The 57,671-nt window shown below is 61.7% G+C and carries 48 protein-coding genes (1 of these 48 running past the window's edge); 21 read left to right on the top strand and 27 right to left on the bottom strand.

Features of this window, described 5'->3' with window-relative positions; genetic code table 11:
* The 7 genes from AB8A50_RS18615 to AB8A50_RS18585 all read left to right on the top strand — a co-directional run.
* Positions 1 to 93: the 3' end of a LysR family transcriptional regulator gene (locus AB8A50_RS18615; RefSeq protein WP_439078541.1), read on the top strand. It extends 810 nt beyond the left edge of the window; only the last 93 of its 903 coding nucleotides appear in the window; the start codon falls outside the window, past its left edge; the stop codon is at positions 91 to 93.
* A 154-nt stretch (positions 94 to 247) separates the two neighbouring features.
* Positions 248 to 682 (top strand): TadE/TadG family type IV pilus assembly protein, encoded by a 435-nt coding sequence (locus AB8A50_RS18610; RefSeq protein ID WP_439078540.1) that lies wholly within the window; start codon positions 248 to 250, stop codon positions 680 to 682.
* Between the two features lie 12 nt (positions 683 to 694).
* Positions 695 to 2,353, top strand: coding sequence for a TadG family pilus assembly protein (locus AB8A50_RS18605; protein WP_439078539.1), 1,659 nt, complete (start codon positions 695 to 697; stop codon positions 2,351 to 2,353).
* Between the two features lie 52 nt (positions 2,354 to 2,405).
* A complete protein-coding gene (locus AB8A50_RS18600; protein WP_439078538.1) occupies positions 2,406 to 2,789 on the top strand; it encodes a ribbon-helix-helix domain-containing protein in 384 nt (127 codons plus the stop codon).
* A 114-nt stretch (positions 2,790 to 2,903) separates the two neighbouring features.
* Positions 2,904 to 4,571: a methyl-accepting chemotaxis protein gene (locus AB8A50_RS18595; RefSeq protein ID WP_439078537.1), complete on the top strand. Its 1,668-nt coding sequence runs from the start codon at positions 2,904 to 2,906 to the stop codon at positions 4,569 to 4,571.
* A gap of 55 nt (positions 4,572 to 4,626) precedes the next feature.
* Complete coding sequence (locus AB8A50_RS18590; RefSeq protein WP_439078536.1) at positions 4,627 to 5,256, top strand: NUDIX hydrolase; 630 nt, start codon at positions 4,627 to 4,629, stop codon at positions 5,254 to 5,256.
* A gap of 242 nt (positions 5,257 to 5,498) precedes the next feature.
* Positions 5,499 to 6,635, top strand: coding sequence for a hypothetical protein (locus AB8A50_RS18585; RefSeq protein ID WP_439079995.1), 1,137 nt, complete (start codon positions 5,499 to 5,501; stop codon positions 6,633 to 6,635).
* Between the two features lie 56 nt (positions 6,636 to 6,691).
* Here AB8A50_RS18585 and AB8A50_RS18580 read toward each other — a convergent pair whose 3' ends face one another.
* The 5 genes from AB8A50_RS18580 to AB8A50_RS18560 form a co-directional block, all read right to left on the bottom strand.
* Positions 6,692 to 7,480, bottom strand: coding sequence for a DUF4167 domain-containing protein (locus AB8A50_RS18580; protein WP_309942441.1), 789 nt, complete (start codon positions 7,478 to 7,480; stop codon positions 6,692 to 6,694).
* A 478-nt stretch (positions 7,481 to 7,958) separates the two neighbouring features.
* On the bottom strand, positions 7,959 to 8,849 hold the full coding sequence (prmC, locus tag AB8A50_RS18575; RefSeq protein WP_093757485.1) for a peptide chain release factor N(5)-glutamine methyltransferase: 891 nt from the start codon (positions 8,847 to 8,849) through the stop codon (positions 7,959 to 7,961).
* Positions 8,846 to 9,931: a peptide chain release factor 1 gene (gene prfA / locus AB8A50_RS18570; protein ID WP_439078535.1), complete on the bottom strand. Its 1,086-nt coding sequence runs from the start codon at positions 9,929 to 9,931 to the stop codon at positions 8,846 to 8,848. The genes prmC and prfA overlap by 4 nt, the downstream gene beginning before the upstream one ends.
* A 57-nt stretch (positions 9,932 to 9,988) precedes the next feature.
* Positions 9,989 to 12,256 carry a phosphoenolpyruvate--protein phosphotransferase gene (gene ptsP / locus AB8A50_RS18565; RefSeq protein WP_089267721.1) on the bottom strand — a complete coding sequence of 756 codons (2,268 nt, stop codon included), beginning with the start codon at positions 12,254 to 12,256 and terminating at the stop codon, positions 9,989 to 9,991.
* A gap of 266 nt (positions 12,257 to 12,522) precedes the next feature.
* Complete coding sequence (locus AB8A50_RS18560) at positions 12,523 to 13,776, bottom strand: aspartate kinase (RefSeq protein WP_089267720.1); 1,254 nt, start codon at positions 13,774 to 13,776, stop codon at positions 12,523 to 12,525.
* Positions 13,777 to 13,931: 155 nt separating this feature from the next.
* On the opposite strand from AB8A50_RS18560, the gene AB8A50_RS18555 reads away from it, so the two are divergent.
* The gene (locus tag AB8A50_RS18555) at positions 13,932 to 14,399 is read left to right on the top strand and encodes a PH domain-containing protein (RefSeq protein WP_089267719.1); all 468 of its coding nucleotides are present in this window, start codon (positions 13,932 to 13,934) and stop codon (positions 14,397 to 14,399) included.
* Between the two features lie 15 nt (positions 14,400 to 14,414).
* Positions 14,415 to 15,173, top strand: a complete 759-nt coding sequence (gene ubiG / locus AB8A50_RS18550; RefSeq protein WP_439065181.1) for a bifunctional 2-polyprenyl-6-hydroxyphenol methylase/3-demethylubiquinol 3-O-methyltransferase UbiG — start codon at positions 14,415 to 14,417, stop codon at positions 15,171 to 15,173.
* Between the two features lie 37 nt (positions 15,174 to 15,210).
* Here ubiG and AB8A50_RS18545 read toward each other — a convergent pair whose 3' ends face one another.
* Positions 15,211 to 16,044 (bottom strand): MBL fold metallo-hydrolase, encoded by an 834-nt coding sequence (locus AB8A50_RS18545; RefSeq protein WP_439078534.1) that lies wholly within the window; start codon positions 16,042 to 16,044, stop codon positions 15,211 to 15,213.
* Positions 16,045 to 16,353: 309 nt separating this feature from the next.
* Here AB8A50_RS18545 and AB8A50_RS18540 point away from each other — a divergent pair, with 309 nt between their 5' ends.
* The 6 genes from AB8A50_RS18540 to AB8A50_RS18515 all read left to right on the top strand — a co-directional run bounded on the left by AB8A50_RS18540 (position 16,354) and on the right by AB8A50_RS18515 (position 27,931).
* Positions 16,354 to 17,187, top strand: coding sequence for a LytTR family transcriptional regulator DNA-binding domain-containing protein (locus AB8A50_RS18540; RefSeq protein WP_439078533.1), 834 nt, complete (start codon positions 16,354 to 16,356; stop codon positions 17,185 to 17,187).
* A 278-nt stretch (positions 17,188 to 17,465) separates the two neighbouring features.
* The gene (locus AB8A50_RS18535) at positions 17,466 to 23,606 is read left to right on the top strand and encodes an autotransporter-associated beta strand repeat-containing protein (protein ID WP_439078532.1); all 6,141 of its coding nucleotides are present in this window, start codon (positions 17,466 to 17,468) and stop codon (positions 23,604 to 23,606) included.
* A gap of 111 nt (positions 23,607 to 23,717) precedes the next feature.
* Positions 23,718 to 24,617: an EamA family transporter gene (locus AB8A50_RS18530; protein WP_439078531.1), complete on the top strand. Its 900-nt coding sequence runs from the start codon at positions 23,718 to 23,720 to the stop codon at positions 24,615 to 24,617.
* A gap of 92 nt (positions 24,618 to 24,709) precedes the next feature.
* On the top strand, positions 24,710 to 25,471 hold the full coding sequence (locus AB8A50_RS18525) for a thermonuclease family protein (RefSeq protein ID WP_439078530.1): 762 nt from the start codon (positions 24,710 to 24,712) through the stop codon (positions 25,469 to 25,471).
* Positions 25,472 to 25,604: 133 nt separating this feature from the next.
* The gene (locus tag AB8A50_RS18520) at positions 25,605 to 26,555 is read left to right on the top strand and encodes an AAA family ATPase (RefSeq protein WP_244628323.1); all 951 of its coding nucleotides are present in this window, start codon (positions 25,605 to 25,607) and stop codon (positions 26,553 to 26,555) included.
* Between the two features lie 2 nt (positions 26,556 to 26,557).
* On the top strand, positions 26,558 to 27,931 hold the full coding sequence (locus tag AB8A50_RS18515; protein ID WP_439078529.1) for a vWA domain-containing protein: 1,374 nt from the start codon (positions 26,558 to 26,560) through the stop codon (positions 27,929 to 27,931).
* Positions 27,932 to 27,940: 9 nt separating this feature from the next.
* Here the strand turns inward: AB8A50_RS18515 and AB8A50_RS18510 are convergent, their stop codons facing one another.
* On the bottom strand, positions 27,941 to 29,683 hold the full coding sequence (locus tag AB8A50_RS18510; RefSeq protein ID WP_439078528.1) for a cytochrome c biogenesis protein DipZ: 1,743 nt from the start codon (positions 29,681 to 29,683) through the stop codon (positions 27,941 to 27,943).
* Positions 29,684 to 29,777: 94 nt separating this feature from the next.
* Positions 29,778 to 30,200 (bottom strand): organic hydroperoxide resistance protein, encoded by a 423-nt coding sequence (locus tag AB8A50_RS18505; protein WP_439078527.1) that lies wholly within the window; start codon positions 30,198 to 30,200, stop codon positions 29,778 to 29,780.
* Between the two features lie 150 nt (positions 30,201 to 30,350).
* On the opposite strand from AB8A50_RS18505, the gene AB8A50_RS18500 reads away from it, so the two are divergent.
* The 3 genes from AB8A50_RS18500 to AB8A50_RS18490 all read left to right on the top strand — a co-directional run bounded on the left by AB8A50_RS18500 (position 30,351) and on the right by AB8A50_RS18490 (position 33,784).
* On the top strand, positions 30,351 to 30,821 hold the full coding sequence (locus AB8A50_RS18500; protein WP_231078961.1) for a MarR family winged helix-turn-helix transcriptional regulator: 471 nt from the start codon (positions 30,351 to 30,353) through the stop codon (positions 30,819 to 30,821).
* A gap of 93 nt (positions 30,822 to 30,914) precedes the next feature.
* Positions 30,915 to 32,126: an amidohydrolase family protein gene (locus AB8A50_RS18495; protein ID WP_439078526.1), complete on the top strand. Its 1,212-nt coding sequence runs from the start codon at positions 30,915 to 30,917 to the stop codon at positions 32,124 to 32,126.
* A 68-nt stretch (positions 32,127 to 32,194) separates the two neighbouring features.
* Positions 32,195 to 33,784 carry a gamma-glutamyltransferase family protein gene (locus AB8A50_RS18490; RefSeq protein WP_439078525.1) on the top strand — a complete coding sequence of 530 codons (1,590 nt, stop codon included), beginning with the start codon at positions 32,195 to 32,197 and terminating at the stop codon, positions 33,782 to 33,784.
* Here the strand turns inward: AB8A50_RS18490 and AB8A50_RS18485 are convergent, their stop codons facing one another.
* The 10 genes from AB8A50_RS18485 to AB8A50_RS18440 form a co-directional block, all read right to left on the bottom strand.
* Positions 33,785 to 35,377 (bottom strand): class I adenylate-forming enzyme family protein, encoded by a 1,593-nt coding sequence (locus AB8A50_RS18485; RefSeq protein ID WP_439078524.1) that lies wholly within the window; start codon positions 35,375 to 35,377, stop codon positions 33,785 to 33,787.
* Between the two features lie 144 nt (positions 35,378 to 35,521).
* Positions 35,522 to 36,430, bottom strand: a complete 909-nt coding sequence (gene dmeF, locus AB8A50_RS18480) for a CDF family Co(II)/Ni(II) efflux transporter DmeF (RefSeq protein WP_439078523.1) — start codon at positions 36,428 to 36,430, stop codon at positions 35,522 to 35,524.
* Between the two features lie 11 nt (positions 36,431 to 36,441).
* On the bottom strand, positions 36,442 to 36,717 hold the full coding sequence (locus AB8A50_RS18475; protein WP_231078968.1) for a metal/formaldehyde-sensitive transcriptional repressor: 276 nt from the start codon (positions 36,715 to 36,717) through the stop codon (positions 36,442 to 36,444).
* Between the two features lie 97 nt (positions 36,718 to 36,814).
* Complete coding sequence (locus AB8A50_RS18470) at positions 36,815 to 38,350, bottom strand: SpoVR family protein (RefSeq protein WP_439078522.1); 1,536 nt, start codon at positions 38,348 to 38,350, stop codon at positions 36,815 to 36,817.
* Complete coding sequence (locus tag AB8A50_RS18465; protein WP_439079994.1) at positions 38,347 to 39,618, bottom strand: YeaH/YhbH family protein; 1,272 nt, start codon at positions 39,616 to 39,618, stop codon at positions 38,347 to 38,349. The genes AB8A50_RS18470 and AB8A50_RS18465 overlap by 4 nt, the downstream gene beginning before the upstream one ends.
* A 24-nt stretch (positions 39,619 to 39,642) precedes the next feature.
* A complete protein-coding gene (locus AB8A50_RS18460; RefSeq protein WP_089267701.1) occupies positions 39,643 to 41,586 on the bottom strand; it encodes a PrkA family serine protein kinase in 1,944 nt (647 codons plus the stop codon).
* A 352-nt stretch (positions 41,587 to 41,938) separates the two neighbouring features.
* Positions 41,939 to 42,397 (bottom strand): DUF1178 family protein, encoded by a 459-nt coding sequence (locus AB8A50_RS18455; RefSeq protein ID WP_439074488.1) that lies wholly within the window; start codon positions 42,395 to 42,397, stop codon positions 41,939 to 41,941.
* A complete protein-coding gene (locus AB8A50_RS18450; protein WP_439078521.1) occupies positions 42,394 to 43,293 on the bottom strand; it encodes a carbon-nitrogen hydrolase family protein in 900 nt (299 codons plus the stop codon). The genes AB8A50_RS18455 and AB8A50_RS18450 overlap by 4 nt, the downstream gene beginning before the upstream one ends.
* Entirely contained in the window at positions 43,290 to 43,565 is a 276-nt protein-coding gene (gene grxC, locus AB8A50_RS18445) for a glutaredoxin 3 (protein WP_068729362.1), read from the bottom strand. Before grxC ends, AB8A50_RS18450 begins: the two co-directional genes overlap by 4 nt.
* A gap of 31 nt (positions 43,566 to 43,596) precedes the next feature.
* Complete coding sequence (locus tag AB8A50_RS18440; RefSeq protein ID WP_439078520.1) at positions 43,597 to 44,406, bottom strand: ComF family protein; 810 nt, start codon at positions 44,404 to 44,406, stop codon at positions 43,597 to 43,599.
* Between the two features lie 77 nt (positions 44,407 to 44,483).
* On the opposite strand from AB8A50_RS18440, the gene AB8A50_RS18435 reads away from it, so the two are divergent.
* Complete coding sequence (locus AB8A50_RS18435) at positions 44,484 to 45,332, top strand: methyltransferase domain-containing protein (protein ID WP_439078519.1); 849 nt, start codon at positions 44,484 to 44,486, stop codon at positions 45,330 to 45,332.
* Here AB8A50_RS18435 and AB8A50_RS18430 read toward each other — a convergent pair.
* The 4 genes from AB8A50_RS18430 to AB8A50_RS18415 form a co-directional block, all read right to left on the bottom strand.
* Positions 45,329 to 45,727 (bottom strand): (deoxy)nucleoside triphosphate pyrophosphohydrolase, encoded by a 399-nt coding sequence (locus tag AB8A50_RS18430; RefSeq protein WP_120287336.1) that lies wholly within the window; start codon positions 45,725 to 45,727, stop codon positions 45,329 to 45,331. The genes AB8A50_RS18435 and AB8A50_RS18430 overlap by 4 nt on opposite strands.
* Positions 45,724 to 46,266: a hypothetical protein gene (locus tag AB8A50_RS18425; RefSeq protein ID WP_231078974.1), complete on the bottom strand. Its 543-nt coding sequence runs from the start codon at positions 46,264 to 46,266 to the stop codon at positions 45,724 to 45,726. The genes AB8A50_RS18430 and AB8A50_RS18425 overlap by 4 nt, the downstream gene beginning before the upstream one ends.
* A gap of 43 nt (positions 46,267 to 46,309) precedes the next feature.
* Positions 46,310 to 47,557, bottom strand: a complete 1,248-nt coding sequence (argJ, locus tag AB8A50_RS18420; RefSeq protein WP_439078518.1) for a bifunctional glutamate N-acetyltransferase/amino-acid acetyltransferase ArgJ — start codon at positions 47,555 to 47,557, stop codon at positions 46,310 to 46,312.
* A 147-nt stretch (positions 47,558 to 47,704) separates the two neighbouring features.
* Entirely contained in the window at positions 47,705 to 48,007 is a 303-nt protein-coding gene (locus tag AB8A50_RS18415) for a hypothetical protein (RefSeq protein WP_439078517.1), read from the bottom strand.
* A gap of 199 nt (positions 48,008 to 48,206) precedes the next feature.
* Here AB8A50_RS18415 and AB8A50_RS18410 point away from each other — a divergent pair, with 199 nt between their 5' ends.
* Positions 48,207 to 48,683: a hypothetical protein gene (locus AB8A50_RS18410; protein ID WP_089267692.1), complete on the top strand. Its 477-nt coding sequence runs from the start codon at positions 48,207 to 48,209 to the stop codon at positions 48,681 to 48,683.
* A gap of 1,009 nt (positions 48,684 to 49,692) precedes the next feature.
* Here the strand turns inward: AB8A50_RS18410 and AB8A50_RS18405 are convergent.
* From AB8A50_RS18405 to AB8A50_RS18385, 5 genes are all read right to left on the bottom strand, one after another.
* Positions 49,693 to 50,694, bottom strand: a complete 1,002-nt coding sequence (locus tag AB8A50_RS18405) for a Bug family tripartite tricarboxylate transporter substrate binding protein (protein WP_439078516.1) — start codon at positions 50,692 to 50,694, stop codon at positions 49,693 to 49,695.
* Positions 50,695 to 50,971: 277 nt separating this feature from the next.
* A complete protein-coding gene (locus AB8A50_RS18400) occupies positions 50,972 to 52,222 on the bottom strand; it encodes an MFS transporter (RefSeq protein WP_439078515.1) in 1,251 nt (416 codons plus the stop codon).
* Between the two features lie 187 nt (positions 52,223 to 52,409).
* Positions 52,410 to 53,381, bottom strand: coding sequence for a TAXI family TRAP transporter solute-binding subunit (locus AB8A50_RS18395; RefSeq protein WP_068729346.1), 972 nt, complete (start codon positions 53,379 to 53,381; stop codon positions 52,410 to 52,412).
* Positions 53,382 to 53,420: 39 nt separating this feature from the next.
* Entirely contained in the window at positions 53,421 to 54,392 is a 972-nt protein-coding gene (locus AB8A50_RS18390; protein ID WP_309942516.1) for a TAXI family TRAP transporter solute-binding subunit, read from the bottom strand.
* Between the two features lie 87 nt (positions 54,393 to 54,479).
* Positions 54,480 to 56,495 (bottom strand): TRAP transporter permease, encoded by a 2,016-nt coding sequence (locus AB8A50_RS18385; protein ID WP_089267687.1) that lies wholly within the window; start codon positions 56,493 to 56,495, stop codon positions 54,480 to 54,482.
* A gap of 206 nt (positions 56,496 to 56,701) precedes the next feature.
* Here AB8A50_RS18385 and AB8A50_RS18380 point away from each other — a divergent pair, with 206 nt between their 5' ends.
* The gene (locus AB8A50_RS18380) at positions 56,702 to 57,643 is read left to right on the top strand and encodes a TAXI family TRAP transporter solute-binding subunit (protein WP_439078514.1); all 942 of its coding nucleotides are present in this window, start codon (positions 56,702 to 56,704) and stop codon (positions 57,641 to 57,643) included.
* The last annotated feature ends 28 nt before the right edge of the window (positions 57,644 to 57,671 follow it).

Here is a 57,671-nt window from a genome sequence, read left to right as displayed (position 1 = left end):
ATACCCAAACTCGTGCTATGCGCGCGCGAGGGTATTCGCAAGAAACACAGCATTCTAATAGAGGAACTACACGTTAAATTCTTCGGTATATAGTTCTCTCATCAGCGCGCGTATCAGAAAACATGATCACCTCATCAAATCCAATGCCATCATCCAACACAATGCAGGCATTGGAGATTATCGATCCCACCAAGTGGTAGCAGAAGTTGTATAGGTAGTTTTCACGCGGTCTTGCGAAGCTCAGCGCATGTTGAGATTCGACGCCGGCATGAAAAAACTCCTATCGTGTCGACGCGGTTCTTCCGCAGTCGAATTCGCGATGCTGCTTCCCGTCTTTCTGTCGATCGTTTTCGGCATCGTCGTCTTCGGGTCATATTTTGCGGTCGTTCACGGTGTTCAGCAGCTTGCTGCCGAGGCAGCACGTTCCTCTGTCGCCGGGCTGACCGAGACCGAACGTGGCTCGATCGCATCGACCTATGTCACGTCGAATGCCGCGACTTATCCGCTGATCAATGCGTCAAAGCTGAGCGTCAATGCAGCGACATCGTCGTCGAACGCAAACGTCTTCGTGGTCACGGTCAACTACGACGCGTCGACCATGTTCATCTATTCACTTCCTTTCGTGCCGATGCCTCCATCGCAAGTCTCGCGATCTGCCGCCATTCCCTACGGAGGGTTTTGAGCGATGGAACCGATGCGCGCACTTCTCAAGAGGTTTCGCGCCGACCAGCGCGGAAATATTGCCATCATGTCTGCGGGCGGCATGATCCTGGCCGTTTGTTGTGCTGCACTGGGTGTCGATATCGGGACCATTGCCGCCGATCGTCGCAAGACGCAGGCTGCCACGGATCTCGCCGCGATCGTTGCGGCCAGCAACTTAAGCAATGCGACAAACGCAGCAAAGGCGGCGGTCACCAGCAATAACTATCCAGCAAGCGCTCTGGTCGGTGTAGAACTCGGAACTTACACAACCAATTCCGCCGTCGCTGCGCAAAGCCGCTTTGTCACGCCAGCGACTGGAACAGCCAATGCGGCGCGGGTCAGTCTTCAGACGGCGACGCCCCTCTACTTCAGCCATTTCTTTACCGGCAGCAACAATTTCACCATCAAGACAACGGCGACCGCAACAACGACGGCCATCGCGTCGTTCTCGATCGGTTCGCGATTGGCATCGTTAAATGGCGGCTTGTTGAATAGTGTTCTCGGATCGATGCTGGGCACGACCCTGTCGCTGTCAGTCATGGACTACAATGCGCTTCTTGGCGCGCGCATCGATGCTTTCACCTTCCTCTCAGCGCTGGCGACGCGCGTCGGTCTGACCGGTGTGACTTATGACACGCTGCTGAATTCGAACATCAAGATCGGGGACGTTCTTGCCGCAGCGCTAAGCGCGCAGCAGGCTACCAATGGCAGCGGCACCGCTACCACCGCACTCTCGACGATATCGCAGGCTTCGGCATCCGTGACGACCAAGATTGCGCCTGGCAAGCTGATCGATGCGGGCCCCTACGCGAACCTGATTGTGGGCGCCAAGCCGAAAGACGGTGTGAGCATCTCGCTTTACGATTTGCTGCAGGCAACAGCTGGAATCGCTAACGGCACCAACCAGATCGCCACATCCGTCAATTTAGGTCTGCCGGGCATTGCCAGCGCGTCACTGACGGCGACCATTGGCGCACGGCCACAGGGATCCGGCTGGATTGCCGTGGGCACGCAGGGCGTCAGTGTTCATACAGCTCAGACACGTGTGCTGCTATCCATCCAATTGATCGGAAGTGGTTCGGCGTCATTGGTCAATCTGCCGGTTTATGTAGAGGTCGCGTCGGGCACAGCGACGCTGAACAAGGTCAGTTGCGGCTATCCCAACGTCAATACATCGAGCGTCACGCTTGGCGTTACGCCGGGCATTGTCGATGCATGGATAGGTAACGTCACTGTAGCCGACCTCAACAATGTTGCGACCAAGCCGAATCCAGGGCCGGCACCGCTTGTGAATCTCCTGGGTATTCCAATTGTGACGGCAAAGGCCCATGCGGGCATGGGCAACACCACGCCGGTCATCGTCAATTTCAGCTATTCGGATATCACGTCGCAGACGAAGAAGACCGTAAACACGACAAACTTCACGTCGTCCCTGACGGGCAGTCTGCTTGGCGACCTCAACATCAGTGTTCTTGGACTGGGTTTGGCGATCCCGGGTCTTGGTGGACTCGTCACCAGCATCATCAGCGGGGCAACCAGTTCAATCGATCAATTGCTGGCGGCAACGTTGGCAAGTCTCGGCGTCGGAATTGGACAGGCCGATGTGTGGGTATCCGGCATTCGCTGTGACGGCGCAGTGTTAGTGAACTGAATCAGTAACGCGTGAACTTCAATGCCAGCTTTAACAGAAGAGGACTGATAAAATGGGATACGAAGCCGCAATGAACCGCCCCAACGTTAACCGCAAGCGCTCGGTTGTCGTCTCGAAAAAACGCACTAGCGTCAGCCTGGAAGACAGCTTCTGGGCCAGCCTGCAAGCGATCGTTCGCATGGAGAATACCACTATCGAGCACTATATCGAGAAGATTGAGCGCAAGCGCGAAACACCAAATCTATCATCCAACCTGCGTATCGCCGTGCTCGAGTATTTTCAGCAGATTGCTGCACGCAGCTTGACAGCCGGTACGGCCGATCAACCGGCGGCGAGCAGCAATGCCAAGCTGCATGACAACCACAACCAGCTGGCTGAAAAGGTAGCGGCCTATTGGGGGCGTGAGGGATCACAGAATCAGCAGCTGGTCGAATAGGTCAGCTGCTCGAACCTTCCAGTTTATTTGATTTGAGGAAACGACGCGCAGTGCCGCGCGACGTCGTTCGTCGACTATTTTACGACAACGGCCGTTTTGGCCACGGAGCGACAGATGTTTAACCGACAGAGCAAGACCGATTTGCAGAATGTGTTGGCGCAAGCGACCGCCATCAGTCGCTCCCAGGCCATCATAGAATTCAATCTCGATGGCACGATCATCAAAGCGAATGAGAATTTTCTCAAGGCGCTCGGCTACACGCTCGATGAGATCAAGGGCAAGCACCACAGTATATTTGTGGAGCCTGCCGTACACGAGAGTGTCGCTTATCGGGAGTTCTGGGGTAACCTTAACAGGGGTGAATTTCAGGCAGGGCAGTTCAAGCGGGTCGCCAAAGGCGGCAGGGAGATCTGGATCGAGGCCTCCTATAACCCGATCATGGACAAGAGTGGTAAGCCGTTCAAAGTCATCAAATTCGCTACAGATATCACGGCGCAGAAACTCGAAAGCCTCGAAGCTTCCGGAAAAGTGATCGCGATCAGCCGTGCGCAGGCGGTTATCGAATTCAATCTTGACGGAACTATCATTACCGCAAACGAGAATTTCCTGAACACGCTTGGTTACGCGCTGTCCGAAATACAGGGGCGGCATCACAGCATGTTCGTGGAAGCCGGTGAACGCGATGGCGCAGCCTACCGGGACTTCTGGGCGCGGCTCGGCCGGGGTGAGTATCAGGCGGCCGAATACAAGCGCGTCGGCAAGGGTGGCAAGGAAATCTGGATTCTCGCGACCTATAATCCGATTCTCAATGATGCCGGCAAGCCGTTCAAGGTTGTGAAATTCGCGACCGACGTGACCCAACAAAAGTTGCTGGCCGCTGATAGCAACGGCCAGATGGCGGCTATTCGCAAGTCGCAGGCGGTCATCGAGTTTCGCATGGATGGCACCATCCTGACGGCAAACCAGAATTTCCTTGATACGGTCGGTTACACGATCGACGAAATCCGGGACCGGCATCACAGCATGTTTGTCGATCCGATAGAGCGATCTGGCGCGGCCTATGTGGAATTCTGGGCGAGCCTCAATCGCGGGACCTATCAGGCCGCAGAATACAGGCGCATCGGAAAGGGGGGGCGGGAGATCTGGATCCAGGCATCCTACAATCCGATTTTCGATCTGAATGGCAAGCCGTTTAAGGTGGTCAAATACGCTGCCGATATTACGGCGCAGGCCATGGCACGCTTGAAAGCGGAGCGCGCTCGTTCCTTGATCGAGTCGGTCGCTGCTGGCAGCGAAGAGATGAATGCATCGATCCGCGAAATCTCCGAGACGATGGTGAAGTCCCGGCAGACGGCAGAATCCGCGGTGCAACAGGTGGAGACGGCGGACATCCAGGCGCAGCGGCTTACCTCGGCTGCACATGCCATGGGAGGCATCGTTGGGCTCATCGGTGACATTACCGGCCAGATCAACCTGCTGGCGCTCAACGCGACGATCGAATCGGCTCGCGCTGGTGAGGCGGGGCGGGGTTTTGCGGTGGTGGCGGCGGAGGTCAAGAATTTGGCCAACCAGGCCAAACAGGCGACCGACAAGATCAGCAGCGAGATCGAGGCGCTGAACGGTATCTCCGGTGACGTGGTTGGCGCGCTGGTCTCGATCAAGCAGGCGATCGAACATGTTAACGAGTTCGTGACCTCGACGGCAGCGGCCGTCGAAGAGCAGAGCACTGTGACCAGTGATATGTCGGACAACATGCAGCGCGCGGCATCTGAACTGGCCTGATGCGCTGAATTTATCGGCTTTGTTGGATCATCCGTGACTGTGCTATCAATCGCGGATGATCCTGCCGTTCAATGCCGCCACCCGAACAATGATCGAGACTCGCCTAGCCGCATTCACGCGGATCGTCGAGGGCCAGTACGCTTCGGGGCTGAAGCGTGCGGCGGTGGCCCTGGTGATGGTTGAAGCCGCACCCGAATTGGAGACCTCACTGTTGCTGACGTTACGCGCGTCCGGTCTGCGCGCTCACAGTAATCAATGGGCGCCTCCTGGCGGTCGCTGCGATCCTGGTGAGACACCCGTGCAGGCGGCAATCCGCGAGTTGCGTGAGGAGCTCGGTCTGCAGCTCACGCAGGACGATGTCATCGGCGTCCTCGACGATTACCCGACCCGCTCCGGCTATCTGATCACGCCTGTCGTCATGTGGGCGCACGACAGCGTTCAATTGATGCCGAACCCCGATGAGGTCGCCTCGGTTCATCGCATTGCGCTGTCGCAGATCGCGCGGCCGCAGGCGTTCGATTTCGTTGCCATTCCCGAGAGCGACCGGCGTCTGATCCGCTACAGCCATTTCGGCCACTTTATTCACGCGCCGACCGCCGCGCTGATCTATCAGTTCAGCGAAGTTCTTGCGGGGCGCACCACCCGTGTGGCCGAGCTGGAGCAGCCGGTCTTCGCGTGGAAGTGATTCTGCTCCCCGGCGCGACGTGTCAGCGCAGGCAGCGTCCGGCCTTGGAAAGACATTGTTCACCAAACTCATCCAACGTCATTTTAAGCGGGGTATGTTTGACCCGCCTGGGACGGGCGCGGGGCGGCGTCCCGCCTCATTCCTCTGCATGGCCGGCTATGCCGGCTGACATCTCGACAGGTCCCATGTCTCATTTGATTCGCACCTTTACTGCCACTGTCCCGCTCGCGGTATTTTTGTTCATGCCGGTCGGTTATGCGCTGGATTCCGCCCAATTACCGGCAGGCGTTGCCAATGCGATGGCGCAGGGCGCCTCGCCGCAGGCCGTCGCAGAATACCGACGCAAGCTTGCGGAATATCAGGAAGCGCGCGCGGCCTTCGATCAGGAGGCCGGTGCCTATTGGGATGCAATCTCTGAGAAGCGAAAAATCCGCAATGCCAAGCGCCGCGACCGCCAGCAGATCACGCTGAATGACTACGTGCTGGAACAGGCGCCGCTTTATGAAGGACCAAAACGTCCGGTGAATCCGGAGCCCGAGGATAGCGATCCGCGCGTCCGCAAGGATCTTCCGGTGGTGGCGGATTTCCTCGCGGCGGCGAGGGAGCAATTTCAGTTCGTGCCGCAGCGGCCTGCCAATGAGATGGAGTTCAAGCGCGCTTATGCTCGTGCCGCCCTGCAGGCCGGGCTGACACGCGACATTGCGGTACGCGTCTATTCCTTCGAGACCGGTGGCAATGGCGGCCATGACATGCAGTCGGGCCTGAACCCGTCACGTCCGGGGTCTCGCGCGATCTCCACCGCTATCGGCTACAATCAGCTGCTCACAGCCAATACGACGACGCTCGTTGCTGAACAGGGGCCTCAGATTTTGAAAGTTCTGACCGAGAAGGCATCGGCGCTCTCGGGCCCGCAGCGTAAGGCGATGGATCACAAGATTGCGGTCTTCAAGCGCATGCAGGCGACTGTGCGCACTGTTCCGCAAAACTGGAGCGCGCTTGAGAAGCTTGGCACGACCCCGCAGGGCTGGGCCATGCATGCGCTGGTGCTGGACATGGATATCGGCCCGCAATTGCAGGTCCACAAACTACTGACGTCAGTGAATTTTGCCCGCGTCCGCGGGTTTGATCGCCCGCTCAGCGCAGCCGAGCTTGAGATGATGAATCTCACTGGCGATGGCAACGGCTTCGATATGGTGACCATGCCGCTGGCGATGCGTGAACAGGTGCCGACGGCGAACTTCTTCCAGCGTGGCGGGTATGAGCGCAATCCGGTGGCGATCCGCCACAATACCGTGGCCAAGCTACTCGCAGTTACCAATGCGCGAATGGACAGCAACAGCAATCTGCCAGGCGCAAAAGAATTGGCCGCGGCTTTTTGAGCCACGGCCAATCTAAGCCTTGTGATGTGCGCTCTCTCGCCGGAGAGCGGCTGGGCTTATGAGTTGCCCGGATTGAAATCGTCGCTTGGTGCTTCTGCCGGCGCGCCAGCTGCAGCAACGTCGGGGCGAGGACCGTGCGGACGGCGGCGACGACGCGGCGGGAAGCGCTCCCCACCAGCATTCTGTTCGAAGCCGCCTGGAGCAGCACCCGGCTGAGGCTGCGCACCACCCGTGATGAAAGAAGGCAGACGATCGACACCATCGCCGACCGGCATCATCGGCTGCGGTTGCGGCTGATATTGCGGCTGGCCCTGCGGCTGATTCTGCTGACGGTGTTCGCGATTATTGTTCTCGCGGGGCTGATAGGGCTGTTCGCCGCGCTGCTGATAGGGCTGACCACCCTCACGCTGCGGAGGCTGCTCGCGCTGCGCAAAGGGCTGCTGTTGTACCGGCACGAAACCGGGCTCGGCACCGAAGTTCGAGTAGCTCTCGCTCTCGTCATCGTTGTCCTCAGGCGGCATCTCGTTTTCGGTGCGCGGTTGCGGCTGATTCTGCCGGAACTGCTCCTGCGCGGCGGCGATCAGGCGGAAATAGTGCTCGGCGTGCTGATAGTAGTTCTCGGCAGCAACGGGATCGCCGGAGCTGCGCGCATCGCGGGCGAGCTGGACGTACTTCTCTGCGACGTGGGAGGCGGTACCGCGGATCTTGATGTCGGGGCCATTCGATTCGAAGACCCGGGTCATCGGGTTCTGGCCGCGCCGATTGTTATTGTTGTTATTATTATTGTTGTTGCGGTTGTTGTTGTTCCGCATCCGCTTGTTGTTGTTGTTCTGACCGTTTCGCATGTGTCGCCTTCAGTTATCGATCCAGAGTGTCACAGAGCTATGTTTCAAAGAGATGATTGCCGCAGCACATTGCGGGATGCGGACGCGTGAAGCGCCCGAATCGTCGTGCAGACCTTTGCTGCATCGATCTTGCCGTCATTCGCGTTCAACAAAGACGCGTTCCCCAACCGCCCGCTGACGATGCCAGCCGGACCAAATCACCCACCTGCCGAAACAAGGTCAGGCTTCTGTGCGTGAAGTTTAAAGCGCAATATCAGGCTTTCGTTCGCTTTGCGGTCGCGAGCAGCGCAGCTCTCTCAGCCATCGCGCTCAACCAAACCTGCCTGTTGGAACCTTTCACCCGGACGGGCTCTCTAGCGAGAATTCTGGCTTCCTGCCGTAAATCTACGGGGCGAGCCAACCCTGAACCGATGTTGTGACAGGAAGGTAGTCGCTCCCCGGGGATATTCCAAGTGGTTTTTTCTGTCGCAAGAAGGCTTTATCGGGGCTTTTTTTGTCCCGATACCGCCCTGCGAATGCCGCCCAGATCGGCTTTGGCCGGCCCCGGCAGGGTTAACCCGGATACCGTCATCAGACCGGCGACATCGTCGCTTTGGTCGTGGCCCACCTCGACCACCAGGAGGCCGCCGGGCACCAGCAACCGGGCGGCTTCGGGGGCGATGGTTCGATAGGCATTTAGTCCGTCTTTTCCACCATCCAAGGCGCGGAGCGGGTCGTGGTCGCGCACCTCGATGTCGAGGCCGGCAATGTCGGCCGAGGGAATATAGGGCGGATTGGAGACGATCAGGTCGAAGCCGCCAGCCAGGGCTGAGGCATAGTCGCAGACAGCGAAATGGGCGCGCTCGATCAAGCCAAGTTGCGCAGCGTTGGAGCGAGCCGTTCGCAGGGCGTCGAGATTGATATCGGTCGCAATGCCGGTGGCGTTGGTTAACTCCGAAAGCAGCGCCAGCAGGATTGCGCCGGAGCCTGTGCCGAGATCGGCGATCACAAGCGGACGGTCACGCGGACCTGTCGCATCGAGAAGTTCGAGCGCCGCCTCGACGAGGGTTTCGGTATCGGGACGGGGCACCAGCGTGTCGGGCGATAGCTGCAGCGGCAGACCCCAGAATTCTTTCATGCCTAGGACACGGGCCACGGGTTCGCCATCGATGCGGCGCTGTGCGAAGCGGGCAAGTTGCGCCGCTTCATTGGACGTCAAGATGCGATTCGCAGCCGAGATCAGCCCGGTCAGATCGAGTCCGAGCGCGTCGCCTGTCAGCAAGCGCGCGTCGAGTTCAGCGGAATCGATGCTGTGGGTGCGGAGCAGATTGGTCAATGAGCGTCGTGCGTTCTCGACGCTCTGTCCGGCGAACATGTCGCCGGCGCTCACGCCGCGTCGCCCTGGGCAGCGAGTTGTGCAGCCTGATGCTCTGTCGTCAGCGCATCGACCAGTTCGCCCAACGCTTCGCCGGCAATCACCTGCGGCAGCTTGTAGAGCGTGAGATTGATGCGGTGGTCGGTGACGCGGCCCTGCGGGAAATTATAGGTGCGGATGCGCTCCGAGCGGTCACCGGAGCCGACCTTCTCCTTGCGCTCGGCCGAGCGGGCGGAATCGATACGCTGCTGCTCGGCGTCATAGATGCGCGAGCGCAGGATGTTCATCGCCGAAGCGCGGTTCTTATGTTGCGAGCGGCTGTCCTGCATCATCACCACGATGCCGGTCGGGATATGCGTGATGCGGATCGCTGATTCGGTCTTGTTGACGTGCTGGCCGCCGGCGCCCTGGGCGCGCATCGTATCGATGCGCAGGTCGTCCTGCTTGATGTCGATATCTACTTCTTCGACTTCGGGCATGACAGCGACCGTTGCCGCCGACGTGTGAATGCGCCCCTGAGTTTCCGTATCGGGCACGCGCTGCACGCGGTGTACACCGGATTCGAATTTCAACTTGGCGAAAGCACCGCGGCCCTTCACCTCGGCGATGATTTCCTTGTAGCCACCCATGGTGCCTTCGGACGCCGAAATCACCTCGACCTTCCAGCCGGCCAGTGCCGCAAAACGCTCATACATCCGGTACAGGTCGCCGGCGAAGAGTGAAGCCTCGTCGCCGCCGGTGCCGGCACGGATTTCCAGCACCACGTTGCGCTCGTCCATCGCATCCTTCGGCAACAGCGCCACGCGGATTTCCTGCGTCAGCGCCTCGATGCGTTCTTCCAGCGCCGGGCGCTCGGCCTGTGCCATCTCGCGCATCTCCGCATCGGTCGAAGTGTCGGCGATCATCGCATCGATATCTTTGATCTCTGCAAGCGCACCGCGATAGGTCTTCACCGCGTCGATCAGCGGATTGAGCTCGGACAGCTCGCGCGTCATCTTCACATAATTCTCGGCGCTGACCTGACCCATCAGTTGTGCCTCGAGCGAGGCATGATGGGCGAGGAGAACGTCGAGTTTGGCTTCAGGCAGCATGGACATGGGGACGTCTCGGAGATCGCAGAAAGGGAAAGGTGCGTCGTGCGGGCAAGAGCCTCGCTACAACGACAGTCCCTCGGCCTCAGCGAATTCGGTGAGCTTCTGCCGAATCGAGACGCTGCCCGAGGGGGCGTCGAGCAGTTGTGTCATCAGCGCCTCGGCCTTTTTGGCATCGAGGTCGAGAATCATTGCCTTCACGGGGCCGTGCGCGGTGGCCGACAGCGACAGCGAGCGATAGCCCATGCCAATCAGCGCCAGCGCGCCGATCGGCTGCGAGGCCATCTCGCCGCACAGCGAGACGTGACGTTTGGCGGCGTCGCCCTTTTGCACGATCTCACGCAGTACGCGCAGGATCGGCGCCGACAGCGTATCGAAGCGTTCCGACACCTTGGCATTGCCGCGGTCGACAGCGAACAGGAACTGGAACAGGTCGTTGGAGCCGACCGAGACGAAGTCGACCTTCTTCAGGAGTTCGTCGAGCTGATAGACCAGCGCAGGCACCTCGATCATGGTGCCGACATCGATTCGCTCGGGTAGGGCATGACCGTGCTGGCGCAAATAAGTCAGCTCGCGTTCGATGATCGCCTTGGCCTGATCGAATTCGGCCACTTCCGAAATCATCGGGAACATGATGCGCAGCGCGCGGCCGCCGCCGGCGCGCAGCAATGCGCGGATCTGGCCGCGCAGCAAGCCGGGTCGATCGAGGCCAAGACGGATCGCGCGCCAGCCTAGCGCCGGGTTCTCCTCGACGATGGTCTCCATGTAAGGGAGCGCCTTGTCGCCGCCGATATCGAGGGTGCGGAACGTCACCGGCTTGGGGCCGGCAGCATCGAGCACCGCACGATACAGCGCCAGCTGATCGCTGGAGCGGGGCAGGCTTTCCCCGACCATGAATTGCAGTTCGGTGCGGAACAGGCCGATGCCCGCCGAGCCGGTATCGTCGATATGCGGCAGGTCGATGATCAGACCGGCATTGATCAGCAGGTCGACCTTCTGGCCGTCCTTGGTTACGCAGGGAAGGTCGCGCAGCGCTGAATACTGCGCCTGTCGCCGTGCGCGGAACCGCACGCGTTCGGCATAAGCGGATTCGATCTCGGCGGAGGGCCGAATATAGATCGAGCCCGAGGTGCCATCGACGATGACGGCGTCGCCTGGATCAGCAATGCCCGGCGCATTTGCGACTTCGCCGATCGCGGGAATGCCGAGCGCGCGCGCCACGATCGAGACATGCGAATTAGCCGTACCTTCCTCCAGCACCAGGCCACGCAGCTTCTTGCGATCGTAGTCGAGGAGGGCGGCTGGGCCCATCGCACGTGCGATCAGGATCGCATTGTCCGGCATCTGCTCGCGCGACGGCGCGTGATCCTGGCCGACCAGCTGCCGCATCAGGCGGTGGCCGAGATCTTCAAGATCGTGCAGGCGGTCGCGCAGATAGGGATCGGTGGAACGCAGCATGCGCGCACGGGTATCCGACTGCACGCGTTCGACGGCAGCTTCGGCGGTGAGGCCGGTGGCGACGGCTTCGTGCAGCTTGTGCGACCAGCCGTGGTCATTGGCGAACATGCGATAGGCTTCGAGGACATCGCGATGCTCGCCGCCGTCGGCGACGTCGCCGCGTTCCAGCATGCGGTCGAGGTCCGATCGCAGCTTGGTCAGCGCGGTGTCCAGCCGTTTGATTTCCTTCGGCAGGTCTTCGGCGATGTAATTGGTGATGACGACGCGCGGCTCGTGCAGCACTACATGTCCGAGCGCGATGCCATCGGAAAGGATAGCGCCGGTCTTGTGCAGGGAATGCCGCGCAGCGGGCTCGGCGCCCGGCTGCGCCAGCGCCGATAGCTCGCCGGAGGCGATCATCTCGGCCAGCACCATGGCGGTGGTCTGCAGTGCCTCGACTTCTTCCTCGACATAAGTGCGCTTGGCGCGGTTCTGCACTACCAGCACGCCGAGCGTATTGCCGGCGCGCAGGATCGGCACGCCTAGGAACGAGTGATAGATCTCTTCGCCGGTCTCCGGGCGGAACGAGAACGCCGGATGGCTCTGCGCGTCGTTGAGATTGAGCGGCGTGGCTTCGGAGGCGACCAGACCGACCAGGCCTTCATGGGAGCTCAGCACGGTCTGGTGGACGGCGTCGCGGTTGAGGCCTTCGGTGGCGTAGAGCTCGAGTGTATTGTCGACGCGCAGCACGTATGTCGAGCAGACTTCCGCCACCATATTGGCGGCGATCAGCACCACGATCTTGTCGAGGCGTTCCTGAGCGCTGACCTGCTCCGCCATCACTTCGCGGAGCCGTCTCAGCAAGACTCGGGGGCCACCCGACGCGCTCCGCATGTGCCGACACCCTCCCCACGAGGCCGACACCTGACAAAAGCCGTGCGCCGACGCTAAGCCTCAGAAAACAATAGAATTTGCACCGCCGCGCAACAAGAGGCGCAGCGACAGAACCGTATCAGATTGTCCGAAACGGCGCCCTCAGCCGCAACGGCTGCCCATGCAGGCCGTATAGCGAATTGAGGCTTGTTTTGCCAAGCAAAACACCTGCCAGACAAGAAACACACCGTTCACATCAAAATAACGGATGTTTCAGGAAAAATTTTCTACGCTTTGTCGAGACCATACAGCGTGTGCAGGGTGCGAACCGCCAGTTCCGTATAGGCTGTATCGATCAGGACGGAGAACTTGATCTCGGACGTGGTGATTGCCCGGATATTGATCTGGCGCTCGGAAAGGGCGGCGAAAGCTTGCGCGGCGACGCCGGCATGGCTGCGCATGCCCGATCCAATCACCGAGACCTTGGCGACATCGGTCGCGCTGTCGATGCGGGCATAGCCGATTTTGGCCTTGGCCGCCGTGATGGTCTCTTTGGCACGGGCATAGTCGGTGGCCGGGACGGTGAAGGTCAGGTCAGTGGTCTTGCCGTCTTCGGAGACGTTCTGGACGATCATGTCCACATTGATGTTGGCTTCGGCCAACGGCACGAAGATCGAGGCGGCGACGCCCGGCTTGTCCTCGATCTGGCGGACGGAAATCTGGGCCTCGTCCTTGGAAAAGGCGATTCCGGTAACGACGTGGCTTTCCATGATTTCCTCCTCGCTGCAGATCAGCGTGCCCGGCGGGGTGCCGTGCGGGTCGATGTCTTCGGGTTTGTCGAAACTTGAGCGCACGAAAATCGGCATATTGTGGGTCATGCCGAGTTCCACGGAGCGGACCTGCAGGACCTTGGCGCCCTGCGACGCCAGTTCCAGCATTTCCTCAAACGCCACCTTGTTCATGCGTTGTGCCTTCGGCACGACGCGCGGATCGGTGGTGTAGACGCCGTCCACGTCGGTATAGATGTCGCAGCGGTCGGCCTTGACGGCGGCGGCAATTGCCACTGCCGAGGTATCGGACCCGCCGCGGCCGAGCGTGGTGACGCGGCCGGTCTCGGCATGGATGCCCTGGAATCCGGCGATGACGGCCACTTCCTTGCGCTCCTTGAAGCGCTTGATGAGCTTGTCACCGTCGATCTCGTCGATTCGGGCCGAGGCATGGGCGTCCGACGTCTTGATCGGGATCTGCCAGCCCTGCCAGGAGCGGGCCTGGATGCCGATGGTCTGCAGTGCGATCGCCAGCAGGCCGGCGGTCACGAGCTCACCGGACGCAACGATGGCGTCGTATTCCCGGGCGTCATGCATCGGCGACACTTCGGTGCACCAGGCCACCAGTTCGTTGGTTTTGCCCGACATCGCAGACACCACGACCGCGACCTCATGACCGGCATCGACCTCGCGTTTGACGTGCTGCGCGACGTTGCGGATGCGGTCGATGTTGGCGACGGACGTACCGCCGAATTTCATTACGAGCCGGCCCATGACGAGTGGTGCATTCCCTGACGACAGTGGGTAAAGATACCGCGCACTACGCACGCGGGCGAAAACGCGCGTATACATAGCGGCGAGGGTGGGGGCAAGCAACCCGGGCTCCTGGTCCCTTAGAACGCACCGAGACAGGGCATTTTGGACGGTTTATGGGGCGCTATATCGACGATATCCTGCAGCCGGGCGAGAAGGTGCTGTATTCCAGCAACTTGCACTGGGTGGTCTATGTCCCGGCCATCGCGGCCTGGATTGTCTCCGCGGCTTTGCTGGTCCTGACGCGTTACGCGATCAACGAAACCCTTGTTCTGCTCTGCCTGGCATCTTCGGCCGTAGTGGCCTTCGCGGCGCTGTACTGGTCGATGAAGGGCTGGTTCCAGCGCTGGACGACCGAGACGGATGTCACCACGCTGCGGGTCGTGCACAAGGAAGGCTTCATCACGCGCAAGACTTTCGAGATCAGTATCGACAAGGTCGCAAGCGTCAGCGTCAATCAGAGCATTCTGGGACGTATCTTGAATTATGGTGACATCGCCATCGAGAACATGGGTGACGATGAAGAGATCATCAAGATGATCGCGTCACCACTCGCATTTCGCAGCCACATCACAGCGCGATAGGACAACGGCTCCACAATGGCCATCCAAGCAAACTTCTCCGACGCTTCCGCATCCTCCGTCGATGCCAGCGAAGTCGCGAAATTCTCGAAGCTGTCGGAGGAGTGGTGGGATCCGCGCGGCAAGATGGCGCCGCTGCACAAGATCAACCCGCTGCGCCTGACCTATATTCGCGACGCCGCCTGCCGCAAGTTCGATCGTAATGTTCGCAGTCTCAATTGCCTGAGTGGCTTGCGCATGCTCGATATCGGTTGCGGGGCTGGTTTGCTGTGTGAGCCGTTCACGCGGCTCGGCGCACAGGTGATCGGTATCGATCCCTCCGCCACCAATATCGCCGCCGCTAAGTTGCACGCAGACAAAGGGCATCTGTCGATCGATTATCGTTGCACCACCGTCGAGGAGATGGACGTGCGTGAGCGCTTCGACATCGTGCTGGCGATGGAAGTGATCGAACACGTGGTCGATGTCGGCGCATTCCTCGATCGCTGCGCGTCGATGCTGAAGCCTGGTGGCCTGATGGTGGTCTCGACGCTAAACCGAAACTGGAAGAGCTTTGCACTCGGCATCGTCGCCGCCGAATATGTGCTGCGCTGGCTGCCACGTGGGACCCATCAGTGGGACAAGTTCGTCACGCCGGACGAACTCGCGCATCATCTGTCGCGCAACAAGTTGGAAATCACCGAACAATCTGGCGTGGTCTACAATCCGCTCGGTGACCGCTGGACGCTGTCGTCCGATATGGACGTGAACTATATGGTGGTCGCGGAAGAGGTGTAGCGTTTCAGCTTCTGCCTGCTTCAGCCTCGCCGGCGCGTCAAACCCCGTTGAGAATAATCACCGTCGGTGCCTTGGGCAGCGCATTGAGTGATATTGTCAGCGTTTGGGCGCTGCGCTGGTCGATTTCGAAATCTTTTCCGATCTTTGTCATGAAGTCGCTGAGCGGTGTCATGAAGCGATGCATGGGCAGCACCACCGAGGCGCGCAGCCGCTTGGTGATCTCGGATACGCCGTCGAGGGACATTGTGTAGCTGCCATCGATCGGCACCATCACGATGTCGAGCCGGCCGATCGCGGCGAAGTGGCTCTCGTCGAGCTTGTGATGCAGATGGCCGAGATGGCCGATGCATAGGCCGGCAACCTCGAAGATGAAGATCGAATTGCCGTCCTTCACCATCTCGCCGCCGGCGTCATCGCCATAGTAGCGGCGGATGTCCGTCGTGACGTTGCGGATCAGCACGTCGCCGATGCGCTCATGGATCTGCGCCGGCTGTCCACTCTCGCCCCACCCATGCAATACCGTCTTGATGCGCGGGTCGGGATACAGCGTGTAATGGGTGCTGTGGGCCCGGTTCATCGTCACCACATCCGGGATGCGATCGAGCTTGTAGATGCCGTTATAGTCGGTGGCGATGGTCACGCCGCCGGGTGTGTCGATGTAATAGGTGGAGTGCCCGGCATAGGTGATGGAGACTTCATCGGCCTTCGCAGCAGTCCGACGCAAACTGACTGGAATTGCGAGTGGTGGCCGTGTGGCCATTGCCAGACACTCACTGCCGCGCGGGGCATTTTGCGCGAGTGCTGGGGTAACAACCCAACTCATTGCCCAACAAGTCAGGGCGCCGAGGACAACAGGCAGAAATCGCAGCATGATCCGGCAGTCTCCGAATGCGCTTTGCTTCAATGTATCGCCAAAAGCGGACGCTGCAATGCTGGTTGTGGCACCGGAGACTGCCCAAGATCGCGGCGCATCGCACGATGTGGATGCCTGGGTGCCGCGATGGAATAGTCGCCACGCTGCAGGGATTGACACGTTGTCTAAGGTAATATGGTTGGGTAAAGCTTGTGATCACTACCGTGAGCATTGCAGTTGTCATCCAATTCAGCCCAGCCCTGGGAGTTCGTCAGCCGCGATGATCGTGTTGCGGCGTCGCAATCGGGCTGGGTGTTTGACACTGCGATGCTGCTGCTGACGCGGCCACTTGATGCGGCGATTGCCGAAATACTCCAAGTCATAGGCGTGGAGGCCGAAGCAGATCGCGCATGGATGTTCGAATACGATGCCGACCATCTGCGTTTTCGTAACACCCATGAGTGGAGTCGCGGCGGAGCCGGATCCTTTGTGCAGGATCTGCAGCATGTGCCGGTCACAATGATCGGCTGGCTGCATCAACGGCTAATCCTGGGGCAGGCTGTGATGGTCAATGACATCGAGGCACTGCCGCGCAGCGCCGGTGCGTTGCGCGCTGAGTTTATCAGGCAGAACAACAAAAGCGTACTCAGCGTGCCGGTGTTTCATAACGGTAGGCTCGTCGCCTGCATCGGTTTCGATGCCGTCGAGGCGCCGCGCCGGTGGTCGGATGAAATCGCTGATCTGTTTCGTTGTGCCGATCTCATCGCGGCGGCGCGCTATGGCCGGTCGCCGATCACCTCTGGTGTGGAAGATTCGCAGGCTGCGTATCCCGCACTGATCTACCTACGTCGCGCGCATGGCATTCTCGGCACGCCATTAACCGAAATCGTCGGCCTGCGCTCGTCCAAAGACTATACCGAGGTGTGGCTGGTAGATGGCGCGATGGTGCTCGATCCAAGGCCGCTGACACAGTGGCTGGGCCTGATCCCGCCGGGCTGGTTCGTTCGTATTCATCGCACGGCCGTCGTCAATCATCAGTTCGTGCGCGAGGTCGTGCGCCGGTCGAGCGGGGCATGGCAATTGCGCTTGCATGATTATGAAGACCATTGGCCGGTGTCGCGCGCCGGCCGAGCTGAGCTACGTGCGCATCTTGGCGTTTGAACGGCACCAAGCGAGATGAATGCGAGCACGTTAGCGACTCACATTCCACGTGCCGATTGCTATCAATCGCGTGCTGATCACGACTTAACAAATCGTTAGCGACGTCAGTGTGTTGAGTATTTTTCGCGTTGTGTGTTGCTACGTTTCAACAGGCGAAAAACCTGCAGGGCGTTCGTCGAACCTATAGGTCGATTCGTCGATCTTTGATTGCGACTCGTCATGCGATCGCGTGTCTCATGGAACTTCACTCGCGTGGATCTGCGAGCTGGAGTCGAATCGTGAAGCTCCCAGTATTTTTCGTCGTCAGCGCAGCGTGCCGCAGCGGCTCGGACATGAGCAGCGTCACCGGCGTGCGCCGTGCTAACACATTGATGTCGTCGGCAGCCATGACGCTGTCGCTTGCCGGTCTGGTGCTGGTGGTTGCGGCGATTGCCTCGTCGCAAGCGGTTCATGCGCAGGCTTCGGGCGTCGGCGGAAATGGTGGAGCGCATGCATCCAGTAATCCGAAAGCGGGCGGAATAGGCGGTGTGATCGATCCTGCCAATGGTGGCGGAGGCGGCGGCGGCGGCGGCAGGAATGCCAAGAACGAGTCGCTGAAGAACGCTTATATCGGCAATGGCGGCAAGGGCGGCAGTGGTGCGCATGCCCATGGAGGGGGAGACGGCGGCCAGGGTGGAAACCTGGGCTTCAACGGCTCGCAACTCCCAGGCGGTCAAATCCAGGGAGGCGCGGGATCGCCCGGGAAGCGTCCCCAGCGGCTCAAGGGTGGAGATGGCAGCAACTGGTTTCACGGAATGGGCCATGACGGCGGCAGCGGCGGCGGTGGCGGCGGTGGCGGCACCGGCGCGATATTCAGCGGGTCGTTCGTTCCGGGCAACCAGTTCATTGCGGGCGGCGCAGGTGGCAGTGGCGGCGCCGCCGCCGATGGTGGCGATGGTGTCGTGGCGTATTACGGAACCTTCATGGCCCCCGGCTACGGCGGCGGCGGTGGAGGTGGGGGTGGAGGCGGCGGCGGCGGAATAGGCCTCTACGCATCCGGACAAACCCTAGAAACGCTCGCGCCCGCTATCAAAGGCGGTTCGGGCGGTTGGGGTGGCGCCGGCGGCAATGGAGGCACGGGCGCGCCGGATAGTATCGGTAACTATTGCCCGGGCGGACAGCCGCCCTGCATCACCACCGCGACCGACGGCGGCGTCGGCGGCGATGGCGGCAGTGGAGGCAATGGTGGCAATGGCGGCGCCGGCATCGTCGTCGAAAGCGCGCGCATGACCGTCATTAGAAGCGGCGCCTCGGTGTTCGGCGGGACCGGCGGGACCGGCGGGGCGGGTGGATCGGGCGGCCAAGGCGTTTCCGGCGGCAATGGTGGCAATGGCGGCGCCGGCGGTGCTGGCGGCACCGGCGTTGTTCTGGCGAGCCCCGGCACTGTGCGCGTTGACAATGGTGGACTGGTGCAGGGCGGCGATGCCGGAGCGGGCGGGACAGCCGGCCCGGGCGGCGGCGGCTGGGAGCTCGGCAATGGAAGCAACGGTCACGCCGGTGCGAATGGAGCGGCGGGAGTCGCCATCCTTGGGCAGAACGCCGGCATAACGGTCGTCGCGGCCGGGACGATCGAGGGCGGGCGAAACGTCGACGGATCGCGCGCTGCGGCGATTCTGTTCACCGGCGGTGGCAACAGGCTGGAGCTATGGTCCGGCGCGAACATTACAGGCGATGTCGTCGTCGGCCTGGATGCGAGCAATCCCAATATCTTTGCGCTGGGTGGCAATCAGAACGCGACGTTCGATCTCTCCGGATTGGGCACGAAGTATCGGGGCTTTTCGGTGCTGGAAAAAAATGGCGACGCCGTCTGGACGCTTTCGGGGATATCGGCATCCTTCGCCGGCGATTTGCACGCCAATGCCGGCAGCCTGGCCTTTGCTGGCGGCGCCAGACTGACGACGGCCAATGGCTATGTCGGCTATGACAGCGGTACCGATGCCAATGTCACCGTTTCTGGCCCAGGCGCATCGTGGCTCAATACCAATCTGTTCATCGGTTATCGCGGCAACGGCTCGTTGCTGATTGCGGATGGCATGCATGTAACTGCAGCGATCGCTTCAATTGGCAACGATGCGTCTTATGTCACGCGTGGCACGGTGAGGATCGATGGCACCGGATCGATGCTCGATGCCCAGACCCTGAAGATCGGCGCAGCGTCCGTCGGCGCGCTGACGGTGAGCAATGGGGGCGCTGCGAAAGCACGCACTATTCAAGTAGGCGCCTCTGGCGTCAGTGGCGCGTTGAATATCGGATCCGAACCCGGAGCAGCGGTTCTGGCTCCCGGTGTTGTGACAGGCCTGGTTGAACTCGCACAAAGCGGCACGCTCAATTTCAACCATACGAGCGGCGACTATCTCTTCAACAATCTCATCACCGGCACTGGCGCGATCAACGTGCTGTCAGGCACCACGATCCTGTCCGGCCGCAGTGTGGCTTTCACGGGCACCACGGAAATCCTGAGCGCAACGCTTGGCGTGACCGGACAACTCGGCGGCACGGTTAATGTCGATGCGGGCGGACGCCTCACCGGCAATGGCTCCGTCGGAGCCACCACGGTGCTCTATGGTGGCACGCTCGTGCCTGATGGCACGGGTCGTCTGACGGTGAACGGCAACCTGTCGATGCTCGCCGGCAGCGCCTTTGATTTCAATCTCGGTCATTTCTCGAACGGAGCAGTCTCGACAACATCAGCGAGTGTTTTCGTCAATGGCGATGTTTCGCTCCACGATGTAACCTTTAATATCAGCGGTACGGGCGAACCTGCGGTCGGTTACTATCGTATGATCAACTACACCGGCGGTTCGTCAATCTCCGGACTGACCATCGGCACGATGCCCCCGATGTCGGGGTTGTTTCCCGTCACCTATTCGATCGACAGTTCGCGGCTCCATGTGGTCGATCTCATTGCTTCGCCCAATGGCACCGACATCCTCCAACGTTGGGATGATGCGTCGAGCGGTACTGCGGGTGGCAGCGGAACCTGGAATGCGCTTAATAACAACTGGTTTGATTTGGGCGGTGTTGCCAATACCCAGTGGGGATCCATTTATGGCGTCTTCAACGGCCCGGGCGGCACGGTCACGATAGATGGATCGCAGAAATTCTATGGGCTGCAATTCGTTGGTGGCCTCTACAACCTTGTTCAAGGCACTGGCGAACTGCGGCCAACCGCGTTGTCCGGTTCGGACGGCATTGGTGAACTGCGTGTTCTGTCGGGCGAGACGGCGACGATTTCGGCTCCGATTGTAGGCGCCGGTGGTGTGAACAAGACGGGTGGCGGCACGCTCGTGCTCGCCGGCACCAGCACCTATACTGGCGGCACGATCATCAGCGGAGGCACGCTGCAGATTTCGTCGAATGCGAATCTCGGCGCTGCAACCGGCGGTCTCACCTTCGACAACGGCATCTTGCATACGACTGCAAACATTGCCTCAGCACGGAACGTCTCGCTGCTCGGGATCGGCGAGATCGATGCCGACGCCGCAACGGCGCTGGTGCTCACCGGTACGGTGTCCGGCACCGGCAGCTTGATCAAGGCCGGCGACGGCACTCTGTTGTTGGCCAATACCAACAGCTGGACTGGCGGCATGCTACTCGAAGCTGGCACGCTGCAGCTTGGCGCTTCCGGTGCACTGCCCAACGGCAGTGACGTGATCGTCTATAGCGGCAAGCTCGATCTCAACGGTTACAACACCACGACGCATTCGCTGATCGGCTTCGGTGGCGAGATTGCGCTCGCCAGTGCGCAACTGACGCTCGATCAGGCGAGCGATACGGTCATCGCAAGTACAATCACGGGCGTGGGCGGCAGCCTCGTGAAATCCGGCAGCGGCACGCTGCTGTTGTCTGGAGCGAATACTTACACGGGCGGCACGACAGTTTCCGGCGGCGCCGTTGCAGTTCTCGCGGACGCCAATCTCGGCACGGGCACGCTGACGCTCTCGGGTGGCACGCTGCTGACGCTGGCCGATATCACGTCCGTGCGAAGTATTGTGCTTTCCGGCAGCGGCACAATCGAGACGCTGTTCGGTACGACATTCACGACTACAGGAAGCGTCTCGGGCGCCGGCGCCTTGACCAAGGATGGCTGGGGCACGTTGGTTCTGGCAGGCATCAGCTCTTTCAGCGGCGGCACGACGATCAATGCCGGCACGCTGCAGATCGGCAATGGCGGCACCACCGGCACACTGTCCGGCAACGTCACGAACAATGGTATTTTGGCATTCAACCGATCCGATAATTTCTCCTATAATGACGTCATCTCCGGTCCCGGCGCTTTCATCCAGGTCGGGGCGGGCCTTACAGTGTTTAGCAATGATAACACCTACCGCGGTGGCACGTTGATTTCTGCCGGTATGCTGCAGCTCGGCACTGGCAGCACAGCGGGCTCTATCATTGGCGATGTCATCAATAATGGCACGTTCCAGATTTTCCGTTCCGATGTCTACACATTCGGTGGCACGATCACGGGAAACGGCATGTTCCGGCATGTCGGCACCGGCACGACGGTCCTGACGGCAGACAATACTTACAGCGGTGGTACGGAGATCACGCAGGGCATTCTGCAGATCGGTGATGGTGGTTTCACAGGATCGATCATCGGCAATGTCATCAACAATGGAGAACTTGTCGCGAAGCGCGACGGGTTGATGATATTGGCGGGCGCGATCTCGGGCAGCGGTTCATTCACGCAGAGCGGCTTGGGCATTACGCGCCTCGACGGACTCAATAGCTATACGGGCGCCACCGACGTGAAGGCCGGAACGCTCAGCGTCAACGGCTCGATCGCCGCGTCGTCGATGGTGAGTGTCGAACGCGGCGCGACGCTCGGCGGCAACGGCATCGTCAGCTCCACGCAAATCCAGGATGGCGGCATGCTGTCGCCCGGCAATTCGGTCGGGCTACTGTCAGTACAAGGCAATCTGACGTTTGCCGCGGCTTCGAGCTACATGGTCGAAGTATCTGGCTCGGCGGCGGATCGGACCAATGTCACAGGCACCGCGTCGCTCAACAATGCAGGCGTTCGCGTCAGCTTCGATCCCGCGGCCTATGTGCGTGAACGCTATACCATTTTGAACGCCGCAGGCGGCATGACGGGCAGGTTCAGCCCGAATATCGTCAGCGACGAACCACCCTCGTTCATCACGACACTGAGCTACGATGCTCAAAACGTCTATCTCAATGTCGATCTGAAGCTGACCGGTCTCAACATCAATCAGAACAGTATCGCTTCGTCGCTGAATGCCTATTTCGGCAGCCATGGCGGCATCCCCTATGCGCTCGGCGCGATGGCACCGGAAGATCTGACGCAATCGTCGGGCGAACTCTCGACCGGCGTGCAACAGAGCACCGTGCAGGCCATGACGCAGTTCATGGGCGTGCTGACCGATCCCTTCGCTGCCAATCGCGGCCTCGCAACCGTGAACACAGCTTCGAATGCCTTCGCGGCGGCCGATCGTTCACCGACGCCCTGGCGCGACGCCTACGGTGCGATCACCAAAGCGCCACCTGTGGCGGTGAGCTTCGAAGCGCGCTGGAACGTCTGGGCTGCGGGCTTCGGTGGTGGTCAGGCGACCGACGGCAATACGGTCGTTGGTTCGCACGATAGCAGTAGCCGGATCGGCGGCATTGCCGTCGGCGCCGATACCTGGCTGTCGCCACAGACGCTTGCCGGCTTCGCCGTGGCTGGCGGCGGCACCAGCTTCGGCTTGTCGGATAATCTCGGTTCAGGTCATTCGGACCTGTTCCAGATCGGTGGCTTCATCCGCCATCACCAAGGCCCCGCTTATATCACAGCTGCGCTCGCTTACGGGTGGCAGAACATCACCACCGAGCGGCTGGTGACCATCGTCGATGCCGACCGGCTGCGCGCGAACTTCACCGCGCACGCTTTCTCGGCGCGCGCCGAAGCCGGTCATCGGAGCGTGCTGCCGTGGCTTGGCGGCGTCGGTTTGACGCCTTATGCCGCGGGCCAAGTCACGAATATCGACCTGCCGGCCTATGCAGAGACGCTTGTCTCCGGCGGCAATGATTTTACGCTCAGTTACACCGGACGCAACGTCACTGCCACGCGTAGCGAACTTGGCCTCCGTACCGACAAGTCCTTCGCTTTAGATCAGGCGTTGCTCACGCTGCGTGGGCGCGCCGCATGGGCGCATGACTTCAATCGCGATCGCGTCGCGCAGGCCTCGTTCCAGTCGCTGCCTGGCGCGAGCTTCGTCGTGAATGGCGCGGCGATGGCAGCCGATGCTGCGCTGACCAGCGCGAGTGCGGAGGTGATGCTCGGAGGCGGTCTGTCGGTCGGGGCGACGTATGAGGGCGAGTTCTCCAACCTCACCCGCAGCCATGCCGGCAAGGGCGTCGTGCGCTTGGTTTGGTAAGCCACGTCCGAGGCGGTCGCGATCGCATCGCAGGCATGGGCGCAGGCCGCTTGACCCTGCGGCGTGACGCAGTCAGGTTCCGCGCCATCGCTCGCGGACCCATCCTGCCTCATGTTCACCATCGCCTCGCTCTGGATCCCCTTCACTATCATCGCCTCGCTGGGGCAGGTGACGCGCAATGCCATGCAGCGTTCGCTCACTGGGCCGCTCGGGACCTGGGGCGCGACCAACATCCGTTTCCTGTTCGGCTTCCCGTTTTCGATCGTCTTTTTCGTGGTGATCATCCTGGCGACGGGCGACAAGGTGCCGTGGCCATCAGCCGAATTCTGGCCGTGGCTGCTACTCGGCGCGCTGAGCCAGATATTTGCTACGGGGCTCATGCTGGCAGCGATGAATGATCGCTCCTTTGTGGTGACTACGGCCTATCTCAAGACCGAGGCGATCCAGACCGCGATTTTCGGTTTCGTCTTTCTCGGCGATCATCTGACGGTGCTGAAGGTCGCAGCGATCCTGATTGCTACCGTCGGTGTCGTCGTCACCGCGCTTCGGCCCGGCGCGACCAGAGATATCGCCAGCATCCGGCCGACGGTCCTTGGGTTGGTTGCGGCAGCGGCTTTCGCACTGTCGGCAGTGGGTTTCCGCGGCGCGATCATCACCGTGCCCGGTGTGAGTTTCGTGACGGCGGCCTCCTATGCACTGGTCTGGGCGCTGTTCGTGCAGACGCTGATCCTGACGATCTATCTGCTGGCTCGCGCGCCAAAGGTGCTGAGCGACATCCTCGGCCTGTGGAAGCCATCGATGCTGGCCGGCTTCATGGGCGCAGCCGCCTCGCAATTCTGGTTCCTGGCATTTGCACTTACGGCCGCCGCCAATGTCCGGACGCTGGCGCTGGTCGAGGTGCTGTTCGCGCAGGCTGTCGCCTATTATTCGTTCAAGCAGCCCCTTTCGGCACGCGAATTGTCGGGGATCGCGCTGATTGTCGTCGGCGTGGCGATGCTGGTTGCGGTGTGACGGCGCAGTGCGCGTGATGTCTCTTTCGTGGGCGCGTCTGCTGCGATAGGACTGATCGCAGCCCTCCCCGTGCCGATCCCGAGACCAGATTGATGCGCATCCTGTCCCTGTTCGTCCTGCTGCTTGTCGCCAACCCGGCCTCGGCGGTCGAAGCCATCGTCAAGGACGGCGACACCATCCAGATCGGCAATGTCGCCTACAAGCTTGCCGGCCTGGACGCGCCGGAGGTGGATCAGCCCTGTGTCGACGAACATGCCGACAACTGGGCCTGCGGCGTCGAAGCAAGGGACCAGCTGGTGAAGCTGATCGGCAAGCGCGAGGTTCGCTGTGAGGACCTTGGCGAGGACAAGATCTACAAGAACCGTCGCGCCGGTCTCTGCAGTGTCGTTGGCGAGACGGGTAGCCTCAATCAGGCGGTGATCCAATCGGGCTATGCGGTGAGCATCGAACCGTCGGACAAGGCAAGCGCCAAGACCAGCTTCAAGCCCGATGAGACGGCGGCCAAGGACAAGCGCCAAGGGCTGTGGCGCGGGTGCTTCGTGACGCCCGCGGAGTTCCGCCGCAAGGCGAGCGACAGCCCATTGCTCGGCTCGGCCTGTCGGAGCGACAAGGACAAGGAGCTGCGCGCGGCGCTGTTTCCCACCGATCTCGCGATGCCGGTGGGCTGCAATATCCGGGCGAAACAGGTCCGCCGGGCCAAGTTTACCGGCCATCTTGGCGTCTATCTCATTCCCCAATGCCAGAATTACGCGACCCAGCCGAAGCCGGATCGCTGGTTTTGCAGCGAGGACGACGCCCGCGCCGCGGGGTACCGCAAGGCGCTCAACTGTCAGGCCCCCAGCCGCCGCAACTGAGCGATGAGCCGGTGGCGCTGGACGCCGCCGGCTGAACCACGTAGCAAATCAGGACGCCGAAATGAGCCGGGCGCGTGCGCCCAAAACCTGTTTAAGGGGCTTATTCCAGTATGCGAAATCCGGAGTGAAGCGCGTGGCCGAGAACACCAGTTCGTCAGCATCGATCGAAGCCGTTGAGCGCAGTCTGGCCTCCGCCGGCTATATCGCCAGCCGGCAGATCGCCACCGCCGTCTATCTCGCAGAGAAGATCGAGAAGCCGATTCTGGTGGAAGGTCCGGCCGGCGTCGGTAAGACCGAACTCGCCAAGGCAATCGCCGCCTCGCGCGGCCTCGAGATGATCCGCATGCAGTGCTACGAGGGCCTCGACGAGGCCAAGGCACTGTATGAGTGGAAATACGCCAAGCAGCTGCTCTACACACAGATACTGAAGGACAAACTCGGCGAAGTGCTGGGCGGCGCCGATACGCTCGCCAAGGCTCTCGACCAGTTGCATGATTTCGGCGACGTGTTCTTCTCCAAGGAGTTCGTCGAGCCGCGTCCGTTGCTGCGCGCTCTGGAACAGCCGATGGGCTGCGTGCTTCTGATCGACGAGATCGACAAGTCCGACGCCGAATTCGAGTCGCTGCTGCTCGAAATCCTGTCCGACTTCCAGGTCACGATCCCCGAGCTTGGCACCGTCGTAGCCATCGTACCGCCGACCGTGATCCTGACCTCGAACGGCGAGCGCGATCTTGGCGACGCACTGAAGCGCCGCTGCCTGCATCTGCATATCGGCTTTCCCGAGCCCAAGCTCGAAGAGCGCATCGTCGAAACCCGCGTGCCCGGTGTTTCCGCGACACTGCGCAAGCAGCTTGTCGGTTTCGTCAATCAGGTCCGCACGCTGGACCTGAAGAAGCTGCCGTCGGTCAGCGAGACCATCGACTGGGCCAAGGTGCTGGTGCTGCTCGGCGCATCCGAACTCGGCCACGAGATGGTGAAAGACACGCTCAACGTGCTGCTGAAATACGAAGGCGATATTGAAGCGACACTGCCGCAGGTCTCGGGCTTCGTTGCCAAGGCCGACCGGCAGGGCGTGTTCGGTTAGCCATGCGCGACACGCTGCATCGCTTCTTTCGGGCGGCGCGCGGCGCCGGGGTGAAAATCTCGCCCGCCGAAAGTATCGATGCGATGCGCGCGGTCGCCGAGGTCGGTCCCTCCGATCGCGGCATCCTGCGCGATGCGCTGCTGCTGACGCTGGCGAAATCCGGCGACGAGAAGGCGGCGCTCGCTGCCTGTTTCGATACGTTCTTCACCCATCCTGATTTCGACGCGCCGTCCGCGGCAAATGACGACGACGAGACTGGCGAGGGGGCAAGCGAGAGCGGGACCGACGCCGCGGCAGGTACCGCGTCGGCACAGGATTCGACCCAACTCGGTTCGCTCGCGCAGATGCTGCTGGCGCAGGACCGCGCCGCCATTGCCGCTGCGCTTTCAAACGCATCGAATGCCGCCGGCCTGACCGACATCCGTGTCTTCACCCAGCGGGGGCTGTTTGCTAGCCGGGTGCTCGAGCAGCTCGGGATCGCGCAATTGCGCGACGACATCGACGCGCTCACGACCCGCAATCCGGCAGATGCAGAACGGCTTGCAACGGCGCTCGGCAGCCTGCGCGAGACCGTCAGCGAAATGGTCGCGCAGGCGCTGCTGCTCTATGGCCGCGAGGAGAAAGAGGCGTTGCGCAATGAGATCCTGCGCAATGCGCCGATGGCGCGGCTGGAACAGCGGCAGATCGCGCAGATGCGCGTTCTGATCCGGCAGATGGCGCGGCGGCTGCGCGAGCGCTTCAGCAAGCCGCGCAAACGCCAGCGCCGCGGGCATCTCGATGTCCGCCGCACCATTCGTCGCAATGCCGCATGGGGCGGCGTGCCGTTCATGACGGCATGGAAGCGCCGCCATCGTGACAAACCGAAGATCGTCGCTATTTGCGATGTCTCGGGCTCGGTTGCGCAGGTCTCCGACTTCTTCCTGCTGCTGATCCACAGCCTGCATGAAGTTGTGTCCGATGTGCGCTCCTTCGCGTTTTCCGGCAACCTGATCGAAGTCAGCGAAGTCCTGGAGAAAAACAAACCTGAAGAGGCGATGAAGCAGATCATGTCGTCGGTTGGCTACGGCTCGTCCGACTATGGTCGCTCCTTCGTCGATTTCGAGAAGGGTTTCATGAGCGCGATCACGGCGCAGACCACGGTCATTGTGCTCGGCGATGCCCGCAGCAACAATCTCGATCCGCGCGCCGACATCTTGCGCCGCATCGGCGAGCGTTCGAAGCGGCTGGTCTGGCTCAATCCGGAAGGACGGATGGGCTGGGGCTTCGGCGATTCCGAAATGCCGCGCTATGCGACCTTCTGCAATGTCGTGCGCCAATGCGCGACGGCGCAGCAACTCGAGCGCGCCGTCGCGGATATCGTGGCGACCTATCAATAGCCGTCGTCATCAGCCGAAGGTGAATGCATAGGCCCGCACGCCCGGATCGAGGAATTCGATTCCGAATGTGCGGTCGGTCACGTCGCCAACTTGCCGCACCAGTTGATACAGTTTTGCATCCGTGACGGTGCCATATCCCTCGGCATCGGTATCGGTGCCGTGGCTGGCGCCGGGCGCCGCACCATCGATGGTCACGCGGAAGCGCACCGGCTTGCCGTCCGGCGATGGGCCGAGAACCAGATGCAGGTCGCGGGCGTGGAAACGATAGGCGATGCGACCTGACGTATCGTCGAGCTGCGCATATTCGCGACCGATGGTCCATGTGCCGCCCAGCGTCCAGCGGTTCAGCGGTAGCATGTCGATGCCGCGATAGAGGTTCGGCACGTCTTCGCGTGCGCCGCCGGGCGAGGTGAAGCCGGTGGCCTGTTCATAGCCGAGATAGGTTTCCGACGACCGGAGTTGGACTTCGTCCGCCGCAACCTGCGTGCCTTCGGCTGTCACGGTTGCAGCGTTGTCGGTTGGCTTGTGGCCGGTATCGGCGAGCAATTGCTGGATCACCTTTTCCGACGTCGCATAGTTGCCCTCGCCGATTGCCTGATGACGAATGCGACCATCGGCACCGACGAAGTAGAGGGCAGGCCATGCATTATTGCTAAAGGCGCGCCAGATCCGGAAATCGTTGTCGATCGCGACGGGATAGCCGACGCCGAGCTTCGTCGTTGCGGTGCTGACATTGCCAACGTTCTTCTCGAAGGCGAATTCCGGCGTGTGTACGCCGATCACGACGAGGCCCTGATCGCGATACTTGTCGGCCCAGGCACGGACATGCGGCAGCACGCGCAGGCAATTGATGCAGGAATAGGTCCAGAAATTCACCAGCACGACCTTGCCCTGCAGGTCTTCAGTCTTCAGCGGTGACGTGTTGAGCCATTGCCTGCTGCCCACGATCGACGCAAGCGGACCCGACAGCGTCGCACGAGCCGTGGCATTGCCCACGGACGTTCCGGCCTGCGCGGATGGTGCGGGCTGGAGCGTGTCGATCAGCTTGCTTTCAAACGCCGTCGTTGACGGCAGTGATAGTTGCGTCAGCAGGCGCGTATCCAGCCCGGCCCAGATCGCGATGGCGCCGAGCACCACTGCGCCACCCAGCGCGCGACGCACGCCGTCGCTCCATGGCATCAGCTCGCGCGCTTTGGCGAGCAAACGTCCGCCCAACAGCATGCCGGCGGCGAGTGACGTTGCCGCACCAAGACCATAGGCGAGCAACAGCAACACGGTATCGATTCCCGGCCCGTGCAGTGCCGCGCCGGTGAGGATCAGGCCCAGCACCGGTCCGGCACAGGGTGCCCAGACGAGGCCCGTCGCTATGCCGAGCAGCAGCGAACCGACCGGTGTGCGGTTGGCCTTTGCATCATTCTGGCCGGCCCAGCCGGACAGCTTCACGCCGAGTAGCACCAGCGGCGCCATCAGTCGCGTGGCGAGAGTCGGCAACAGCAGTGCCAGGCCGAACAGCGTCATCACGATGAGGGCGATGCTACGGCCGTAACGATTGGCCTCGATCGCCCAGTTGCCGGCGACAGAGGCGAGACTGGCGGCCGCCGCGAAAGTCAGTGTGAGGCCGATCAGCAAGGGCAATCCGCTGCGGCGAAACGGTTCGTCCGCGCGGGCGAGAATGATCGGCAGGATCGGGAAGATGCAGGGCGATGCGATGGTGAGCAGGCCGGCCGCATAAGCGAGGATGAAGAGCGTCACGGTGATCTCCAAAATACACGAGTGAAGCCGGCGACCATTCGGGGGAGCGCCGCGATCCGCGGACCGGTTGACGGTCCGCGAAAGAAGGTGAGGGTCAGATCAGGTTGATCGCGACATTGATATTGCCGCGCGTTGCCTTCGAGTAAGGGCAGATCTGATGCGCGGCATCGACCACCTGGCGCGCGACGTCCGGCACGAGGCCGGGCAGGCTGACATTGAGGCGAGCCTGCAGGAAGAAGTCGCCGCCGGTGGTGCCGAGATCGACTTCGGTGTCGACGGCGACGTCGGCCGGCAGCTTGACCTTCAGATTGCCGGCGGCGCGCCCCATGGCGCCGATGAAACAGGCCGACCAGCCGGCCGCGAACATTTGCTCGGGATTGGTGCCGGCGCCGGCCGAGCCGGGAGGCGACAGTTTGACCTCAAGCCGGCCGTCAGAGCTGCGCGAGGCGCCATCGCGGCCACCGGTGGTGTGGGTCTGGGCGGTATAGAGAACCTTTTCGATGGTGGTCGAGGTCATGGTCGTAGCTCCTACTTGTATCGTACGCGATGTAATCGAGTGCGATACAAATAACGGCTCCGATCCATCTGTCAACTCTTCCGATTTAATCGCATCCGATATATATGGATGCGATAGGTCACGTTCTCGTGTCCTGACGGGAGTGCGGACATGTCATCAAGCAAGCTAAAATCGGTCAAATCCGAGCAGGCCGGGCCGAAACTGTCGGATTTCCTTTGCTTTTCGATCTATTCAGCCAATCTGGCCTATGGCCGGGCCTACAAACCGATCCTCGAAAAGCTCGGTCTGACTTACACCCAGTACATCGCCATCGTGGCGCTGTGGGAGGAGGACGGGCAGACCGTGGGCAGCCTCGGCGAAAAGCTGTTTCTGGAGTCCAACACGCTGACGCCGATCCTGAAGAAGCTCGAAGCGATGGGCTATCTGCGCCGGCAGCGCGATCCCGGGGACGAGCGGCAGGTGGTGATCAGCCTGACCGACGAAGGACGGCGGTTGCGCGAGAAGGGGCTGACCATGAATCTCGTCAAGGCATCCGGTCTTGAGCCCGACGAATTCAAGAAAATGCAGCAGGGCGTTGCCACGCTGCGCGATAACCTGATCAAGGCTGCGCGCGAAAGCTGATCCGCACATCGGCCATGCAGTGGCCCGCATGCGGATGCATGCTGCGCCGTCCTCCTGTAACCTCACGGCAGCAGATCAGTCCGAGAGGTTGGCGTGAGCGACATCGACAAAATTTTTACGCGGGCGAAATTCGCCGACGGCAGCCTCAACACGATTGCCGTCAGTGGCGGTCTGATCACCGGGATCATATCCGGCAGCGATCCAACACTGACAGCCGCAGAGACCGTCGATCTCGGCGGCACGCTTGTAATCCCGTCTTTCGTCGAAGGTCACGTTCATCTCGACACCAGTTTCCATGGCGATATCTGGCGGCCGCATGTGCCCTATTCGAACGGCTTCAACGTGCAGGAGCGTGTCGCCATCCAGGCAGACAACATGGCCAAGGCCGCGCCGATGGCCGAGCGTGCGCAGAGCCAGCTTGAGCTTTGCCTCGGTCACGGCAGCACGCGCATGCGCAGCCATGTGATGGTCGATGGCTCGGTCGGCCTGACATCGCTGGAGACCATCCTCGCCGTGCGTGAGGCGCATCGCGACCTCATCGATATCCAGCTTGTCGCCTTCCCGCAAAGCGGCATCCTCCGCAGTCCGGGCACGCTGGATCTGCTCGATGCTGCTTTCGATCTCGGCGCGAACGTGATCGGTGGTCTCGATCCCGGTGGCTTCGACCGCGATGTCGAGAAACATCTCGATGTGGTGTTCGGCATCGCCGAGCGCCGCGGGGGCGATGTCGATATCCATCTGCACGATCCCTCGATGCTCGGCATTTTCGAGATAGAACAGATTTGCTCGCGCACGCAGGCGCTGGGCATGCAGGGCCATGTCGCCATCAGCCACGCTTATTCGCTCGGCGATGTCGCTCCAGATGTCGTGCAGCGAACAGCCGAGTTGCTGGCAGCGAGCGGCGTCGCCATCATGACCAATGCGCCGGGTGCGCGGCCGTTTCCACCGGTGAAGCTGTTGCGCGCTGCCGGCGTCACGGTGTTCGGCGGCTGCGACAACATCCGCGACTCGTGGTGGCCCTATGGCGACGGCGACATGCTCGGCCGGGCCATGATGATCGGCTATCGCTCTGGCTTCAACACCGACGAAGATCTGATGCTGGCCTTCGACATCGTCACGGCCGGTGGTGCGAAAGCGCTGCGGCTGGAAGATCACGGCCTCCGCGTCGGCGCCAAGGCCGACTTTGTCGCCATCGATGCACCGCACGTGCCGCAGGCCGTGGTCGATCTGCCAAGGCGCCGCGCGGTCTACAAGAACGGCCGGCTGGTTGCCCGGGACGGCGAGATTGTCGCCCGAAAAGCTTGAATCATCGGCTGGACGCGTTACGACTGCGCCAAACAAAGCTGGCATGCCACGAGTTCTGGAGACGACGAATGCTTGAAACACCGCGCGCGCGACGGGGCATGGTGACCTCGCCGCATCACTTGGCGTCGCAGGCCGGTCTCGATGTGCTCAAGGACGGCGGGACCGCTGTGGAAGCGGCGATCGCCGTAGCGGCGGCGCTCGCAGTGGTCTATCCGCACATGACCGGCATCGGGGGCGACGGCTTCTGGCTGATCGCCGAGCCCGGTAAGGCGCCGATCACGTTGGATGCCTGCGGTCGCGCCGGCGCAGCGGTGGACCTTGCTTACTATGCGTCGAAGGGCGCTTCGGCGATTCCGTTCCGCGGACCGCTCGCTGCCAATACCGTCGCCGGGACCGTGTCCGGCTGGCAGAAGGCGCTGGATGTTTCGAAGCATTGGCAGAAGCCGCTGTCGCGCGAACGCCTGCTCGACAGCGCAATCTATTATGCCGAGAACGGCATCGTCGTCACGCGCAGCCAATCCGAACTGACGTCTGAGAAATTCGCGGAGCTGAAAGACCAGCCGAATTTCGCCGGGACTTTCATGCCGAACGGGCAGGCGCCGGCCGAAGGCGATATTATGAAGCTGCCGGCGCTCGGCGCGACGCTGAAGCGTCTGGCCGTTGAGGGCTTCGAGAGTTTCTACAACGGCAAGCTGGCCGACACGATCGCCGCTGACCTCGCCAAGGTCGCATCGCCCGTCACCGCGGCCGATCTGCAGAACCATCAAGCCAGCGAACGTCCGCCGCTATCGACCACCGTACGCGGCGCGCAGCTGTTCAACATGGCGCCGCCGACGCAGGGTCTGTCGTCGCTGATGATCCTCGCGATGTTCGATCGGCTCGGCGTCACCCAGGCCGAAGGTTTCGATCACATTCACGGCCTCGTCGAGGCAACCAAGCAGGCTTTCATCGTCCGCGACGAGCATGTCGGCGATCCCGATCACATGACGGTGGATCCGGCGTCATTCCTCGACGATGCGAAGCTGGACGAACTGGCGCGCCATATCGATCGCAAGATTGCGCTGCCGTGGCCGCATGTGCGCAAGCCCGGCGATACCATCTGGCTCGGCGTCATCGACGAACAGGGCCGTTCGGTGTCGTTCATCCAGTCGGTCTATTTCGAGTTCGGCTCCGGCGTCGTGCTGCCGGAAACCGGCATCTGCTGGCAAAACCGCGGCGCCTCGTTCCGGCTTGCCGAGAGTGGCTGGAATGCGCTGAAGCCGGGCCGCAAGCCCTTCCACACGCTCAATCCGGCGATGGCGATCTTCGATGACGGTCGCCGCATGGTTTATGGCAATATGGGCGGCGAAGGTCAGCCGCAGACACAGTCTGCGGTGTTCTCGCGCTACGGCATGTTCGGCATGCCGCTGCAGCAGGCCGTGACCGCACCGCGCTGGCTGCTCGGCAAGACCTGGGGCGACGAGAGCGTCACGCTGAAGGTCGAGGATCGCTTCGATCCCGCATTGATCCAGCAGCTTCGGGATGCCGGTCACGTGGTCGAGGTGCTCGGCAGCTACACCGGCACCATGGGCCATGCCGGCGCCATCGTGCTGCACGCCAACGGCGTGCTCGAAGGCGCGACGGACCCACGCTCGGATGGTGCTGTCGCCGCTTGGTGATCAGTTCGCCATCATCTTGCGTAGCTCGGTCTTGAGGATTTTGCCGTTAGCGTTGCGCGGCAGCGGCTCCTTCAGGAAGGTGATGGTGTCCGGCACCTTGTAGTCGGACAGTCGCTCCGCGCAGTATTTGCGGATGTCGGCCTCATTGCCGCCATCGGGGCTGTAGACGAAGGCGTGTACGCGTTCGCCCAGCACTGGATCCGGCTTGCCCACCACTGCGCTTTCGACGATGGCGGGATGATGTGACATCACGTTTTCGACCTCGGTGCAGTAGATCTTGAAGCCGGCGCGATTGATCATGTCCTTCTTGCGGTCGACCACATAGACATAGCCATCCGCATCCATGCGGCCGATATCACCGGAGCGCCAATAGCCGCCGACGAAGCCGGTGCGAGTCGCATCCGGATTGTCCCAATAGCCGGGTACGACCATCGGACCGGCAATCAGCAATTCGCCGTCCTGGCCGGCCGGCACCTCGTGGCCATCGTCATCAGCGATGATGATATGTGCGCCGGTTACCGGGCGTCCGACCGAATTGATCTTGCTGACGGGCGCGCCGGGCGGAAACATCGTCGCGGGTGAGGTGGTTTCGGTCGCGCCATAGGCATTGCAGAGATTGAGCTTCGGCAGCACCTCGGCGAGGCGCTTGATCGTGGCTTCCGGCATCGGCGCGCCGCCGAAGCCGGCGATGCGCCACGAGGACAGATCGTGACGCTCGAAATCCGGCTGCAGAAGGCAGAGATTATACATTGCCGGGACCATCAGCGTGTAGGTCATGCGCTCGCGCGCGGCGACGGCCAGAAATTCCGGCGCCTTGAATGCTGGCAGGATCACGGTGGTGCCGGCAACATTGATGGTCGCGAGGATCAGTGCCACGAGGCCGGTGACATGCGATGCGGGCACCGCCAGCATGGTGACGTCACCGTCATGCAGGCCATAGCCGTGCTGGAAGTTCAGCAGCGAATGGATGATGCTGGCATGGGTAAGCATCGCGCCTTTCGGGTTGCCAGTGGTGCCTGACGTATAGAGCAGAAAAGCGGTGTCTTCCTGATGGAGTTCGGGAAGCGCAGCGGCAGGCGCATCTTTCGTCAGCTCCGCAAAGGATGGCGCACGGCCGCTGCCGACCACCCACTGATTGCGCAAGTCCGCACGCGGTGCGGGCAGGTTGGCCTCGCAGTCGGCGTCATAGACGAGCGCTGAAGCCCCACACTGCTGCAACACATAGTCGATCTCGGGTGCGCGCTGCCGCGTATTGAGCGGCACGACGATCATGCCGGCGCGGACGGCGCCGAGCGCGCAGAAGATGAATTCCAGGCAGTTGCCGAGTAGCATCGCGATGCGCTCGCCCCTCTTGAAGCCGCAGGCGATCAGATTGCGGGCAACATTCTCCGCGACGCGGTCGAGCTCCGCATAGGCGACTCGTTCCTCGCCGAGCACCAGCGCGACGCCCTCCGGCTTCCGCGCGACAGCAGCGCGCAGCATGGCGTCGAGGGTCGGCGGACGATCGGAGAAACAGGTGACGACGCGGTCGCTGTAGAGAACTTCATGGCGGGTGGCCGGCGTTGAGGTTCCCGGCGGGATCTGTCCTTGCATGTTCGTCCCAGACGTTTTTTGCGCGCCGCAATCGGCACGTCCCGCCATTTGGCTGGCGATGATGACGTCAGGTTAATCAGCCATGCGGAGAATGCCAACCCGCTTCGCCGCATGGCTCGTAACGTGGGAGATGCGCGTCCGGGGCTAGCGCGCTTCCACAGTCACGTGCTGCAATTCATGTACGGCTGTGAGGCGCTGCCGCACCGTCTCTGTGCTCGCTCCGCCGGCAAAGCCGACGATCGCAGCATGCGCACCAGGGCCGACGCGCCAGACGTGGAGGTCGAAGATGCGGGCATCGCCGGGGCGCTCGACCTCATCGCGGATTTCCTGTTCCAGATGTGGATCTGACGTATCCAGCAACACGGCCGCCGTGTCGCGCAACAGATTCCACGCCCAGGCGGCAATGAGAATGCCGCCGACGATGCCCATCACAGGATCGAGCCAGACCCAGCCAAGATAGCGGCCGGCTATCAGCGCGACGATGGCGAGCACCGACGTCAGAGCATCGGCCAGCACATGCATGAAGGCGGAGCGCATGTTGTTGTCGCGATGATGTGCGTCGTGGTGATGGTCGTGGTCGTGACCGTCGCGATGATGCCCGCCGCTCAGCAGAAACGCACTGGCGATATTCACGATCAAGCCGATGACGGCGATCACCGTGGCTTCGCCGAAGGCGACTGTGGACGGATTGAATAGCCGCTGCACGGATTCGACGGCGATGCCGATGGCGATGATCGCCAGCACCAATGCGGAGGCAAAGCCGGCGAGATCGCCGACTTTGCCTGTGCCGAAAGTAAAGCGGCGGTTATGCGCGTTGCGGCGCGCATAGGCATAAGCGCCCGCAGCAATGGCGAGCGCCACGGCATGTGTCGCCATGTGGAAGCCGTCAGCCAGCAGCGCCATCGAGTTGAAGACAGTGCCGGCAACGATCTCGCCGACCATCATCAGCGCCGTAAGGACGACCACCCACAGCGTGCGGCGGGTGTTCTCGTCGTGATTGTCGCCAAGAAACATGTGCTCGTGGGACAGGTGGTCGATGTCGTGGGTGCGCATACTGCCGGTCCTTATTTCGCGTACCGCCGGATAGCGGCGACGAGTTCTTCGGCGCCGGCCGCCCGGTCGTCGGCGCTGAGACCGGGATGGGCGACATGCTCGCGGACATGGTCCTCGATCAGTTCATCCATCAGCCCGCTCACGGAGCCGCGCACGCCTGCGACCTGATGCAGAATCGTGGCGCAGCCGGCGTCTTCGGTGATGGCCTTCTCGATGGCGGCCATTTGGCCGGCGAGCCGACGGACCCGGGCGAGCAGCTTGGTCTTGTTAGCGGTGAGATGCGACATAGGATAGTCCCCTACCCTATATTTTGTCCGAGCGAAAGTCCCCGCCCGGCGACAAGCCGGGCAGGGGAGTTTGCGGGAGGAAACGGAGAGGGATCGATCAGGCGGCCGCAGCCATCACGCGAGGATGGGCGACATGTTCCTTGAGCACCAGGCCGGAGGCATCGACCTCGGCAAGCGAGACGTCGTAGCTCCAGAGATCGGCGAGATGCTGCAGCACCCGCTTCGCATCGGGCTCATTAAGCAGGGCGCCATTGAGCACCGAATGCTTCAGCATCAACCGGCGATCGCCGGCGAGGTCGACGTCCACCACTTCGATATTCGCATCGATCAGGCCGACGTCGTACTGACGCGCCAGTACACGTCGGACGCGGCGATAGCCACGCTCGTCATGGATGGCGTCGACGCGGATGCCTTCCGACACGGCCGGGTCGTCATGCAGGTGGAACATCCGCATGTGGCGCATCAGTCGTGGGCTCAGGAACTGGCTGACGAAGCTCTCGTCGCGGTAGTTGGCCCAGATATCGCGCAGCACCGCCATTGCATCGCCTTTGCCGGCGATATCGGGAAACCACGCGCGGTCTTCGTCGGTCGGATCGGTGACGATTTTTTCGATGTCCTGCATCATTGCGAAGCCGAGCGCATAGGGGTTGAAGCCCGAGAAGCGCCGGTCGTCGTAATTCGGCTGGAACACGACATTGGTGTGCGATTGCAGGAATTCCAGGAAGTTGCCGTCCGAGATCTGTCCGGTCTGATGCAGCCGGCTCATGATGCGATAGTGCACGTAAGTGGCCGTGCCTTCGTTCATCACCTTGGTCTGACCTTGCGGGTAGAAATATTGCGAGATGTGCCGGACGATGCGGATGAGTTCGCGCTGCCAGGTCTTCAGGCGCGGTGCGGATTTCTCCAGAAAATACAGCAGGTTTTCCTGCGGCAGGCCGAGCAGAGCGCGTCGTCGCTCCGCGCTGAGCAGTGAGGCACTCTTCGTGCGCCCCGTCGGCACCGTGCGCCACAGATCGTTGAACGAGGTTTCTTCGTGATTGCGGCGTTCTTTGGCGCGCTTTTCCTCGGCTCGCAAATCGAGCGATTTCTTACCGGGATAGCGATCGACGCCGTGCGACATCAACGCATGAGCGGCGTCGAGCGTCTGCTCCACCGCTGCGCGGCCATGCTTTTCCTCGCACTGCGCCACGTAGCCCTTGGCAAAATCGAGATAGTCGAGAATGCCGTCGGCGTCGGTCCACTGCTTGAACAAATAATTGTTCTTGAAGAAGTGATTATGGCCGAAAGCGGCGTGGGCGATTACCAGCGTCTGCATGGTCGCCGTGTTTTCCTCCATCAGGTAGGAAATGCATGGCGACGAGTTGATGACGATCTCATAGGCCAGGCCCATCAGGCCCTTGCGATAGGACGCTTCCTGATGGGCGAATTGTTTGCCGAACGACCAGTGCTTGTAATACAGCGGCATGCCTACGGACGAGTAGGCGTCGAGCATCTGTTCGGCAGTGATGACTTCGATCTGGTTCGGGTAGACGTTGAGGCCGAGCTCTTTTTCGGCGATCTCCTCGCAGGCATCGTGGATGCGCTGCAATGTGGCGAAGTCCCAGTCGGCACCTTCATAGAGACGGTCTGTCATGGAGCCACCCTCTCTTTGGCCTGGCGACGCTGAAACAGGTCGTGGAACACCGGAAAAATCTCACTGCGGTCGTTGACCTTGCGCATCGACAGCGGTGCACCTTCCGCGCGCAGCCGCTGATACAGCGTCCACAGTGAGGACTCCGACATTTCGAACGGGTGGCTGCCGCTCTCGCCCACTTCCAGATAGGCGAAGAACTGCGTCACCGGCAGGATCATGTCCTTGAGCAGGCGACCGGAGAGATCCCCGTCGGCATAGGAGTTGTCGCCGTCCGAGGCCTGTGCGGCATAGATATTCCAGTCGGCGGGGCGATAGCGTGACTGCACGATCTCATGCATGGCCTGCAGTGCGCTGGAAACCAGCGTGCCGCCCGACGCGGGGCCGTGGAAGAAGGTTTGCTCGTCGACTTCCTCGGCACGGTCGGTGTGACGGATGAAGACGATCTCGACCTTGCGATAGCGACGCGTCAGGAAGACGTAGAGCAGCATGTAGAACCGCTTGGCGAGATCCTTCATGTGCTCGGACATCGAGCCGGAGACGTCCATCAGGCAGAACATCACCGCCTGCGCCACCGGCTTCGGCACGTTCTCGAAGCGGCGATAGCGGATGTCGATGGGATCGATGAACGGAATCCGCCGCATCTTGGATTTCAGCCGCGTGATCTCTGCCAGCAATTCGGGGCAGCGCTCGTCATTGCAATGCTCCAGTTCAGCTTCCAACTGTGCAATGGCCTCGGGTCGCGGTCGCTGCAGTGCAACCCGTCGTGCCATGGCCAAGCGTACGGTGCGGCTGACCGAGATATTGGCAGGCGAACCGGACGTCGTATATCCGGCGCGGCGCAGGCCTTCGTTTTCGACTTCGGCCAGCTTGCGCTTGGAAAGATCCGGCAGTTCCAGGTCGTCGAGGAAAATGTCGACGAACTCCTCCCGGCTGAGCACAAACCGGAATGCATCCTCGCCGTCGCCTTCACCGGCATCGTTCGATCTGCCGCTCTTCGATTGCGGCCGCTGAAGGTAATCACCTTCCACGAATTTCACGTTGCCGGGCAACACCCGGTCGCGAATGCCGCCTTCGCGATAAAAGCGGGGCTCGTTCATCCCGTCGAGCGGGATGGACACTTCGCCGCCTTCCAGGACGTCTTTGATGTCGCGGTCCTGGGAGGCTTTCTTGACGGCTCCCTGAACCAGAGCTTTCGCGCGTCGCAAGAACCGCTGGCGGTTCTCAAGACTCTTGCTGCTCGGGTTCAGGCGTCTATCGACGATATGCATGGCCACGTATGTTGGCTCCTTGCGTCAGCCGGCCTGTTTCACGCGCATATACCATTCAACGAGACGGCGAACCTGGCGCTCGGTGTAGCCGCGAACGATCATCCGCGCGACGAAGTCGTCATGCTTTTTCTCGGTCTCGCCGTCCTTCTTCGATCCGAAGGAGATCACCGGAAGCAGATCTTCAACTTGAGAGAAGATGCGCTTTTCGATGACTTCCCTGATCTTCTCATAACTCGTCCAGGTCGGATTCTTTCCACCGTTCTGTGCTCGCGAGCGAAGCGAGAACTTCACGACTTCGTTGCGGAAGTCCTTGGGGTTGGCGATTCCGGCCGGCTTTTCGATCTTGCTCAGCTCCTGATTGAGCAATTCGCGATCGAGCAATTGTCCGGTGTCAGGATCCTTGAAGTCCTGATCCTCGATCCAGGCATCGGCATAGTCGACGTAACGATCGAATAGGTTCTGGCCGTAGTCCGAATAGGATTCCAGATACGCTTTCTGGATTTCGTGACCGATGAACTCCGCATAACGCGGCACCAGCTCGGCCTTGATGAATTCGAGATAGCGTTTTTCGACTTCATCAGGCATCTGCTCCCTGCGGATTGCCTGCTCCAGCGTATACATCAGGTGTACGGGATCCGCCCCAATCTCCGACGTGTCGTGATTGTAGGTTGCGGCCAGAACTTTGAACGCGAAGCGCGTCGAGGCACCGTCCATGCCTTCATCAACACCGGCGGCGTCCTTGTATTCCTGAACGCTGCGGGCCTTCGGATCCGACTCTTTCAGGCTTTCGCCGTCATAGACCCGCATCTTGGCGAAGGTCGTCGAGTTCTCGTGCTTGCGCAGCCGCGACATCACGGAGAAGCGCGCCAGGGTTTCCAGCGTCGCCGGTGCGCAAGGTGCGGTGGCGAGTTCGGAACCCTGAATGAGCTTCTCATAGATCTTCTGTTCTTCGGTGACGCGCAGGCAGTACGGCACCTTGATAACGCAGATACGATCGATGAAGGCTTCATTATTCTTGTTGGCCTTGAAACTCTGCCACTCGGACTCGTTGGAGTGGGCGAGAATCACGCCAGTGAACGGGATGGCGCCGATGTTTTCGGTGCCGATATAGTTGCCTTCCTGCGTCGCCGTCAGAAGCGGATGCAGCATCTTGATTGGCGCCTTGAACATTTCGACGAATTCAAGCACGCCCTGATTGGCGCGGTTGAGGCCACCGGAATAGCTGTAAGCGTCGGGATCGTTTTGGGCGAAGATTTCGAGCTTGCGGATATCCACCTTGCCGACCAGCGAGGAGATGTCCTGGTTGTTCTCGTCACCGGGTTCGGTCTTGGCGATGGCGATCTGGCGCAATCGCGACGGCTGGATGCGGGCGACACGGAATTGCGAGATGTCGCCGCCGAAAGCTTCGAGCCGCTTGTAGCACCACGGACTCATGAGACCCGTAAGCCGCCGGCGCGGAATGCCATATTTCTCTTCGATCATCGGGCCGAGCGTGTCGGGATCGAACAGGCTGAGCGGGCTTTCATAAACCGGAGAGAGTTCGTCGCCAGCTTTCAGCACATAGATGGGATGGACTTCCATCAAGGCCTTGAGGCGCTCGGCAAGCGATGATTTGCCGCCGCCGACCGGGCCGAGCAGATAGAGAATCTGCTTGCGCTCTTCGAGACCCTGCGCCGCATGTCGGAAGAAGGCGACGATGCGTTCGATCGTATCTTCCATGCCGTGAAAGCCGGCAAAGGCTGGATAGCTACGGATGGTACGATTCAAAAAAATACGGCCAAGGCGTGGATCCTTGGCCGTGTCTATCATTTGAGGCTCGCCGATCGCCGCCAGTAGGCGTTCCGCCGCGTTCGCATATCGCATCGGGTCCCCTCTGCAGGATTCCAGATACTCGGACATGGACATGTCCGTCTCACTTCGGGCTTCGTAACTTCTAGCGAACGCATTGAACAGAGAATCGTTGTACATGATCCCTCTCTCCTTGCTGGTCGGCCGTCCTGTTGGTCGCGATGCTCCTAAGGTGGTAACGGAACGCGTCTTTCCGATCGCGACTCAACATCAGCACTATAGCCTTCAGGACACATCCAGGTCCGAAATCGCGCAATGCGATCTGAGTGCATCGCGCGACTCATATTCAGGCACTTGCTTATAAGTTAGGCGAGTTTTGCCATGTCTCAAGGGCTAACAAAGCGATTGTGCACGCCTGTGACTCGAACGCCACAAAGTTGCCGTATGTGGGAAGCTTTCGGAATCATGTACCGACGGCGCAGTTTGGATGAGTCGAAACGCGCACAAGAATGCTGGTGAGCGGAGGTTGCGCTCAGTTCCGATCGCCGGGAAGGACAGGCAGCGGAGTCACCTCGATACCTTCATCGATCAGCGACCGTGCTTCATCCGGCGTCGCTTCGCCGTAGATCGGACGATGTTCGATGTCGCCATAATGCATCTTGCGAGCTTCGGTCGGGAAGCTTTCACCGACATTGTCCGCGTTTTTGGTAACGTGATCGCGCAGTTCTTTCAGCTTGGCGCGCAGTTCGGCTTCCTGCGGCGCCATCATCAGCGGGGCTGTGGTCTCGGAACCGGCGTCAGGGGCGGGTGCCGGGCGATTCTTGCTCTTGCCCACGATACGCGGGGCCATAATGGCCTTTTCGACCTTCACCGATCCGCAATTCGGGCAATTCACCAGCTTGCGCTTCACTTGGGACTCATAGGCGCCGGAACTCTGGAACCAGCTTTCGAAAGCATGGCCCTTCTCGCAGCGTAGGTCGTAACGGATCATGTCGCTTGCCGGACAAGGTGCAGATAGTCTGGGCCCGATTTGGGATCGCTGACGCTGAAACGGCGGCCGTGCTGCAGGGACGGCACGGTCTTGCGCGCTTCCGTCACCTTCGCAGGATCGATCTTGGCCAGAATGAAGCCCGGCTCGACGCCCGTCGCTTCGGCCAGAACCACGCCCCATGGGTCGATGATCAGCGAGTGACCATAGGTCGCACGCTTGTTCTCATGTACGCCGCCCTGCGCGGCCGCAAAGACGAAGCAGCCGGTCTCGATGGCGCGGGCACGCAGCAGCGTGTGCCAATGGGCCTCGCCGGTCTTCTGGGTGAATGCCGAGGGCACGGTGAGGAAAGACGCGCCGCTTTCGGCCAATGCGCGATAAAGCGCCGGGAAGCGGACGTCGTAGCAGATGGTCAGACCGATGCGGCCCCAGGGGAGATCCGAGATGACGGCGGTTTCACCCGGCTGATAATTCGCGGATTCGCGATAGCTCTCGCCGTTCGGCAGGTCGATGTCGAACATGTGGATCTTGTCGTAGCTCGCCAGGACATTGCCGTCCGGTCCGATCAGGAACGAGCGATTGGCGGCGCGTTCGGGGTTGGCCAGCACGGCCAGCGATCCGATATGCACGTAGATCTTCAGCTCCGCGGCGAGCGCGCGATAGGCCTTCAGCGAGAGGTCGTCTTCCTCCGGGCGCAGATGTTCGAACAGCGCCGTGCGATTGAGCTGCATCATGTTGCTCACTTCCGGCGTGAGCACATAGTCGGCGCCGGCGAGCGCGGCTTCGCGGATCAGATGCCGGCCCTGTTGGAGGCTCGGCTCCGGCAGCAGGCCGGTGCGCATCTGCACCATGGCGGCGGTGAAGGTCTGGGGCTCGGACGTCGGAGATGTCTGGCTCATGAGGTGGCCTTCTCGCCTGCGATCATGGCGTCAAATTTGCCTTCGCGGTCCAATGCATAGAGATCGTCACAGCCGCCGATCAGGGTGCCATCGATGAAGATCTGCGGGAAGGTGGCGCCGGGATAGGTACGGTCGAACATTTCCTGGCGCAGCTTCGGATCGGTCGCGGTGTCGAAATGGGTGAATGCAGCTTTCTTGCGCTGGAGCAGCGAGATCGCGGCGCTGCAATAGCCGCAGCCGGGGCGGGTGTAGATTTCAATAGCGGCGGCCATCGGGTGCTCCGGTTCGCAGGGAAGTGCCTGATTATATGGGGACCTTGTGGGCCTCCACAACCCGCGCAAAGACCAGCACATCGACCTGGGCGGCCTTGGCGCGCAGCAGCGCCCGTGCGCAGGCGTCCGTCGTGGCACCCGAGGTCAGCACGTCGTCGACCAAAATGACGCGGCGGCCCTGGATTTCAGCCCGGCGTTCAGGTGGGACCTTGAAGGCGCCCTGGACATTGCTGGCGCGCTCGCTGCGCGACAGGCCGATCTGGTGTTCGGTCGGACGTATTCGCCGCAAGGCGTCGCGGGATATCGCAACGCCGCTCTGCCGGCCAATGGCCCGCGCCAGCGCGCCGGACTGGTTGAAGCGCCGACTGAAGCCGCGGCGCCAATGCAGCGGCACCGGCACCAGAAGATCGGCGTCCGCGAGCAATTCCTTCCCCGCCCGCGCCATCCAGCGACCCATGATTGGCGCGAGGTCTGTCCGGTCATGATATTTCAACTGATGCACCAGCGTGCGGGCGACATCGTCATAGCGCACGGCTGCGCGGGCCCGCTGATAGGCCGGCGGATCGGCAATCGCCTGCATCGACAGGATGCCCGGGCCGGGATCGTAGACGAAGGGGATGCCGAGCCGGCTGCAGAACGGCGGCGCGATGAAGGAGAGCTGGCCCCAGCAGGCCGCGCAGACGCCTTCGCCGGCGACTGGTTCCCGGCAGGCGACGCAGAGCGTCGGCAGCCCGATGTCGAGCGCAAGACGGGCAGTTTGCGTCCATGCAGACCGGCAAAGCTTCAGCGCGCCGCGCAATTGCGCGGGGAGGGACCACGACACTGTCGCCTCTGCGTCCATAGATTGAAGGCTAAAACTCTCTTGCGCCTACCTCAAGCGCGATTGCCAGATCCCTGGTCTTCGGCGTACCAAGCCGCATGGCTCAGACCCCGAATGCCGCACCTATTTTGTTCGATCGCGCTCTGCTGCGGGCGCGGCAGGCGCGTGCATCGCGACTGGGCGCCGAGAATTTCCTGCTGGATCGTGTCATCGCCGACATGGATGAGCGATTGCAGGCTGTGTTGCGCCAGTTCGACAATGCCGCTGACGTCGCGACGCCGGGCAACCGTCTGCGCGATGGTATGGCCGGGCGTGTCGGCCATCTCACACATGCCGACGTGCCCGATGTCGAAAGCGATGGTCTCAATCTCGCGCCGGCGTCGCTCGATCTCGTCATCTCCGCGCTCGGGCTGCACTTCGTTAACGATCTGCCCGGCGTGATGGCGCAGATCCGCCGCGCGCTGAAGCCTGACGGCCTGCTGCTGGCCGCAATGCTGGGCGGCGACACGCTGACCGAGCTGCGGCAGTCCTTCGCCGCGGCGGAAGCCGAACGCGACGGCGGCATCTCGCCGCGCGTCGCACCAATGGCCGATCTGCGCGATGTCGGCGCCTTGCTGCAGCGCGCGGGATTTGCGCTGCCGGTGACCGATGTGGATCGCGTCGTGGTGCGCTACGACAGCGCCTTCGGTCTGATGCAGGATCTGCGCAGGATGGGCGCGACCAATGTGCTGGTCGAGCGCCGCCGGGCGCCGCTCCGCCGCGCGACGCTGCTGCGCATGGCGCAGATCTATAGCGAGCGTTTCGCCGATCCGGACGGCCGCATCCGCGCGACCTTCGACGTCATCTGGTTGTCCGGCTGGGCGCCGCATGAGAGCCAGCAGAAGCCGCTGAAGCCGGGCTCGGCAAAAGCGAGCCTCGCGGATGCTGTGAGGGGGCTGAAGCGCTAAAGCAGATCGATCAGATGCGGGATCAGCGGGATATCCGCAGCCGGCATCGGATAGTCGCGCAGCTTGTTCGGCCGCACCCAGGCAAGATTCTGGCCTTCCCTGGAGATAGCGAGGCCTTCCCAGCGCCGGCAGATATAGAGCGGCATCAACAGGTGGAAGTCCTCATAGGCGTGGCTGGCGAAGGTCAGTGGCGCGAGGCAGGCTTCCTTCACCGTGATCCCGAGCTCCTCGTCGAGCTCGCGGATCAGCGCCGCTTCCGGCCGTTCGCCGGGCTCCAGCTTGCCGCCGGGAAATTCCCACAGGCCGGCCAGCGCCTTGCCTTCCGGCCGCTGTGCGATCAGCACGCGGCCGTCGGGATCAATCAATGCGCAGGCGACGACGAGGACGAGTTTCATAGGGTTATTACGCGGTTGTTGGTTGTCTGGGACATGTGTGGGGCACAGGGAACGATCGCATCGCCAGCTTTTCCGGGCGCGCTCTCATTGTTCGGTATGAGAGTTTTGGTTGCAGCATCGTTCGGGATTACCTGAATGTCGACATGGGTCGTGAGCTGCACGCGCGGCAGTTCGATGATGTAGTCGACCGTGTCCGCTCCCGAATAGTCGCTGCTGGGCATGTAAACCAGTTGCAGTGCGCGCATGCGTTTCCCGACACAGGTCTGGTCGTCCCCGGTCACATTCTTTTGTGGGGTGACCATGATCGTCCGTCCGCACAGACTGCCATGCGACGGAGGTTTGGCGATAGTGAGCTTGGGCAGCACCGGCTCACATTTCGCGTTCCATCGCACCGCGAAGCCAAGGCCGACCTCCTGACCGGCCTTGACGCTGCGGGTGAGCGTGCGTGTCCTGCTCGATGACTGATCCTGCGCTTCGGCGGTGCCGATTGGCATTGCGACGGCACAGGCAAGGATCAGACCCCCTGTCGTGCCGGCCATCGCACATATCTTCATCGACGTCGTCCGCAGGCGCAGTAGCAAGCTAAGACCGATAGTCGCCGTTGATGGCGACATATTCCTTGGTGAGGTCGCAGGTCAGCACGCGGTCGCGGCCCTTGCCGAGGCCGAGGGTGACCTTGATCTGCACTTTGGGGTTCTTCATCGCGTTGGACACTTCGGTCTCGTCATAGGACGGGTCGCGTGCGCCCAGTTTGGCGACACGGATGCCATTGAACGCGATCGAGAGCTTGTCGCGGTTGGCGGGCTCGCCGGCCTTGCCGACAGCCATCACCACGCGGCCCCAATTGGCGTCTTCGCCGGCAATCGCCGTTTTCACCAGCGGCGAATTGGCGATCGACATGGCGATCTTGCGCGCCGAGGCCTTGGTCGTCGCGCCTTCGACGACGACTTCCACCAGCTTGCGCGCGCCTTCGCCATCGCGTGCGACCTGTTCGGCGAGGTCATTGAGAATGACGTTCAGGGCCTTCACGAAAGGCTTCAGCCTGATGTCGCTGGCCTTGGTGATCTTCGGCGCGCCCTGTGCGGCTGCTGCGCCGGTGGCGAACATCAGCAGCGTGTCCGAGGTCGAGGTGTCGCCGTCGATGGTCACGGCATTGAACGAATCTTCCACGCCGGCCTTCAGGAGTGCCTGCAATGCGGGCGCGCTGATCGGTGCATCCGTGAAGATGAAGGACAGCATCGTCGCCATGTCCGGCGCGATCATGCCCGCGCCCTTGGCCATGCCGTTGATGGTGACCTTGGCCTTGCCGAGTTTCACCGTGGCCGTCGCGACCTTCGGGAAGGTGTCGGTGGTCATGATCGCCTTGGCGGCATCCATCCAGCCGTCCGGTCCGGCGCTTTCAGCGAGTGTGGCGAGCACACCGTTGAACTTTGTGGCGTCGAGCGGCTCGCCGATCACGCCGGTCGAGGCCAGGAAGATCTCGTTCGGCTTGCAGCCGACGGCCTTGGATGCGATGTCGCCGGTGAGTTTGGTCGAGGCCTTGCCGGTCTTGCCGGTGAAGGCATTGGCATTGCCGGAATTGACCACCAGCGCCTGCGCTTTGCCGTTTTTCAGCACCGCGCGGCACCACTCCACGGGAGCCGACGGGCACTTCGACTTGGTGAACACGCCGGCTGCCGTCGTGCCCTTGTCCATCACCGCGAGCAGCACGTCGGTGCGGCCCTTGTAGCGGATGCCGGCGGCGGCGGTGGCGAGGCGCACGCCTGCAATCGCGGGTAGTTCGGGAACAGCGGTCGGGGCGAGGGGGGAGACGGGCAGCGACTTGGCCATGAGTGCTTTCAGCTTTCGTAAAAAGATGAAGCGCTCTGTATCACCTCTGCCACCGTGGTGGGAGAGGCTTCATGGCGAAGGGAGCAATGTCATGTCTCCGTCATGCGGCACCCGTCCGGTTGCGCATGATCCTGTCCGAAACCGGGACTAGCCCGGGCCGAACTTGAACTTCCCATCATCTTCGAGGAACGGACCGCTGCGCATATAGAGCTGGCCGTTCTCGCCGATAAAGAAGAGCGTGTTCTTCGGCACTTTCTTGGCGCCCTTCAGCAGGAACTTGGCATTGTTGGTGCCCATCTTGTACGCGAAGGTCTTGCCTGACGCGTCGTAGCCATAGCCCATGTCGGGCGAGAGCACCCAGGGCGTCGGTGTCTGAGCAAGCGCAGGGCCGGCCAGGGCCGATGTCACTAGTGCGGCGGCGCACAGCATCGTAAAGGCTCGAGCGGTCATCCCAAATTCTCCGAAACGTGTTTTGAAAGTACATCGCGGCTGCGCGGTGGTCTTGAACAAATCACGAACGGTGACAGCCCGTCAATACGACATGCGGTCGCGACAGAGTTTGTTATTTCGCAAGCGCGGTCTGGCGACTATCTTTCGCTTTCGGGCTAAGCCGGTCCACGATGAATGCGGCGATGGGGATGATTCGACAATGCGAGCGATCGTGAAAAGTCTTTTGGTTGTTGGCGCGGTGGTATTGGCGCCCGGTCTTGCTGCGGCAGATGATTTCAAGCTCAGCAACAACCAGCGCATCTCCTGCGGGCGTGGGCTTGCCGCAGGCAAGCTGAGTACGGCGACCTGCCGCTCTTATGCCTATCTGTTCAATGCGAAGACCTCGGAATATTTCCGTTGCTCGGTGTCGCTATCGATGACGCGTGATGCCAAGGAAGTCATCAACGTCCAGAGCGACGGCGCCTGCGTGAAGAAGCCGCGCGTGTTCGATACCGACTCCAGCTATTCCTTCGATGCCACGGAAACCGAGCCGCCGAACACCAATTCGTTCTTCGGCAATGGTGGTTTTGCCATGTGGGTGAGCGACAACACCCAGCAGAAAATTCGTGGCTGTGTCACGATTCCCTCGGGCCTCGGCTCGGACGTGTCGCGCTGCATCGACATGAAGTTCGAGTAGACGAATTTCAGGACGGGGCGAACCTGCGCGCTCATTATGGATCGTCATGGCCGGACTTGTTCCGGCCATCCACGCCTTCGTTTGTCGCCAAGACGTGGATACCCGGCATGCGCCGGGCATGACGGCAGTGTGTGGGACGTCCACGTCGCGCCGTTGCTGATTCAACTGTCAAACAGCCACTGCTCTTCAGACATGCGTCATCACCCCCATTGTTTGCGGCGCGGGGGCGCCGTCGTGCTTCGCATTCCCGCCCCCTTGTGAGAGGGCGTGCGGAACGCCGGGTGCCCGTTGCACCCTTGGGCCTGATGCGATGCGGTCTTCCGCAATTTAGAGTGCATCAGGACTTTCGGAGGCGTCAGGCAAGTGCCCGACGTTCCGCCTGCGGTGTTTTTTCGGTTGCTTGCACTTTGCCTCGACGAACGCTCCGATCGCGAATTAAAGTCCCAAGGCGAAGGGAAGGGAGCCTCAAGCGAGTAAGCCGAACGCGTTTTGACTTGGTCGTCCGTCACACTGTCCAGAGAGTCTTTCCATCCCAAGGTCGGCCGTCTCCTTGCCAGTGGCAGTGCTGGCGCAGATCCGTCCTGCCCGAAGACAGACGTCACCCCCAAACCGCGTAACGCCGCATCTCCGGCGTCCACCGCATCCCACCCCGCGAACGTGACGATCGCGATCGCCCCTCTCGGTGGGGCAGGACGAGGGGGAATATAGTCATATTAAGGGATGTTGTCAATAATGGATAGGAAAAAATGTTTGAGTGCCCCAAGCTGTCATTCCGGGGCGCGCCCTTGCGCGAGCCCGGAATGACAATTGAGGACTCTGCGCGTCCGGGCTTACGCACGCCCTCAGGCAAACCAATTGGTTTGCCGGGGAATGACGAGTGTGGAATAGGCGCCAACCGCACTCACAAAACAAAAGGGCACACGCGGATGCGCATGCCCTTCGATCTATTCACGCTTAACGAAGCAAGACAGGCAGGCGCGTCTAACGCCCTGCCAACCCTGCGCTGCCCTTACTCCGGCTTGATGCCGGCGAACTGGGCGACCTTGCCCCACTTCTCGATTTCGGACTGCACATAGGCATCCATGTCGGCCGGCGAACCGCCGGTCGGATCGGCGCCGAGCTTGATCAGGCGGGCAGTACCATCGGCCGACTTGATGAACTTGTCGGTCGAGGCATTGAGCTTGGCGATGATCTCCTTCGACGTCTTCGCCGGGGCTGCGATGGTGAACCAGGAGGCGGCGTCGTAGCCGTCCACGCCGGATTCGGCGATGGTCGGAATGTCCTTCATCGGCTCCCAGCGCTTGCTGGTGGAGACGGCGAGTGCGCGGATCTGGTTGCTCTCCGCGAAAGGCTGCGCCGCCGGCAGGTTGTCGATCATCACATGGACGCGGCCGCCGATCAGGTCGGTGAGCGCGGGGGCGCTGCCCTTGTAGGGCACGTGGGTCAGCTTCACGCCGGTCATCGACTTGAACAGTTCGGTCGACAGATGCGCGGTCGAACCGAGACCCGGCGTGCCGTAGAAATATTCATCCGGCTTGGCCTTGGCGAGTTCGATGAATTCCTTGACGCTCTTGGCCGGCAGCGAGTTGGTCACCGAGAACAGGTTCGGCACCTTGGCGATCACGATCACCGAGGCCAGATCCTTCACCGGATCATAGGTCATGTTCTTGAACACGAACTTGTTGATCGCGTGGGTGCCGGGCGTGCCGACCAGGAAGGTGTAGCCGTCGCCTTCGGCCTTGGCGACGAAGTCAGCGGCGATGTTGCCGCCGGCGCCGGCCTTGTTCTCGACGATGAACTGCTGGCCCATCTCTTCGGACATCTTCTGCGCAACGACGCGGGCCAGAATGTCGGTGGTGCCGCCGGCCGCGAACGGAACGATGAACTTCACCGGCTTGGTGGGCCACTCTGCGGCGCTGGCGCGGCGCGACAGGATCGGCAGGGTGCCGAGGGCAGCCGCGCCGCCGAGGATCACGGAGCGGCGGGACGGGAAGCGGATCGATGATGACATCTCGAAGAGTCCTTTTGCATGTCGGACAGGCCGCGCGGCTGCGACGCGCGATCTGATTGAGGGTGTTTAAGACATTGACGGGAGGCCGGGATCAAGTGGGAACCGGCACGGCTGGGGCAACGAACCCGACGGTTCGCTCCTGCGACTCATCTGCGCAACCGGCAGGTCTTTCCAGCTTCTCCCGATCAGGCGTTTCCATGGACAACATGCATGGGAACGTACTGGGTGGATGGTACTATCCTGCATTGCGAGTTGCTACCGCAATGCAATACCATCCTTAAGCATTTGGTACTAACGGCTGATGACGTGCGTCGGAAGGTCGCGTCTCCGGCATGGCGACAATGAACAGGATGAGGCCGATCCCCGCCAAGGCGGCAAGCACCAGGAATGCCGCGCTGTAGCCGGCCTTTACCACGATCACGCCGGCAATGGCCGTGCTGAGAGCGCCCCCTAATCCCGCGGCGGTGGCGATCGCGCCCTGGCTGATATTGAAGTGGCCGGTGCCGTAAGTGAGGTCCGCGACGACAAGCGGGAAGATCGCACCGAAGATTCCGGCGCCGATGCCATCGAGGGTCTGCACGCCGACCAGCCAATAGGGATTGTCCGACAATGGATACAGCGCGCCGCGTAGTGCCAGCACTGCGAGCGCGCAGGCGAAGATCGGTTTGCGGCCCCAGACATCGGCCTTGCGGCCGACCAGCATGGCGACCGGCACCATCACCAATTGTGCCGCGACGATGCAGACCGACATCAGCGTGGTGCCAAGCTCGCTGTTCACCAGTGCGAGTTTCTGGCCGACCAGCGGCAGCATCGCCGCATTGGAGAAATGAAACAGCACGGTGGCGGCGGCAAATATCAGGAGCGGCTTGCAGGTCAGCAGCACCTGAAAGCCGGATGGCCGGTCGGCGGCATCGTGATCGTGCGTGTCGTCGAGATCACCGAGGCCGCGGGCCATCTGATGATCGATGGCATTAGCGGGGATCGCCAGCGTCGCGAGGATGCTCGCCACAGCCATCGCGGCCATCAGCCAGAACACGACGATCGGTCCGAAGGCATAGGCGAAGATGCCGGCCAGCGTCGCCGCCGTCGCATTGCCGGCATGGTTGAACGCCTCGTTACGGCCGATCCGGCGGGCAAAGGCTTTGGGGCCGACAATGCCGAGGGTGATCGCCGCCAGTGCCGGTGCGAACACGGCCGCGGCGACACCGGTCAGTGCCTGTGTTGTCGTGACAAACAGGAAGCCGGGATAGAGCGGCAGCACGATCGAGCCGAGTGTGACGATGACGGCGGCAAGAATGACGATGGCGCGCTTGGCCGTGGTCTTGTCGATCAGGGCGCCGGCGGGGGTCTGCGCGACAATGCCGGCGAGGGCGGCGACCGACATCACGATGCCGATCGAGGCCTCGTCCCATTTCTGGACTGTCAGCAGATAGATCGCGAGATAGGGCCCGAGCCCGTCTCGGACATCGGCGAGAAAGAAGTTCAGCGCGTCGAGCGGATGTTTGATCCTGTTGGCGTCGTCGTGCACGCGCGGCCCTCACGGCACGGCAGTGCCCGGCAGGCAACGGCGGTTGAGTGATCCGGTTCCGCGGTATTCGGCGTGTATGGATCCCCGCCTGCGCGGGGATGACAGGAGAGTGGGTTGTTACTCCCTCAAACAGAAGCCGCGACACTTGCGTGCCGCGGCTCAAAGTCTGGTCGCGTGATGGCCGGTCTTATTTCCCGATACCCTTTTCCTTGAAGTATTTCAGCGCGCCAGGATGGAACGGCACCGGCGAGCGCTCCTGCACCTGGTTGTCGAGCGAGAAGCTCTCGGCCTCCTTGTGCACGGCGACGATGTCGGCCTTCTTCTCCACCAGCGTCTTGACGATGTTGTAGGCGTCGTCGTCACTCATCTTGTTGCCGGTGACGATGATGTTCCAGACTTCGGTATTGGCGTTGTCCTTGTCCATGCCGGGATAGATGCTCTTGCTGATGGTCGAGGGCGAATACAGCTTGCCGTATTTCTCGTTCATCTTGGCGGCGAGGTCGGCATGGTCGACGAACTTGATTTTCATGCCGGGTGTGGCGGCGAGATCGGTGACGGCGGCGGTGGGGACGCCGCCGACCCAGAAGAAGGCGTCGATCTTGCGGTCCTTGATGGCGTTGACGGACTCAGCCACGCCGAGACGCTCGCGCTTCATGTCCTTGTCCTTGTCGAGACCGGCGGCCTCGATGACGCGGAACGCCATCACTTCGGTGGCGCCGCCCGGCGAGCCCGTGGAGACGCGCTTGCCCTTGAGATCCGACATCTTCTCGATGCCGGCGCCCTCGATGGTCACGATATGCATGCGGTTCGGATAGACCACCAGCAAGGTCTGCAGCGGGACCTTGCCGCTCTTGAACTTGTCCTGGCCGTTCAGTGCGTCGAGCGCGGCGTCGGCCATGCTGAAGCCGAGCTCGCTCTGGCCCGAGGCAATCAGCTTGAGGTTATCGACCGAGCCGCCGGTGACTTCCGCGGTGGCCTGGGTGTTCGGCAGCGCCTTCGACAGCACATTGGCGATGGCGCCGCCGAGCGGATAATACACGCCGCCGGTGCCGCCGGTGCCGATCGCCATGGTCTTCTGCTGCGCGATGGCCGCGCCTGCAAGGCCGGCAGTGGCGACCAGCGCCACGGCAATCGATGTCTTTCTGAAACGCTTGAACATGGTTGTCCTCTCCTCCAGTTTTGATTGATGTCGCGGTGACTATTTCACCGCGCCGACTTCCTTGAGATATTTCAGCGTGCCGGGGTGATAGGGCGCCGGCGACTGCGCTGGTGTCTGCGTGGCGAGATTGATGTTCTCGGCCTCCTTATGGACGGCGACCAGATCGGCCTTGTTCTCGAAGATCGTCTTCGTGATCGCATAGGCCGTCTCGTCCGACATCTTGTCGGTGGCCATGATCTGGTTCCAGGCGGCGAAGCCACGGCTGTCGGTGGTCTGGCCCGGATAGCTGCCGGCCTTGATCACGCTGGGTGCGAAGATCTGGCCGTATTTCTTCACGATGGGTTCGAGCAGATAATCGATGTCGATCAGCTTGATGGTGACGCCGGGCGTTGCGGCAAGGTCGACGACGGCGGCAGTCGGCACGCCGCCGCCCCAGAAGAAGGCATCGATCTTGCGATCCTTGAGCGCGGACGCGGATTCCGCCACCGACAGACGTTCGCGCTTGACGTCCTTGTCCTTGTCGAGGCCCGCGGCTTCGAGCAGGCGGAAGGTCTGCGCCTCGGTGGCGCTGCCCGGCGCGCCGCCGGAAATGCGCTTGCCTTTCAGATCGGCGAATTTCTCGATGCCGGTGCCGGCGATGGTCACGACATGGACCGGGCTGGAATAGACGGCGACGATGGTGCGCAGCGGCACAGGCTTCTTGAACTTGTTCTCGCCCTTCACGGCGTCGGACGCGACGTCGCCAGTCATGAAACCGAGATCGGCCTGACCGGTCTCCAGCAGCTTGATGTTGTCGACGCTGCCGCCGGTGACTTCGCCGGTGGCCTGGGTATGCGGCAGTTTCTTCGACAACAGGTTCGCGAGACCGCCGCCGAGCGGATAGAAGATGCCGCCGGTCCCGCCGGTCGCAATAGCGATGGTCTTGTCTTCCGCAGAAGCGCCGGTCGCCGCGCAGGCGATGCCGAGCAGTGCAAGGCTGAACGCCCTGTGTCTGAAAGCTGTCCATCTCATCGCGTCACTCCCTGAAGTCGGCGGCGCCGCTTATCTGCGGCGTCCGCTGTCATGCGATAACTTGACGTTATTCGTTTCTGTCGTTGGTCATGCCGGCGCCGGTTGCGTCCTCGTCCTTGCCTGCCAGAGCAGCACGCCGAGGCCGATGATGAGGCCGGGCACGAATGTGTAGCTGATGTCGCGACCGATGATCGACTCGATGATCGCCTCGATCAGGCTCGGGAACACCAGCAGTAATCCCGATAGCAGAAGCAGGCCGCGCTCGATCGGTGTATTTTGTCGCAGTGCCCAGTTCTGCGCGACGGCGGCGAGTGCCAGCAGTCCCAGCGTGGTCTTGAAGGTGATCTCGACGATGTCCACCCACGAGCCGCCCTTCGGAATGTTCAGCAGCAGGCCGACGCCCTGCGGGTCGCAGACGAAGACGAATGGCACCAGGAAGGCCGGCAGTGTGTATTTCCACGATTGCAGCGTGGTCTTGTAGGGATCGCCGCCGGTGATGGCTGCCGCCGCGAAGGGCGACAGCGCGGTAGGCGGCGAGACTTCCGAGAGGACCGCGTAATAGAAGATGAACATGTGTGCGGCGTAATCGGGCACGCCGAGCTTGATCAGCGCAGGGGCGGCGATCACCGCGCAGATGATGTAGGACGCGGTCACGGGCACGGCGAGGCCGATGATCCAGACGATCAGCGCCGTATAGATCGCCGTCAGCAACAGGCTGCCGCCGGCATAGGAAATCACGATCGACGAAAACTTGAGGCCGAGGCCGGTGAGGGTGACGACGCCGACCACGATGCCGGCGCAGGCGCAGGTCGTGGCGGCATTGAGCGCGCCGATCGAGCCATCGGCCAGCGCCTTCACCAGTTTCTTCGGCACCAGCGCAGTGTCCTTGCGCAGGAAACTGAGCACGAAGGTGACGAGCGTGGCGTAGAACACCGACAGTGACGGCGAGTAGCCGATGATCATAAAGACGACGACGGCGAGCAGAGAAATGAAGTGGAACCCGTAACGCTTCATCATCACGCCGAGGCTGAGTTCAGGCCTGACATTGACATTGTGGGCGCCGAACCGCTTGGCGTCGATCTCCACCATGATCAGCAGCGACAGGTAGTAGAGACAGGTCGGGATGGTCGCCATCCAGATCACGTCGAGATAGCTGATCTTGAGGAATTCGGCGATCAGGAACGCGGCGGCGCCAAGCACCGGCGGCGACAGGATCGCGCCGAGACCGCCGGCGGCGAGCAGGCCACCGGCAGCGTTCTTCTCGAAACCGGCCTTGGCCAGCATCGGGGCGGCGACGGTGCCGATCATCACCGTGGTGGCGACGCCGGAGCCGGAAGGCCCGCCGAGCAGGAACGAGGACAGCACCACGGTGCGGCCTGCGGCGTTCGACTTGTTCCCCATCAAGGATAGCGAGAAATCGATGAAGAATTTTCCTGCGCCGGACATCGACAGGAACGCGCCATAGATCGTGAACAGGATGATCAGCGTCGCCGACACGTCGACTGCGACGCCGAAGATGCCCTCCAGCGTGATGAAGAGATGGCCGACGAGGCGCGGCAGGTCATAGCCGCGATGGGTCCACGGCGCCGGCAGATGCGGGCCGAGCATCGCATAGGCAATGAAGAACACGGACACGACCGGCATGATCAGGCCCGTGGTACGGCGCGTCGCTTCCAGCAGCAGCACGATGAAGACGATGCCGACGATGACATCCATATGATCCGGCAGCGTGGCGCGGTCGGTGAAATCGTCGCCGCCCCACAGCGCATAGGCAATGGTGCCGATGGCGACGATGCCCGGCACGATGTCCCACCAGCGCACGCGGTTGCGGAAGCGCGCAGCGACGGGGAACAGCAGGAAGCTCAGGATCAGCGTGAAGGCGACGTGGACGTAACGCAGCTCCTGCGTCGGCACGATTGCGTAGGCGGCATAGAGATGAAACAGGCTCATCACCACGGCGATGCCGGTGGAGATCGTTCCGGCCCAGCCCAGCAGGCGATTTGTTGCACCTTCATCGGCTTCGATGAAGGCTTCAGCCTTCGCCAATGCCTCGTCGGAGACGGCAACGGTGTCATCGCTCGCGTTTGATTTCTGGTCAGCCATGTTTCATCCCCCGGGATATTTCCCGCAGCCGGCTTTGCCGGCCTTATTATTCTGAGTGCGGCGCATTCATGCCGTTTTACCCGGCTGGCGCAAGGGCTTACGGGTGAAACTTTCGTCGCGGCAACGGCGTTCGCTATTGCGACGCCGTTGACCGCATGAGGGCTGCGGTTCACCTTCGCGGCCTGAATGACGGGAATAAAATGAGTATGAGGAAGCGTCTAATAGCCGCCATGACGACTGTGGTCGTCATGTGCAGCGCAGCGGCATGCGCCGAGCCATCGATCACGCTGCTGACCGGCAATACATCCGGGATCTATTTTCCGCTCGGCGTCTCGATTGCGATGATCTATGCGGATATTCCCGGCGCGAAAGTTCAGGTGCAGACAACCGACGGTTCGGTCGAGAACCTCTCGCGGCTGCAGCAAGGCACCGGGCAGGTGGGTTTTGCGCTTGGCGATGCCCTGAAGGACGCCTGGGCCGGCAATGCCACGGCGGGCTTCGATGGCAAGCAGGACCGGCTGCGGGTGATCGGCGCGCTCTATCCGAATTACATCCAGATCGTAGCCACCAAAGACAGCGGCATCAGGACGCTGAGCGATCTCAAGGGTAGAAGCCTCTCGGTCGGCGAGCGGAGATCGGGCACCGAGTTGAACGCCCGCGCCATTCTGGGTGCTGCGGGGCTGCGCTACGAGAATCTTGGCGAGATCAGGTATTTCTCCTTTGCCGAATCCACCACGATGATGATCGAGAAAAAGCTGGACGCGACGCTGCAGTCCGCCGGTCTCGGCGTCACGTCGATCAAGGAACTCAGCGAGGCCACGGATATCGTCATCGTGCCGGTGCCGCCCGCGTTGGTCAGAAAGATCGGCGCGCCGTTCAGGCCAGATACGGTTCCGGCCCGGACCTATGTCAGCCAGGACAGACCCGTGCGGACCGCATCGGTCATGAATTATCTGGTCACGAGCAGCGCGGTGTCCGACGACCTCGTCTATCAGATGACCAAGCGCCTGTTTGACGACCTGGACGAACTCGCCATCGCCCACCGCGCTGGCCACGAGATCAAGCTGGCCAGCGCCGTCAGCAAAAGCCCGGTGCCGCTGCATCCCGGCGCGCTGCGCTACTATCGGGAGCGGGGCCTGATCAGGTAGAGTGGTCCGGTTGGCTTGCTGGGGCTTT

This window comes from Tardiphaga sp. 841_E9_N1_2, assembly GCF_051811065.1.
Classification (GTDB): Bacteria; Pseudomonadota; Alphaproteobacteria; order Rhizobiales; family Xanthobacteraceae; genus Tardiphaga; species Tardiphaga robiniae.
This window is presented reverse-complemented; position numbering and strand designations above follow the sequence as displayed.

What these genes read in the sequence shown, in the direction of transcription:
- AB8A50_RS18610 (WP_439078540.1), top strand. Translation starts at nt 248, where the DNA reads ATGTTGAGATTCGACGCCGGCATGAAAAAACTCCTATCGTGTCGACGC.
- AB8A50_RS18605 (WP_439078539.1), top strand. Translation starts at nt 695, where the DNA reads ATGCGCGCACTTCTCAAGAGGTTTCGCGCCGACCAGCGCGGAAATATT.
- AB8A50_RS18600 (WP_439078538.1), top strand. Translation starts at nt 2,406, where the DNA reads ATGGGATACGAAGCCGCAATGAACCGCCCCAACGTTAACCGCAAGCGC.
- AB8A50_RS18595 (WP_439078537.1), top strand. Translation starts at nt 2,904, where the DNA reads ATGTTTAACCGACAGAGCAAGACCGATTTGCAGAATGTGTTGGCGCAA.
- AB8A50_RS18590 (WP_439078536.1), top strand. Translation starts at nt 4,627, where the DNA reads ATGATCCTGCCGTTCAATGCCGCCACCCGAACAATGATCGAGACTCGC.
- AB8A50_RS18585 (WP_439079995.1), top strand. Translation starts at nt 5,499, where the DNA reads ATGCCGGTCGGTTATGCGCTGGATTCCGCCCAATTACCGGCAGGCGTT.
- AB8A50_RS18580 (WP_309942441.1), bottom strand. Translation starts at nt 7,480, where the DNA reads ATGCGAAACGGTCAGAACAACAACAACAAGCGGATGCGGAACAACAAC.
- prfA (WP_439078535.1), bottom strand. Translation starts at nt 9,931, where the DNA reads ATGTCCATGCTGCCTGAAGCCAAACTCGACGTTCTCCTCGCCCATCAT.
- ptsP (WP_089267721.1), bottom strand. Translation starts at nt 12,256, where the DNA reads ATGCGGAGCGCGTCGGGTGGCCCCCGAGTCTTGCTGAGACGGCTCCGC.
- AB8A50_RS18560 (WP_089267720.1), bottom strand. Translation starts at nt 13,776, where the DNA reads ATGGGCCGGCTCGTAATGAAATTCGGCGGTACGTCCGTCGCCAACATC.
- AB8A50_RS18555 (WP_089267719.1), top strand. Translation starts at nt 13,932, where the DNA reads ATGGGGCGCTATATCGACGATATCCTGCAGCCGGGCGAGAAGGTGCTG.
- ubiG (WP_439065181.1), top strand. Translation starts at nt 14,415, where the DNA reads ATGGCCATCCAAGCAAACTTCTCCGACGCTTCCGCATCCTCCGTCGAT.
- AB8A50_RS18545 (WP_439078534.1), bottom strand. Translation starts at nt 16,044, where the DNA reads ATGCTGCGATTTCTGCCTGTTGTCCTCGGCGCCCTGACTTGTTGGGCA.
- AB8A50_RS18540 (WP_439078533.1), top strand. Translation starts at nt 16,354, where the DNA reads ATGCTGCTGCTGACGCGGCCACTTGATGCGGCGATTGCCGAAATACTC.
- AB8A50_RS18530 (WP_439078531.1), top strand. Translation starts at nt 23,718, where the DNA reads ATGTTCACCATCGCCTCGCTCTGGATCCCCTTCACTATCATCGCCTCG.
- AB8A50_RS18525 (WP_439078530.1), top strand. Translation starts at nt 24,710, where the DNA reads ATGCGCATCCTGTCCCTGTTCGTCCTGCTGCTTGTCGCCAACCCGGCC.
- AB8A50_RS18515 (WP_439078529.1), top strand. Translation starts at nt 26,558, where the DNA reads ATGCGCGACACGCTGCATCGCTTCTTTCGGGCGGCGCGCGGCGCCGGG.
- AB8A50_RS18505 (WP_439078527.1), bottom strand. Translation starts at nt 30,200, where the DNA reads ATGACCTCGACCACCATCGAAAAGGTTCTCTATACCGCCCAGACCCAC.
- AB8A50_RS18500 (WP_231078961.1), top strand. Translation starts at nt 30,351, where the DNA reads ATGTCATCAAGCAAGCTAAAATCGGTCAAATCCGAGCAGGCCGGGCCG.
- AB8A50_RS18490 (WP_439078525.1), top strand. Translation starts at nt 32,195, where the DNA reads ATGCTTGAAACACCGCGCGCGCGACGGGGCATGGTGACCTCGCCGCAT.
- AB8A50_RS18485 (WP_439078524.1), bottom strand. Translation starts at nt 35,377, where the DNA reads ATGCAAGGACAGATCCCGCCGGGAACCTCAACGCCGGCCACCCGCCAT.
- dmeF (WP_439078523.1), bottom strand. Translation starts at nt 36,430, where the DNA reads ATGCGCACCCACGACATCGACCACCTGTCCCACGAGCACATGTTTCTT.
- AB8A50_RS18475 (WP_231078968.1), bottom strand. Translation starts at nt 36,717, where the DNA reads ATGTCGCATCTCACCGCTAACAAGACCAAGCTGCTCGCCCGGGTCCGT.
- AB8A50_RS18470 (WP_439078522.1), bottom strand. Translation starts at nt 38,350, where the DNA reads ATGACAGACCGTCTCTATGAAGGTGCCGACTGGGACTTCGCCACATTG.
- AB8A50_RS18465 (WP_439079994.1), bottom strand. Translation starts at nt 39,618, where the DNA reads ATGCATATCGTCGATAGACGCCTGAACCCGAGCAGCAAGAGTCTTGAG.
- AB8A50_RS18460 (WP_089267701.1), bottom strand. Translation starts at nt 41,586, where the DNA reads ATGTACAACGATTCTCTGTTCAATGCGTTCGCTAGAAGTTACGAAGCC.
- AB8A50_RS18455 (WP_439074488.1), bottom strand. Translation starts at nt 42,397, where the DNA reads ATGATCCGTTACGACCTACGCTGCGAGAAGGGCCATGCTTTCGAAAGC.
- AB8A50_RS18450 (WP_439078521.1), bottom strand. Translation starts at nt 43,293, where the DNA reads ATGAGCCAGACATCTCCGACGTCCGAGCCCCAGACCTTCACCGCCGCC.
- grxC (WP_068729362.1), bottom strand. Translation starts at nt 43,565, where the DNA reads ATGGCCGCCGCTATTGAAATCTACACCCGCCCCGGCTGCGGCTATTGC.
- AB8A50_RS18440 (WP_439078520.1), bottom strand. Translation starts at nt 44,406, where the DNA reads ATGGACGCAGAGGCGACAGTGTCGTGGTCCCTCCCCGCGCAATTGCGC.
- AB8A50_RS18435 (WP_439078519.1), top strand. Translation starts at nt 44,484, where the DNA reads ATGGCTCAGACCCCGAATGCCGCACCTATTTTGTTCGATCGCGCTCTG.
- AB8A50_RS18430 (WP_120287336.1), bottom strand. Translation starts at nt 45,727, where the DNA reads ATGAAACTCGTCCTCGTCGTCGCCTGCGCATTGATTGATCCCGACGGC.
- AB8A50_RS18425 (WP_231078974.1), bottom strand. Translation starts at nt 46,266, where the DNA reads ATGGCCGGCACGACAGGGGGTCTGATCCTTGCCTGTGCCGTCGCAATG.
- argJ (WP_439078518.1), bottom strand. Translation starts at nt 47,557, where the DNA reads ATGGCCAAGTCGCTGCCCGTCTCCCCCCTCGCCCCGACCGCTGTTCCC.
- AB8A50_RS18415 (WP_439078517.1), bottom strand. Translation starts at nt 48,007, where the DNA reads ATGACCGCTCGAGCCTTTACGATGCTGTGCGCCGCCGCACTAGTGACA.
- AB8A50_RS18410 (WP_089267692.1), top strand. Translation starts at nt 48,207, where the DNA reads ATGCGAGCGATCGTGAAAAGTCTTTTGGTTGTTGGCGCGGTGGTATTG.
- AB8A50_RS18405 (WP_439078516.1), bottom strand. Translation starts at nt 50,694, where the DNA reads ATGTCATCATCGATCCGCTTCCCGTCCCGCCGCTCCGTGATCCTCGGC.
- AB8A50_RS18395 (WP_068729346.1), bottom strand. Translation starts at nt 53,381, where the DNA reads ATGTTCAAGCGTTTCAGAAAGACATCGATTGCCGTGGCGCTGGTCGCC.
- AB8A50_RS18390 (WP_309942516.1), bottom strand. Translation starts at nt 54,392, where the DNA reads ATGAGATGGACAGCTTTCAGACACAGGGCGTTCAGCCTTGCACTGCTC.
- AB8A50_RS18385 (WP_089267687.1), bottom strand. Translation starts at nt 56,495, where the DNA reads ATGGCTGACCAGAAATCAAACGCGAGCGATGACACCGTTGCCGTCTCC.
- AB8A50_RS18380 (WP_439078514.1), top strand. Translation starts at nt 56,702, where the DNA reads ATGAGGAAGCGTCTAATAGCCGCCATGACGACTGTGGTCGTCATGTGC.